This window comes from Citrobacter sp. Cb031 (genome assembly GCF_030336725.1).
Lineage (GTDB): Bacteria > Pseudomonadota > Gammaproteobacteria > Enterobacterales > Enterobacteriaceae > Citrobacter > Citrobacter braakii.
Map to the genome: position 1 here is coordinate 115343 of NZ_JAOWDA010000022.1, position 56896 is coordinate 172238.

General features: G+C 51.7%; 59 protein-coding genes and 1 riboswitch (2 of these 60 cut by a window edge). Of the genes, 44 read left to right on the plus strand and 15 right to left on the minus strand.

Annotated features, from left to right (window positions below; translation table 11 throughout):
• Window positions 1–839 carry the 5' portion of a branched chain amino acid ABC transporter substrate-binding protein LivJ gene (gene livJ / locus OGV93_RS07940; RefSeq protein ID WP_101700395.1) on the minus strand. Its footprint begins 265 nt before the window's first position, so only the first 839 of its 1104 coding nucleotides appear in the window; it begins with the start codon at window positions 837–839; the stop codon falls past the left edge of the window.
• A 529-nt stretch (window positions 840–1368) separates the two neighbouring features.
• On the opposite strand from livJ, the gene OGV93_RS07945 reads away from it, so the two are divergent.
• Genes OGV93_RS07945 through dapA form a run of 6 tightly spaced genes read left to right on the plus strand, consistent with a single transcriptional unit; the run spans window position 1369 to window position 5683 of the window.
• Window positions 1369–1770: a PTS sugar transporter subunit IIA gene (locus OGV93_RS07945; protein ID WP_047501419.1), complete on the plus strand. Its 402-nt coding sequence runs from the start codon at window positions 1369–1371 to the stop codon at window positions 1768–1770.
• Between the two features lie 6 nt (window positions 1771–1776).
• Window positions 1777–2262: a PTS sugar transporter subunit IIB gene (locus OGV93_RS07950; protein ID WP_049283116.1), complete on the plus strand. Its 486-nt coding sequence runs from the start codon at window positions 1777–1779 to the stop codon at window positions 2260–2262.
• Window positions 2263–2277: 15 nt separating this feature from the next.
• Window positions 2278–3024: a PTS mannose/fructose/sorbose/N-acetylgalactosamine transporter subunit IIC gene (locus OGV93_RS07955; protein WP_101700397.1), complete on the plus strand. Its 747-nt coding sequence runs from the start codon at window positions 2278–2280 to the stop codon at window positions 3022–3024.
• Window positions 3017–3871 (plus strand): PTS system mannose/fructose/sorbose family transporter subunit IID, encoded by an 855-nt coding sequence (locus OGV93_RS07960; protein ID WP_101700398.1) that lies wholly within the window; start codon window positions 3017–3019, stop codon window positions 3869–3871. Before OGV93_RS07955 ends, OGV93_RS07960 begins: the two co-directional genes overlap by 8 nt.
• Before the next feature lies 1 nt (window position 3872).
• Window positions 3873–4793, plus strand: a complete 921-nt coding sequence (locus OGV93_RS07965; protein WP_101700399.1) for a phosphoglycerate dehydrogenase — start codon at window positions 3873–3875, stop codon at window positions 4791–4793.
• On the plus strand, window positions 4793–5683 hold the full coding sequence (gene dapA, locus OGV93_RS07970) for a 4-hydroxy-tetrahydrodipicolinate synthase (RefSeq protein ID WP_101700400.1): 891 nt from the start codon (window positions 4793–4795) through the stop codon (window positions 5681–5683). Before OGV93_RS07965 ends, dapA begins: the two co-directional genes overlap by 1 nt.
• A 239-nt stretch (window positions 5684–5922) precedes the next feature.
• Here dapA and rpoH read toward each other — a convergent pair whose 3' ends face one another.
• The 4 genes from rpoH to ftsY all read right to left on the minus strand — a co-directional run bounded on the left by rpoH (window position 5923) and on the right by ftsY (window position 10281).
• Window positions 5923–6777, minus strand: a complete 855-nt coding sequence (gene rpoH / locus OGV93_RS07975) for an RNA polymerase sigma factor RpoH (protein WP_005121585.1) — start codon at window positions 6775–6777, stop codon at window positions 5923–5925.
• Between the two features lie 255 nt (window positions 6778–7032).
• Window positions 7033–8091 carry a permease-like cell division protein FtsX gene (ftsX, locus tag OGV93_RS07980; protein ID WP_016154839.1) on the minus strand — a complete coding sequence of 353 codons (1059 nt, stop codon included), beginning with the start codon at window positions 8089–8091 and terminating at the stop codon, window positions 7033–7035.
• Window positions 8084–8752: a cell division ATP-binding protein FtsE gene (gene ftsE, locus OGV93_RS07985; protein ID WP_003023420.1), complete on the minus strand. Its 669-nt coding sequence runs from the start codon at window positions 8750–8752 to the stop codon at window positions 8084–8086. Before ftsE ends, ftsX begins: the two co-directional genes overlap by 8 nt.
• 2 nt (window positions 8753–8754) lie before the next feature.
• Window positions 8755–10281, minus strand: a complete 1527-nt coding sequence (gene ftsY / locus OGV93_RS07990; protein ID WP_094168852.1) for a signal recognition particle-docking protein FtsY — start codon at window positions 10279–10281, stop codon at window positions 8755–8757.
• Between the two features lie 276 nt (window positions 10282–10557).
• Between ftsY and rsmD the strand changes: the two genes are divergently transcribed.
• Complete coding sequence (gene rsmD / locus OGV93_RS07995; RefSeq protein ID WP_016157666.1) at window positions 10558–11154, plus strand: 16S rRNA (guanine(966)-N(2))-methyltransferase; 597 nt, start codon at window positions 10558–10560, stop codon at window positions 11152–11154.
• Window positions 11144–11419: a DUF1145 family protein gene (locus OGV93_RS08000; protein ID WP_016154842.1), complete on the plus strand. Its 276-nt coding sequence runs from the start codon at window positions 11144–11146 to the stop codon at window positions 11417–11419. The genes rsmD and OGV93_RS08000 overlap by 11 nt, the downstream gene beginning before the upstream one ends.
• An 84-nt stretch (window positions 11420–11503) precedes the next feature.
• On the opposite strand, the gene OGV93_RS08005 is transcribed toward OGV93_RS08000, so the two are convergent.
• The gene (locus OGV93_RS08005; RefSeq protein WP_101700402.1) at window positions 11504–11878 is read right to left on the minus strand and encodes a DUF2500 domain-containing protein; all 375 of its coding nucleotides are present in this window, start codon (window positions 11876–11878) and stop codon (window positions 11504–11506) included.
• Between the two features lie 141 nt (window positions 11879–12019).
• Here OGV93_RS08005 and OGV93_RS08010 point away from each other — a divergent pair, with 141 nt between their 5' ends.
• A complete protein-coding gene (locus tag OGV93_RS08010) occupies window positions 12020–12646 on the plus strand; it encodes a lysoplasmalogenase (protein ID WP_016154844.1) in 627 nt (208 codons plus the stop codon).
• Window positions 12647–12720: 74 nt separating this feature from the next.
• Window positions 12721–14919 carry a Zn(II)/Cd(II)/Pb(II) translocating P-type ATPase ZntA gene (gene zntA, locus OGV93_RS08015; RefSeq protein ID WP_047358183.1) on the plus strand — a complete coding sequence of 733 codons (2199 nt, stop codon included), beginning with the start codon at window positions 12721–12723 and terminating at the stop codon, window positions 14917–14919.
• Between the two features lie 46 nt (window positions 14920–14965).
• Here zntA and tusA read toward each other — a convergent pair whose 3' ends face one another.
• Entirely contained in the window at window positions 14966–15211 is a 246-nt protein-coding gene (gene tusA, locus OGV93_RS08020; protein WP_003827551.1) for a sulfurtransferase TusA, read from the minus strand.
• 168 nt (window positions 15212–15379) lie between these two features.
• Between tusA and OGV93_RS08025 the strand changes: the two genes are divergently transcribed.
• On the plus strand, window positions 15380–16045 hold the full coding sequence (locus OGV93_RS08025; protein ID WP_016154846.1) for a 7-cyano-7-deazaguanine/7-aminomethyl-7-deazaguanine transporter: 666 nt from the start codon (window positions 15380–15382) through the stop codon (window positions 16043–16045).
• A gap of 72 nt (window positions 16046–16117) precedes the next feature.
• Entirely contained in the window at window positions 16118–16675 is a 558-nt protein-coding gene (locus OGV93_RS08030; RefSeq protein WP_016154847.1) for a DcrB family lipoprotein, read from the plus strand.
• A 3-nt stretch (window positions 16676–16678) separates the two neighbouring features.
• Here the strand turns inward: OGV93_RS08030 and OGV93_RS08035 are convergent, their stop codons facing one another.
• Window positions 16679–17896, minus strand: a complete 1218-nt coding sequence (locus tag OGV93_RS08035; protein WP_047358184.1) for an MFS transporter — start codon at window positions 17894–17896, stop codon at window positions 16679–16681.
• A gap of 133 nt (window positions 17897–18029) precedes the next feature.
• On the opposite strand from OGV93_RS08035, the gene OGV93_RS08040 reads away from it, so the two are divergent.
• The 20 genes from OGV93_RS08040 (at window position 18030) to acpT (ending at window position 35275) form a co-directional block, all read left to right on the plus strand.
• A complete protein-coding gene (locus OGV93_RS08040) occupies window positions 18030–19076 on the plus strand; it encodes an AI-2E family transporter (protein ID WP_016154849.1) in 1047 nt (348 codons plus the stop codon).
• Between the two features lie 470 nt (window positions 19077–19546).
• Window positions 19547–19924: a hypothetical protein gene (locus OGV93_RS08045; RefSeq protein WP_029139728.1), complete on the plus strand. Its 378-nt coding sequence runs from the start codon at window positions 19547–19549 to the stop codon at window positions 19922–19924.
• Between the two features lie 68 nt (window positions 19925–19992).
• Window positions 19993–21054, plus strand: coding sequence for a class I SAM-dependent methyltransferase (locus OGV93_RS08050; RefSeq protein ID WP_103928718.1), 1062 nt, complete (start codon window positions 19993–19995; stop codon window positions 21052–21054).
• Window positions 21055–21094: 40 nt separating this feature from the next.
• Window positions 21095–21817, plus strand: coding sequence for a beta-ketoacyl synthase chain length factor (locus OGV93_RS08055; RefSeq protein ID WP_019078117.1), 723 nt, complete (start codon window positions 21095–21097; stop codon window positions 21815–21817).
• Entirely contained in the window at window positions 21814–22629 is an 816-nt protein-coding gene (locus OGV93_RS08060) for a lysophospholipid acyltransferase family protein (RefSeq protein WP_137380151.1), read from the plus strand. The genes OGV93_RS08055 and OGV93_RS08060 overlap by 4 nt, the downstream gene beginning before the upstream one ends.
• Complete coding sequence (locus OGV93_RS08065; protein ID WP_016154854.1) at window positions 22610–22867, plus strand: phosphopantetheine-binding protein; 258 nt, start codon at window positions 22610–22612, stop codon at window positions 22865–22867. Before OGV93_RS08060 ends, OGV93_RS08065 begins: the two co-directional genes overlap by 20 nt.
• A 12-nt stretch (window positions 22868–22879) precedes the next feature.
• Window positions 22880–23131, plus strand: coding sequence for an acyl carrier protein (locus OGV93_RS08070; RefSeq protein WP_016154855.1), 252 nt, complete (start codon window positions 22880–22882; stop codon window positions 23129–23131).
• A gap of 6 nt (window positions 23132–23137) precedes the next feature.
• Entirely contained in the window at window positions 23138–23719 is a 582-nt protein-coding gene (locus OGV93_RS08075) for a COG4648 family protein (protein WP_016154856.1), read from the plus strand.
• Window positions 23716–25077, plus strand: coding sequence for an AMP-binding protein (locus OGV93_RS08080; RefSeq protein ID WP_016154857.1), 1362 nt, complete (start codon window positions 23716–23718; stop codon window positions 25075–25077). The genes OGV93_RS08075 and OGV93_RS08080 overlap by 4 nt, the downstream gene beginning before the upstream one ends.
• A complete protein-coding gene (locus tag OGV93_RS08085) occupies window positions 25064–25417 on the plus strand; it encodes an ApeI family dehydratase (protein WP_046274506.1) in 354 nt (117 codons plus the stop codon). Before OGV93_RS08080 ends, OGV93_RS08085 begins: the two co-directional genes overlap by 14 nt.
• A complete protein-coding gene (locus OGV93_RS08090) occupies window positions 25408–27099 on the plus strand; it encodes a glycosyltransferase family 2 protein (protein ID WP_287109496.1) in 1692 nt (563 codons plus the stop codon). The genes OGV93_RS08085 and OGV93_RS08090 overlap by 10 nt, the downstream gene beginning before the upstream one ends.
• A 3-nt stretch (window positions 27100–27102) precedes the next feature.
• Window positions 27103–27525: an acyl-CoA thioesterase gene (locus OGV93_RS08095; RefSeq protein WP_003827529.1), complete on the plus strand. Its 423-nt coding sequence runs from the start codon at window positions 27103–27105 to the stop codon at window positions 27523–27525.
• Window positions 27522–28127, plus strand: coding sequence for a LolA family protein (locus OGV93_RS08100; protein WP_019078114.1), 606 nt, complete (start codon window positions 27522–27524; stop codon window positions 28125–28127). Before OGV93_RS08095 ends, OGV93_RS08100 begins: the two co-directional genes overlap by 4 nt.
• Window positions 28096–30414, plus strand: coding sequence for an MMPL family transporter (locus OGV93_RS08105; protein ID WP_287109497.1), 2319 nt, complete (start codon window positions 28096–28098; stop codon window positions 30412–30414). Before OGV93_RS08100 ends, OGV93_RS08105 begins: the two co-directional genes overlap by 32 nt.
• The gene (locus OGV93_RS08110) at window positions 30411–31085 is read left to right on the plus strand and encodes a DUF3261 domain-containing protein (protein ID WP_252363163.1); all 675 of its coding nucleotides are present in this window, start codon (window positions 30411–30413) and stop codon (window positions 31083–31085) included. Before OGV93_RS08105 ends, OGV93_RS08110 begins: the two co-directional genes overlap by 4 nt.
• 1 nt (window position 31086) lies before the next feature.
• On the plus strand, window positions 31087–32256 hold the full coding sequence (locus tag OGV93_RS08115) for a beta-ketoacyl-[acyl-carrier-protein] synthase family protein (RefSeq protein WP_287109498.1): 1170 nt from the start codon (window positions 31087–31089) through the stop codon (window positions 32254–32256).
• Window positions 32253–32729, plus strand: a complete 477-nt coding sequence (locus OGV93_RS08120; protein ID WP_287109499.1) for a hotdog family protein — start codon at window positions 32253–32255, stop codon at window positions 32727–32729. Before OGV93_RS08115 ends, OGV93_RS08120 begins: the two co-directional genes overlap by 4 nt.
• Complete coding sequence (locus OGV93_RS08125; RefSeq protein WP_016157679.1) at window positions 32726–33457, plus strand: 3-ketoacyl-ACP reductase FabG2; 732 nt, start codon at window positions 32726–32728, stop codon at window positions 33455–33457. Before OGV93_RS08120 ends, OGV93_RS08125 begins: the two co-directional genes overlap by 4 nt.
• Window positions 33454–34683, plus strand: a complete 1230-nt coding sequence (locus OGV93_RS08130; protein WP_047415909.1) for a beta-ketoacyl-ACP synthase — start codon at window positions 33454–33456, stop codon at window positions 34681–34683. The genes OGV93_RS08125 and OGV93_RS08130 overlap by 4 nt, the downstream gene beginning before the upstream one ends.
• Before the next feature lies 1 nt (window position 34684).
• Window positions 34685–35275, plus strand: coding sequence for a 4'-phosphopantetheinyl transferase AcpT (gene acpT / locus OGV93_RS08135; RefSeq protein WP_046274499.1), 591 nt, complete (start codon window positions 34685–34687; stop codon window positions 35273–35275).
• On the opposite strand, the gene OGV93_RS08140 is transcribed toward acpT, so the two are convergent.
• On the minus strand, window positions 35267–35773 hold the full coding sequence (locus tag OGV93_RS08140) for a phenolic acid decarboxylase (protein ID WP_019078109.1): 507 nt from the start codon (window positions 35771–35773) through the stop codon (window positions 35267–35269). The two genes, acpT and OGV93_RS08140, sit on opposite strands and share 9 nt — an antisense overlap.
• A 99-nt stretch (window positions 35774–35872) precedes the next feature.
• On the opposite strand from OGV93_RS08140, the gene OGV93_RS08145 reads away from it, so the two are divergent.
• Entirely contained in the window at window positions 35873–36733 is an 861-nt protein-coding gene (locus OGV93_RS08145; protein ID WP_047415905.1) for a LysR family transcriptional regulator, read from the plus strand.
• Between the two features lie 91 nt (window positions 36734–36824).
• Window positions 36825–37226: a nickel-responsive transcriptional regulator NikR gene (gene nikR / locus OGV93_RS08155; protein WP_005121550.1), complete on the plus strand. Its 402-nt coding sequence runs from the start codon at window positions 36825–36827 to the stop codon at window positions 37224–37226.
• A 79-nt stretch (window positions 37227–37305) separates the two neighbouring features.
• Here nikR and OGV93_RS08160 read toward each other — a convergent pair whose 3' ends face one another.
• From OGV93_RS08160 to OGV93_RS08170, 3 genes are read right to left on the minus strand one after another with little or no spacing between them, the layout of a single operon-like run.
• Window positions 37306–38430, minus strand: a complete 1125-nt coding sequence (locus tag OGV93_RS08160; protein ID WP_019078107.1) for an ABC transporter permease — start codon at window positions 38428–38430, stop codon at window positions 37306–37308.
• Complete coding sequence (gene rbbA, locus OGV93_RS08165) at window positions 38430–41177, minus strand: ribosome-associated ATPase/putative transporter RbbA (protein ID WP_287109500.1); 2748 nt, start codon at window positions 41175–41177, stop codon at window positions 38430–38432. Before rbbA ends, OGV93_RS08160 begins: the two co-directional genes overlap by 1 nt.
• A complete protein-coding gene (locus tag OGV93_RS08170) occupies window positions 41174–42241 on the minus strand; it encodes an HlyD family secretion protein (protein ID WP_287109501.1) in 1068 nt (355 codons plus the stop codon). Before OGV93_RS08170 ends, rbbA begins: the two co-directional genes overlap by 4 nt.
• A gap of 411 nt (window positions 42242–42652) precedes the next feature.
• Window positions 42653–42836: riboswitch (M-box (ykoK) riboswitch) on the plus strand.
• Between the two features lie 55 nt (window positions 42837–42891).
• Between OGV93_RS08170 and OGV93_RS08175 the strand changes: the two genes are divergently transcribed.
• On the plus strand, window positions 42892–43905 hold the full coding sequence (locus OGV93_RS08175) for a magnesium transporter (RefSeq protein ID WP_016154873.1): 1014 nt from the start codon (window positions 42892–42894) through the stop codon (window positions 43903–43905).
• 38 nt (window positions 43906–43943) lie between these two features.
• On the opposite strand, the gene OGV93_RS08180 is transcribed toward OGV93_RS08175, so the two are convergent.
• Window positions 43944–45137, minus strand: coding sequence for a BaiN/RdsA family NAD(P)/FAD-dependent oxidoreductase (locus tag OGV93_RS08180; protein ID WP_046274493.1), 1194 nt, complete (start codon window positions 45135–45137; stop codon window positions 43944–43946).
• Between the two features lie 229 nt (window positions 45138–45366).
• On the opposite strand from OGV93_RS08180, the gene pitA reads away from it, so the two are divergent.
• Window positions 45367–46866, plus strand: coding sequence for an inorganic phosphate transporter PitA (gene pitA / locus OGV93_RS08185; RefSeq protein WP_016154875.1), 1500 nt, complete (start codon window positions 45367–45369; stop codon window positions 46864–46866).
• Window positions 46867–46930: 64 nt separating this feature from the next.
• Here pitA and uspB read toward each other — a convergent pair whose 3' ends face one another.
• Window positions 46931–47266: a universal stress protein UspB gene (gene uspB, locus OGV93_RS08190; protein WP_003023371.1), complete on the minus strand. Its 336-nt coding sequence runs from the start codon at window positions 47264–47266 to the stop codon at window positions 46931–46933.
• A gap of 393 nt (window positions 47267–47659) precedes the next feature.
• Between uspB and uspA the strand changes: the two genes are divergently transcribed.
• Window positions 47660–48097, plus strand: coding sequence for a universal stress protein UspA (gene uspA / locus OGV93_RS08195; RefSeq protein WP_003023368.1), 438 nt, complete (start codon window positions 47660–47662; stop codon window positions 48095–48097).
• A gap of 281 nt (window positions 48098–48378) precedes the next feature.
• On the plus strand, window positions 48379–49851 hold the full coding sequence (dtpB, locus tag OGV93_RS08200; RefSeq protein ID WP_019078104.1) for a dipeptide/tripeptide permease DtpB: 1473 nt from the start codon (window positions 48379–48381) through the stop codon (window positions 49849–49851).
• 200 nt (window positions 49852–50051) lie between these two features.
• On the opposite strand, the gene OGV93_RS08205 is transcribed toward dtpB, so the two are convergent.
• The gene (locus tag OGV93_RS08205; RefSeq protein ID WP_101700417.1) at window positions 50052–50555 is read right to left on the minus strand and encodes an RrF2 family transcriptional regulator; all 504 of its coding nucleotides are present in this window, start codon (window positions 50553–50555) and stop codon (window positions 50052–50054) included.
• A 232-nt stretch (window positions 50556–50787) separates the two neighbouring features.
• Between OGV93_RS08205 and OGV93_RS08210 the strand changes: the two genes are divergently transcribed.
• The 6 genes from OGV93_RS08210 to OGV93_RS08235 form a co-directional block, all read left to right on the plus strand.
• Window positions 50788–51987 (plus strand): NAD(P)/FAD-dependent oxidoreductase, encoded by a 1200-nt coding sequence (locus OGV93_RS08210; protein ID WP_287109502.1) that lies wholly within the window; start codon window positions 50788–50790, stop codon window positions 51985–51987.
• Window positions 51988–52438: 451 nt separating this feature from the next.
• Entirely contained in the window at window positions 52439–53248 is an 810-nt protein-coding gene (locus OGV93_RS08215) for a sorbitol-6-phosphate dehydrogenase subunit (RefSeq protein WP_016157691.1), read from the plus strand.
• 30 nt (window positions 53249–53278) lie between these two features.
• Complete coding sequence (locus tag OGV93_RS08220) at window positions 53279–54727, plus strand: PTS transporter subunit EIIC (protein ID WP_103928729.1); 1449 nt, start codon at window positions 53279–53281, stop codon at window positions 54725–54727.
• Entirely contained in the window at window positions 54724–55152 is a 429-nt protein-coding gene (locus OGV93_RS08225) for a PTS mannitol transporter subunit IIA (RefSeq protein ID WP_103928730.1), read from the plus strand. Before OGV93_RS08220 ends, OGV93_RS08225 begins: the two co-directional genes overlap by 4 nt.
• 39 nt (window positions 55153–55191) lie before the next feature.
• On the plus strand, window positions 55192–55890 hold the full coding sequence (locus OGV93_RS08230) for a DeoR/GlpR family DNA-binding transcription regulator (protein ID WP_047501382.1): 699 nt from the start codon (window positions 55192–55194) through the stop codon (window positions 55888–55890).
• Window positions 55891–55907: 17 nt separating this feature from the next.
• Window positions 55908–56896: the 5' portion of a mannitol dehydrogenase family protein gene (locus OGV93_RS08235; RefSeq protein ID WP_019078100.1), read on the plus strand. It continues 184 nt past the right edge of the window; the window shows 989 of its 1173 coding nt (coding positions 1–989); its start codon is at window positions 55908–55910; its stop codon lies off the right edge, out of view.

A 56896-nucleotide genomic window follows, 5' to 3' on the forward strand; every position in this document is an offset into this window, starting at 1 on the left:
GCCGGAACCTGGTCGTAGTTCTTCGGTTTCGTTACCAGTAAGCCTTCTGCAGATTCACCGGCGATGTTAGACAGCGACACGTTCGCTACACCTTCTGGCCCCATAAACTGGGTTTTCAGACCCGCGGCGCGTGCCTGACGCAGGATTTGCCCCATTTCCGGGTGGTAACCGCCGTAGTAAACGAAATCGATATTCTCTTTCTTCAAACGCGCTACCAGCGTAGAAAAATCTTTTTCCCCGGCGGTGATCCCGTCAAAGAACACCACGTTGGCGTTACCCTTTTTCAGGCCATCCTGCACCGCGCGGGCCAGACCTTCACCGTACTGCTGCTTATCATGAATAATCGCGATGCGCTGCGGCTTCACTTTTTCAACGATATATTTGGCGGCCGTTGGGCCCTGATCGGAATCCAGACCAGTGGTACGCATTACCAGGCTATAGCCGCGCGCGGTCAGCTCCGGCGCCGTTGCCGCTGGAGTGATCATCAGAATACCTTCGTCTTCATAGATGTCTGACGCAGGCTGAGTGGAAGAAGAGCACAGGTGACCGATTACGTATTTAATCCCGTCGTTGACCACTTTGTTCGCAACCGCTACCGCTTGTTTCGGGTCACAGGCATCGTCATATTTCACCATGACCAGTTTGTCACCTTTCACGCCGCCCTTGGCATTGATATCCGCAATTGCCTGCTCTGCGCCGGTAAATTCCTGATCGCCATATTGTGCTACCGGGCCAGACATCGCCCCCACAACAGCAATTTTTATATCTTCTGCTAATGCCATGTTGCTGAATGCGAGTGCAATACATCCTGCCAGTAACGCTTTACCCTTCATTTTCATCCTGAGGTTCCTCATTGTTATGGTTGTTGCATTTGTTGTGATGTTGTTATTTGGCACATTATTCTGATATTGGCGTCACACCAAGTATAAGACATTGATATTTAGGCATGCTGACCGTGCATTTTCAGCATACTCTGCTAAAACATACCCCATTTTTATGGATTTGAAACGTGAATTTTTGCGATGACATAACATATAGGTGACAAAACTATAAATATCAATTTCATCTCCATAATATGACCTTGTATCATCGATATAAAATATAATCTTAATTAAGATGTATTGTTGAATATATATAAATGACAGTATTATTTATAAAAGCCAAATATTATATTATTTTGTTATGCGTTATATGCATCCGCTAGAAATAGCCATATTAGTCAATACATTCAATATGTGATCTTGGTAACGTTTAAAAATCCATAAAACAATATATATTCAAAGAACAGAAACCACTCTCAAGAATGGAGTCTGTTACATACAAAATATAAATCAAACATATGGATTATATATATAAGGAAGATAACCATTGAATCTCTATGATATTATCATATTAACACATGGTGACGCAGGTAAAGAGTTATTAAACAGTAGTGAAATGATTGTTGGCAAAACGAAAAATACAACGGCTATTTCTCTGATCATCGGGATGTCACCAGAAACGTTAATGGAGCAAACAAGGAAAATACTCAGACCCAATATTAAAACCGTTATTCTTACCGATATTTATGGTGGAACACCATCAAATGTAGCGACGGTTCTCTCCAGAGAATACCCTATTCATTGTATTAGCGGCGTAAACCTTGCCATGCTGCTTGAAGCGAATATGTTACAAGACTCCGATAAAGAAATCACCATCGAAGAATATGTTCAATGTATTCATGATGCCGGTAAAGATATGGTTCAAAGTTATCAATTTAATAAAGGATAATAGAGTATGAGTATAGTACATGCCCGCATTGATTATCGACTAATTCATGGACAGGTTATCACCAAATGGCTGAAAAGGAGCAACGCCGATAAAATAATTGTTATCGATGACGAATTATATAATGATCCTTTTTTAGCCGAAGTTTATAAAATGGCGGCCCCCAGCGGCATCGAAGTAATCATGACATCCATTGAGGAAACGACAACCCGCTGGAATGAGAAAAATTTTTATACTGGCAAACTTTTAATCCTTTTCAAATCTATTGATTCAGCATTAAAGACTATTCAGGGCGGATTAGAACTTGAAGAGTTGCAAGTAGGCGGCATAGAAAACATCCCTGGTAGAAAAATCGTCTTTAATCAGATATCAATAAATAAAGAAGATGCAGAAAAACTACAAGTAATAGAAGACAGGAATATTAAAGTTTATTTCCAGACTATCCCAGAAGAAGAACCAGCCAGTCTGCAAAAAATAAAGAATAAGTTACCTTAAAAAGGAGAGGAACTTATGGGCGTTTCTACAGCAATATTGATTGGTTTAGTTTATTGGATATCACAAGCGAAGGTATGGTATGGCTTTTCAATCATGCGCATGCCGTTATCTATTGCCCCCATTATGGGAATTATCTTTGATGATATGCCGACTGCATTATCAGTCGGTGCGACATTACAGATGATCTATATAGGTAGTATTGCTCCTGGTGGGAACCCGCCAGCAGATGAGGGATTGGCCTCCTGCATCGCTATACCTATTGCTCTTACTGCGGGGATAAAACCTGAAATAGCTATTTCGTTGGCAATCCCAATAGGTTTATTAGGGGTTGTCCTCGAAAACGTTCGTAAAACGGTTAATACCACATTTGTTCATATGGCCGATCGCTATGCCGAAAAAGCAGATATCAAAGGGATTCAGCGGGTAGCAACTATCTATCCTATTCTGTTGGCCTTCCCTATGCGCTTCGTTCCTGTTTTCGTTGCCTGTTTGTATGGCCCAGATGCTATTGCCTCATTTGTCAAACTGTTACCCTCCTGGACCACCAACGGCTTAGCTATCGCTGGTAATATTCTTCCAGCATTAGGTTTTGCTATCACTATCATTGTGATCGGGAAAAAACAATACATCCCGTTATTCATCATTGGTTTCTTCTTGGTCACATATTCAGGGCTAAACACCATAGGGATATCCATTTTTGGTTTATGTGCTGTTCTCTTATACATGCAATCAAAAACTGCGAAAGGAACACAAAATGGCTAATAATATCGACTTAAAGGAAGCCGAAAGCTCACCAATTACGAATAGAGATGTGCAGATTGTCTGGTTAAAATGGCATGCTTTCTCAGAAACATCATTAAATTTTGAACGGTTACAGGCTCTAGCCTTTTGTAATTCAATGACAGGGATTTTAGCTAAGCTATACCCAAATGAGAGGGATCTTTCAAAAGCGTTACAGCGCCATTTGACGATGTTTAACACACAAGCTAACTGGGGCTCAGTGGTAAACGGCATCACTATCGCACTAGAAGAAAAAGCATCCCAGGAACCTGAAGAACAGCGAACAGCCACAACCCAATTAGTGACCAGTTTAAAAACGGGGCTAATGGGTCCAGTCTCAGGTATCGGGGATACGTTAGATTTTGGCACATTGCGACCTATTGTTATTGGGGTATGTATTCCTTTTGTATTGCAAGGGTACGTATTAGCCGCATTACTGCCATTGATCTATCAAGTTGTTTATATGTTCTTCGCTAGCCGATTTGCACTTAATATTGGTTATAAAAAGGGGAAAGAGTCAATTTTAGAGATACTCCACTCTGGCAGTATCCATAAAATTATTGAAGGCGCAGGTATGTTCGGCCTGTTGATGATGGGGGCGCTTTCTGCCACTTATGTAAAGATTAAGACACCGCTACATATTACTACTGGTGGGGGGAATACTATTGTCCTGCAGGACATGTTAGACAAAATTGTGCCTAACTTACTCCCCCTGGTTGCGGTTCTCGGTATTTATATATACATCCAGAAGTGTGGACCGCATTTCCTACGAATACTGGTAGCAATCCTCTCTTTAAGCCTTATTTTTTCATTCTTCGGTTTATTGTAATATGAAAAAAATACTTATAACGCCCAGGCCCTTTCTTAGTAAGGGGCAAAAATATCTGGATGAATTACAGGCAGCAGGTTATATCGTCGAATGTAATACGAGCGGCGGACGTTTTAGTAAAGAAGAGTTGATGGTAAAAATTAAAGATGCCGATGCTATTATTACAGGCAACGACCCTTTAGATCAAGACGTTATAGATTGTGCGAAAAAACTAAAAGTAATCTCAAAATATGGTGTTGGTTTAGATAATATTAACGTTGAGTATGCGAACAGCAGAAATATTGTGGTGCATAAAGCACTCAACGCCAATTCTGTATCGGTAGCAGAAATGGCTATTCTAATGATGCTATCCAGTGCCAGAAAGTATGTTGAAATCGAACAACAGGCTAAATGCAGTAATGATGTAAGATTGGTGGGTACTGAGTTACATAAAAAGACATTAGGGCTGATTGGCCTTGGTGCTATTGGCAAACATGTAGCCCACATCGCTAACGCTATGGGTATGGAGATCATCGCATACGACCCTTATATCAATCAGAGTCAGGTTTTTCCGTATATAAACTTTAAAGAGTTAGATGAGGTGTATCAGCTCAGTGATGTTATCTCGCTTCATTTGCCTTTATTAGATAGCACCAGGCACATGATTGACCAGCACGCATTCGAAAAAATGAAACCTTCCGCAATATTGATAAATACTGCACGAGGCGGTTTGATTGATGAAGATAGTTTATACAATGCTTTAATTACTCACAAAATTTCTTTTGCTAGTGAAGATATTGAACTTAAAGAACGAAAAGAAGCAACAAAACAACTCATAAATTACTCGATCACGCCACATGCGGCTTCGTTTACTCAGGAAGCAGATCTTAACACAATTCAAATCTCGATTAAAAATGTTACCAACGAACTGGAGAAAAGATAATGAAAGAACTTAAGGGAATTATTACTGCGATGGTGACACCATTTGATGAAACGGAAAAAATGGATATCCCGGCAGCAAGAAAGATGGCTCGCTGGTTAGTCAACAATGGTGTTCATGGATTATTTATTTGTGGCACCAACGGTGAATTTCATCTGTTATCAGATGATGAAAAAGTAGAACTCACCAAAGCAGTTGTTGATGAAGTGGGTGATGACGTAACTATTTGCGCCGGTGCCGGTTGCTGTAGCACACAGCAAACTATTGCTCTGACTCAACGACTCGTTGATGCTGGCGCAGATTACATTTCAGTTGTAACCCCCTACTATCTGGTGCCTAATCAGGAAGATTTATATAAACATTACTATGATATTGCGGCCAGCACAGCAGCACCTATTATTCTATACAATCTCCCAGGGCAAACGGGCCTAAGTATTGAATACGAAACAGCGAATCGCCTGGCTGATATCGATAATATCGTGGCAATCAAAGATAGCAGTGGCAAATTTGAAGTACAAAAACAGTACCTTGAGATTTCAAAACACAAAAATTTTAAAGTATTGAACGGTTCAGATTCGCTGATGCTTGATGCATTTAAAGAAGGTTCAGTTGCCAGCGTCGCAGCCACATCAAATGTTTTACCGAAGATTGAAGTGGATTTGTATAACTACTTTATCGCGGGGCAGTTGGATCAAGCACAGGAAGAGCGTAATAAGATCGATGCGCTGCGTATGAACATTAAGAAAATGACCGCACCTGCAGTAATGAAAGAGGCTCTTAACTTAATGGGGATCACCGCAGGCATTACCAGAAGACCAATACATATGCCGAATGAAATCATCACTCAGGATATCAAAGAGATGCTGGCAGCCTATAATCTCCTGCCACAATAAGTTTTACCGACAGTATTCGGCTGCATTAAGGTGACATGTTTGCCCAGAAACCGGGCAAACATGTCACCTTGTCAGGCGCAGGGGCATCAATCACTTCGGCCCCCCACCCCACAACACCAGAGAGGCAAAAGCAAACCTGGCAGAGGAAAGCGTGATAGCAGTTTGAAGTATCAATGAGACATAAAAAACCCCCGAATGGGCATCCAGGGGTTATAGGGGCAATGCGTTAAACGGTATGATTACGCTTCGATCGCCGCACGCAGTTTTTTCATGGCGTTCTTTTCAAGCTGACGAACACGTTCAGCAGAGACGCCGTAGCGATCGGCCAGTTCCTGCAACGTCGACTTGTTGTCTTCGTCCAGCCAACGGGCGCGAATGATGTCCTGGCTACGCTCGTCCAGACCCTCCATTGCGTGGGTCAGTTTGTTCGCGGCCTGATCTTCCCAGTTATCTTCTTCAATGCCGTCGGCAAAGTTAGATGATTTATCCTGCAGATACAGAACCGGTGCCATCGGCTGGCTGTCAGACTCGTCGTCTGAAGACATGTCAAACGTCATGTCCTGCGCCGCCATACGGGATTCCATTTCGCGCACGTCTTTGCTGGAAACACCCAGCTCACGAGCAACCATTTCAACTTCGTCCTGATTGAACCAGCCCAGACGCTGCTTGGTTTTACGCAGGTTAAAGAACAGCTTACGCTGCGCTTTGGTGGTCGCGACTTTTACGATACGCCAGTTACGCAGAACGTATTCGTGGATCTCAGCTTTGATCCAGTGCACGGCGAAAGAAACCAGGCGCACACCCACTTCCGGGTTGAAACGGCGCACGGCTTTCATCAGGCCGATATTACCTTCCTGAATCAGATCCGCCTGCGGCAGGCCATAGCCCGCATAATTACGAGCAACATGAACAACAAAGCGCAGGTGAGACAGGATCAGCGTTTTAGCTGCTTCCAGATCGCCCTGGTAATGCAGCTTTTCAGCAAGTAGCCGCTCCTCGTCAGCCGACAACATCGGCCACGCGTTCGCAGCCCGGATGTAAGATTCCAGGTTACCAACAGGGGCTAAAGCTAAATTTTGCATTTCTTTGGTCATTCAAATCCTCTCAATCTTTTCATCTGACGCGTTGGCTAAAACCAATAGCAACAACCATGCCAGAGCTTATGAGCAACGAGAATATCATTCAATCTTTTATCAGACAGTGATTTTATCCACAAGTTCCATGTCGTAATGTGTATAGATTACGCACAAAATGTGACATCACAATGAATACGCCGGGAAGAGATAACAGGGACTCTTTCCCTGCAGAGCGAACTACTCAGTGCAGGGAAAGATTATACCAGAGATTTTTTAATCGGGGGTAAAGTGGCGTAAATGTTGAACCGTGGCAAGCCAGGCTGCCACCCAGCCAATCATCGAGCACACCAGCAGTAATAACAGGCATTCGTCGAATGATAAGCCGTTGATATCAAACTTAGTTCCAAAAACCTGCGCCACCTCAGTAACCGCTGACGACAGGCGCATCACCAAAATTTCTGACAAAATTAGTGAAAGAAATGCGCCGGAAAAACCGAGCAGCGCACCGCCGTAGAGGAACGGACGCAGGATAAACCCATCCGTCGCGCCAATCAGTTTCTGCACGTTAATGGTATCGCGACGCGCAAAAATACTCAGCCGCACACTGTTACCGATGACGAGGAAGACCGCCGCTACCATCAGCACGCCAATCATCGCGGAGACGCGTCCGACAAGGCCCGTCAGCGCCGCCAGACGGGCAAACCAGCTGTCATCCATGCGCACTTCATCAATACCGTTGATTTGTGCGATACGGTCGCGCAGCGTGTTCAGCGACTCCGTGCCCTGGAAGTCCAGTTTCGGGATAACCACCGCCACGGCCGGTAGCGGGTTCTCTTCCAGCATATCCAGCGCGCCGCCAAAGCCGGACCAGTTACGGAATTCGCCCAGCGCGTCATCGCGGGAAAGATAATTCACTTTCTCCACGCCCTGCTCGGCCTGCAACTGACCAACCACCCGCGCCGCTGCATCATCATCCAGCGTTTTTTGCAGGTAAACGGTGATCTGCGGAGAAGGATAATACTGGCTTGCCGCATGGTCGACGTTCTTATAAACCATGTAGCATACGCTTGGCAGCGTCAGGGAGATGGCAATAACCATCACCGTCAGGAACGTCGCCAGCGGCTTGCTTTTCAGGTCCTGTAACGCGCCCTGGAACGCGTAGCGTACCTGCTCGTTAAAGACATTGGTTTTACGCGAGTTCGGCTTTGGCGCGGCTTTCGCCCGCTTTGGCGCGTTACGACCGCCATCTCCCGGCGCGCCGCCCGATTTACGGAAGCGATCCAGTCGGCCACCGAACTGTTTGATTTGATTAATAGCGTCACGTCTATTCATGGGCCAGGCCTCCATGCAGATGTCCATCGCTCAGAACCATTTGGCGATAGGAGCGACGGGAGATCAGGCCAATATCGTGCGTGGCCATTAATACCGTGACCCCGACGCGGTTAAACTCTTCAAACAGGCGAAGGATCCCTTCCGACAACGCGTCATCCAGGTTCCCTGTTGGTTCATCCGCCAGCAATACCGCCGGTTTATTCACCACCGCACGGGCGATGCCCACGCGCTGTTGTTCACCGCCGGAGAGCTGAATAGGGAAGTTTTTCGCTTTGTCCAACAGTCCGACCTTATCCAGCGCCGCTGACACGCGACGACGAATATCGTCCCCGCTGGCGCCCGCGATGATCAGCGGGATTGCCACGTTGTCAAACACGGTTCTGTCCATCAACAGGTGGTGATCCTGAAAAATCATGCCAATCTGACGACGCAGAAACGGCACTTCACGGTTTTTCAAACGGCTGATGTCATGCCCGCTGAAGTAGATTTTCCCGGCGCTGGGCCGTTCAATTCCACAAATCAGCTTCAGCAGGGTACTTTTCCCCGCGCCAGAGTGGCCGGTCAGAAATGCCATCTCGCCAGGCTGCATATGGAAGGTAACTCCCTGCAGCGCTTGTCTCCCACCGAGATAGGCCTTGCTGACATGTTCAAAGCGAATCATTGTTAATCCTCTCGGGCAAAAAGTGCCTCTATAAAATCGTCCGCTTTAAACGGACGTAAATCCTCGATACGTTCGCCCACACCGATATAACGGATAGGGATGCCAAACTGATCGGCAACCGAGAAGATGACCCCGCCCTTCGCTGTACCGTCCAGCTTAGTCAGGGTGATACCGGTTAAGCCCACGGCTTCATGGAACAGTTTGGCCTGGCTTATCGCATTCTGCCCGGTGCTGGCGTCGATAGTCAGCATAACTTCATGCGGCGCATCTTCGTCGAGCTTCTTCATGACGCGAACGATTTTTTTCAATTCTTCCATCAGGTGCGATTTGTTCTGCAAACGCCCTGCGGTATCAGCGATCAGCACATCTACATTACGCGCCTTCGCTGCCTGGATGGCATCAAAGATGACGGACGCGGAATCCGCGCCGGTATGCTGAGCAATCACCGGGATGTTGTTACGCTGACCCCAGACCTGCAACTGCTCTACCGCCGCCGCACGGAAGGTATCGCCCGCCGCCAGCATCACCGATTTACCCTGCTGCTCAAACTGACGCGCCAGCTTTCCGATAGTGGTGGTTTTACCCACGCCGTTGACGCCAACCATTAAGATAACAAACGGCGTCTTGCCATCAACATTCAGCGGTTCTTCCACCTTCGCCAGAATCTCGCCCATCTCTTCTTTCAGCAGGCCGTACAGCGCTTCCGCGTCTTTGAGCTGCTTACGGCTGGCACCTTCCGTCAGATTCGCAATAATCTTGCGGGTCGTTTCTACGCCCACGTCGGCGATCAGCAGTTGCTCTTCCAGCTCTTCAAACAGATCATCGTCGATCTTTTTACCACGGAACAGACTGATAAATCCGGAACCAAGGTTTTCTTTTGTTTTCAGGAGGCTGCGTTTCAGACGCGCAAAGAAACCTTCTTTCGTTGGTTTTTCCTGCTCCTGGACTCCCTCTTCTTCTGTCGGTGCTTCTACGGCAGGTTCTTCTACCGGCACCACCATCACGGCTTCTTCAGTTGCCTCAGCAGCCAGCGCCTGCGCTTCCAGCTCTTCATCAGTCAGGTGCGGTTCGTTTTCGGCTTCCTCTTCAACCGCCTCAACGATTTCAACGGTTTCCGCTTCGGCCTGCCACTCTTCGGCAGAAACCTCTTCGGTTTTCACCTCTTCCGGCAGCGGCAATTCTTCGCGTTCGATAACCGTCGCCGCTGGCGTTTCCACAACGGGTTCAGCTGCAGGTTCAGCAACCCGCTCAATCTCCGGCTGCGGTTGTTCGGCAACAGGTTCTGCTTCCGACTGCAGTTTTTCGATTTCCGCAACCTGTTCAGTCACTTCAACAACTTCAGCTGCAAAAGCTTCCGTTTCCGCCTCGCTACGGGTTTCCTCGGCGTGCGGCTGTTCGTCAACGACGGTAGTTTCTTCAGCAACCGGTTGTTGTTCTTCGTTTTTTAATTCTGTCTCGTTTTCCGGTGCCTGCTCTTTTTGACCAAAGCCCAGCCAGGAAAAAAAGCCACGTTTTTTCTCTTTCGCCATTTGCGACTACACTCCCCCGCTGTTGCTTCATGGCACAGCGTCAACGCTATGTACATAGCAGCTAAAAAAATGATGAAATAGTCTATCACTTATACCCAATGAATTTCGAGTTACGTCAAGGCGGCAAGCGCACGAATCCCGATGAGCTTACTTTTAGTAAGTGATTCGGGTGAGTAAGTACAGCCAACGAAGAGGTAACTTGAAAGGCGACGGGTTAACTTAACTCACATCACCGCCTGGAATGACACGTCAGCAGCGGATTGAGCAATAATTGAAATGAAAAAACCGAATCACTCTGGTAGCGGCCAGATCCGCATTATTGGTGGTCAATGGCGTGGCCGTAAACTCCCGGTTCCGGATAGTCCCGGTCTGCGCCCAACCACCGACCGCGTACGCGAAACCTTATTTAACTGGCTGGCCCCGGTAATGGTCGATGCTCACTGCCTGGACTGCTTCGCCGGCAGCGGCGCGCTGGGGCTGGAAGCCCTCTCTCGCTATGCGGCAAATGCGACGCTTCTGGAAATGGATCGCGCGGTATCACAGCAGCTACAAAACAATCTCGCCACGCTGAAAGCCCCCCATGCCCGGGTCGTCAACACCAATACCCTGACATTTTTGGCCCAGACGGGTACGCCGCATAACGTGGTGTTTGTTGACCCGCCGTTTCGCAAAGGATTACTGGAAGAAACATTAACTCTTCTGGAAACTCATGGCTGGCTGGCAAATGAAGCGTATATTTACGTTGAAAGCGAAGTAGAAAACGGTTTGCCGCCGGTTCCGGTGAACTGGTCGCTGTACCGCGAAAAAGTCGCCGGACAGGTCGCCTATCGCCTTTACCAACGTGAAGCACGAGGAGAACACGATGCTGATTAACCTGGGACGCCTGCTGATGTTGTGCGTCTGGGCATTTTTACTACTCAATATTTTCCAACCCTTTCCACGCCCGCTTAACATCTTCGTTAACGTCGCACTGATTTTTATGGTGCTGATGCACGGCATGCAACTGGCGCTGTTAAAAAGCACCATGCCTAAAGATGGCCCGCAGATGACCCGCGGAGAGAAAATCCGTATTTTTCTGTTCGGCGTCTTTGAGTTACTGGTTTGGCAGAAGAAGATTAAAGATCAGTTGAAGAAGTAACTGTGATCTTTTCGCCCGGCGGCGCTTAGCAGGCCGGGGCGACAAAATCTCCAGGCCGGACAAAGCGTAAGCTGCCATCCGGCATCAGTCAGATGAAACCTTAGCGTTCACTGTAAAATCAACAAAACGCGAACCTTTGTAACTCAGCGTTCCCTTATCCCCGACCGTTAACGCATGGTACTGCTGGGTATCCAGACGAAACGTCTGCTCGAAGCCGCCACTTTGTGGCTTAAAACTGACTTCATAGCGGATGCTGGTCCCCGCCGGGCTCACTTCCTGCTGGCGGGATCGCCGATCGTTAAGCGGTTTTTCCCGTTTGTTACTCACCACCACCTGCTTTTGCACTAACGGCGCAGTATCATTATCGGCTTTTTCACGCCGCTGCTGAACGAAGCGAAACGACGCAGCAACAACGATTAAGACAATGATAAAAATGAAAAAAAGTGGTGGTTTGCTCATATTATTAACCCATCAGAAAATGCGGAAATAAGCATACATTGCCTGTTATGGTGTTGTCATCTGGCAGTGTCGACCTCTACACTGAACAGTAGAGCCGTGAGCACCCCGCTTACGAAAAAATAACGAATTCAAGGAACTAAGATGCTTTGGTCGTTTATCGCTGTCTGCCTTTCCGCATGGTTGTTCGTGGATGCTTCCTATCGTGGGCCCGCCTGGCAACGCTGGGTCTTTAAACCCCTAACCTTACTCCTGCTGGCGCTGCTGGCCTGGCAGGCGCCAATGTTTAATGCTGTCAGCTATCTGGTGCTGGCTGGCCTGCTTGCCTCGCTGCTGGGCGATGCGCTGACGCTGTTACCGCGCCAACGCCTTTTGTATGCCGTGGGGGCATTCTTCCTGTCGCATCTGCTGTATACCATTTACTTCGCCAGCCAAATGACGCTGTCGTTCTTCTGGCCTTTGCCGTTGGTGCTGGTGGTGCTGGGGGCGTTGCTGATTGCCGTGATCTGGACACGTCTGGAAGAGCTACGCATCGCTATCTGTACCTTTATTGGTATCACGCTGATGATGGTCTGGATGGCTGGTGAGCTGTGGTTCTTCCGCCCGACCGCTCCGGCGCTGTCGGCCTTTATGGGCGCATCACTCCTGTTCATCGGCAACATTGTCTGGCTGGGTAGCCATTACCGTCGCCGCTTCCGCGCCGATAACGCAATTGCTGCCGCCTGCTACTTCGCCGGACATTTCCTGATTGTTCGTTCGTTGTATCTTTAAAACGCTTGACTCTGGAGTCGACTCCAGAGTGTATCCTCCGGTTAATATGAAATGATTATCAACCGGAGGATGCCATGTCGACACCCGATTCCAGTGGCAAAAAAGCCCCACAATTTTCTTCTTTCAAGCTAGCGCCTGCGCCACAAAAGGCTGACGACTGCTGCTGCGAAGGAAGTTGCTCCACCCCACCACCCGTATCCGGTACCGTAATGGGTACCCGCTACTCCTGGAAAGTGGCAGGCATGGACTGTGCAGCCTGCGCCCGAAAAGTGGAGAATGCGGTCCGCCAGGTCAACGGCGTCAACCAGGTCCAGGTTCTGTTCGCCACCGAAAAACTGGTAGTCGACGCGGGTTCCGATATCCGCCTGCAAGTTGAAAGCGCAGTGCAAAAGGCAGGCTATACCCTGCGCGATGAGCAAGCGCCAGACGCCGCCCCCGAGTCGCGGTTTAAAGAGAACCTGCCGCTGATTTCGCTGATTATCATGATGGCGATTAGCTGGGGGCTGGAGCAGTTCAATCACCCCTTTGGCCAGATAGCATTTATCGCCACCACGCTGGTAGGTCTGTATCCCATTGCCCGTCAGGCCCTGCGTCTGATGAAAACCGGCAGCTACTTTGCCATTGAAACGTTGATGAGCGTGGCCGCCATTGGCGCACTGTTTATCGGCGCGACGGCAGAAGCCGCCATGGTGCTGCTGCTGTTTTTAATTGGCGAACGCCTGGAAGGATGGGCCGCCAGCCGCGCCCGTAAAGGGGTCAGCGCACTGATGGCGCTCAAGCCGGAAACCGCCACGCGCCTGCGTAACGGCGAGCGCGAAGAGGTTGCTATCAATACTCTCCAGCCAGGCGATGTTATCGAGGTTGCCGCGGGTGGGCGTTTACCTGCCGATGGCAAGCTGGTCTCCGGATTTGCCAGCTTTGATGAAAGCGCCCTGACCGGCGAATCGATACCGGTTGAGCGCGCCACCGGTGAGAAAGTCCCGGCGGGTGCCACCAGCGTGGACCGTCTGGTAACGCTGGAAGTACTCTCCGAACCGGGTGCCAGCGCCATTGACCGTATTCTGAAATTGATTGAAGAAGCGGAAGAACGCCGCGCCCCCATTGAGCGCTTTATTGACCGTTTCAGCCGGATTTACACCCCAGCCATTATGGCGGTTGCGTTGTTGGTCACCCTTGTACCACCGCTGCTGTTTGCCGCATCCTGGCAGGAGTGGATTTATAAAGGGCTGACGCTGCTGCTGATTGGCTGCCCATGTGCGCTGGTGATTTCCACACCCGCAGCCATTACCTCTGGCCTTGCCGCCGCGGCGCGTCGTGGCGCGTTAATCAAAGGCGGGGCCGCGCTGGAGCAGTTGGGTAGGGTAACGCAGGTCGCGTTTGATAAAACCGGCACCCTGACCATCGGTAAACCGCGCGTCACGGCGATTCACCCGGCAAGCGGTATTGGCGAGGCAGAACTGCTGGCGCTGGCGGCAGCAGTAGAGCAAGGCGCGACGCACCCGCTGGCGCAGGCGATTGTTCGGGAAGCCCAAACGCGCGAACTGACTATCCCTGTCGCAAAAGATCAGCGGGCGCTGGTTGGCTCGGGCATTGAAGCACTGGTCAACGGCGAACGCGTGCTGATTTGCGCCGCCGGTAAGCAGCCTGCCGATGCTTTTGCCGGGCAGATAAGCGAGCTGGAAAGCGCGGGTCAAACGGTGGTGCTGGTGCTGCGTAACGATGCCGTTCTCGGCGTGCTGGCTCTACAGGACACGCTGCGCGACGACGCCCGTAGCGCCATCAGCGAGCTTAATCAGATTGGCGTGAAAGGGGTGATTCTGACGGGCGATAACCCGCGAGCGGCGGCAGCTATTGCCAGTGAATTGGGTCTCGAATTCAAAGCGGGTCTATTACCGGAAGATAAGGTACAGGCCGTTACCCATCTTAACCAACAGTCGCCGCTGGCGATGGTCGGCGACGGCATCAACGACGCTCCGGCAATGAAAGCAGCCACCATTGGCATTGCGATGGGAAGCGGGACCGATGTCGCGCTGGAAACCGCCGATGCCGCCCTGACCCACAACCGCCTGCGTGGTCTGGTGCAAATGATTCAGTTAGCCCGCGCCACCCACGCCAATATTCGCCAGAACATTGCGATTGCGCTAGGCCTGAAGGGGATTTTTCTCGTCACCACGCTGCTCGGAATAACCGGACTGTGGCTGGCGGTGCTGGCAGATACGGGGGCGACGGTACTGGTGACCGCTAACGCGCTGCGGTTACTACGTAAAGGATAATGAGTCTGTGCCGGACGGCTGTTGCATTAGCGCCATCCGGCTAAGATTACTGGCCTTTGCGCACCAGATAGCGGTACGGCAGAGAGTCGGTCTCTTTTGCCACCAGCTCATGCTCCATAAAGGTACAGAAGCCAGGAATGTCACGGGTTGTCGCCGGATCGTCGGCGACAATCAGCAGCGTTTCACCCGCTTGCATGCCGCGCACGGTTTTACGCACCATCATTACGGGTTCCGGGCAGCGCAGCCCCTGGGCATCAAGAGTATGGTCGGGAGAGGTAAACAGATCGCTCATCGTAGTCTCGTTCATTCAAAAACGGCGTTATTTTACGCTCTGTTGTGGCGTAAGCCAATCAGGTTAACGATTGCGTGAAAAACAACCATTGCAATGTGCTCTTAAAGCAGTATCATGCGACGGTTTTTTATTGGGTTCCCTCACCCCATCCAACAAAAAGGTCACAATATGACTCCGTTTACACAATCTCAACGCGTAAAAGCGTTGTTTTGGCTATCGCTATTTCATCTGCTGGTGATCACCTCCAGCAACTATCTGGTGCAGCTACCGATCTCCATTTTTGGTTTCCATACCACATGGGGCGCTTTCAGCTTTCCGTTTATTTTCCTCGCGACCGATCTGACCGTGCGTATTTTTGGCGCTCCGTTGGCACGACGTATCATCTTTGCGGTAATGATCCCCGCGCTGCTGATCTCCTATGTCGTTTCATCACTGTTCTATATGGGATCGTGGCAGGGATTCGGCGCACTGCTGCACTTTAATCTGTTTGTCGCCCGTATCGCCGCCGCCAGCTTTATGGCTTACGCGCTGGGTCAAATTCTGGATGTGCATGTCTTTAACCGCCTGCGTCAGAACCGTCGCTGGTGGCTGGCGCCAACGGCTTCCACGCTGTTTGGCAACATCAGCGATACGTTAGCCTTCTTCTTTATCGCTTTCTGGCGCAGCCCAGATGCCTTTATGGCCGAGCACTGGATGGAAATCGCGCTGGTTGACTACTGCTTCAAAGTGCTGATCAGCATTATTTTCTTCCTGCCGATGTACGGCGTGCTGCTGAATATGTTACTGAAAAGGCTGGCAGATAAATCCGAAATCGCTGCATTGCAGACGAGTTAAAGGTTCATTTTCCGAGTTGTGATAAGATGGACGAATGAGCCGTTATGGCCGTTTATCGAAAGGAAGAAGTCAATGCGCAATCTGGTTAAATATGTCGGTATTGGCCTGCTGGTTATGGGGCTTGCGGCCTGTGATAATAGCGATACAAAAGCGCCAGCAGAGGGTGCTGCCGCAGAAAGTAGCGCCACCGGACAACCGGTCAGCTTGCTGGACGGTAAACTCAGTTTTTCCCTGCCAGCGGATATGACCGATCAGAGCGGCAAACTGGGCACCCAGGCGAACAATATGCACGTTTATTCTGACGCAACCGGCCAGAAAGCGGTGATTGTGATTGTTGGCGACAATACCAACGAAGACCTGGCTGTGCTGGCAAAACGCCTGGAAGATCAGCAGCGTAGCCGCGACCCGCAGTTGCAGGTCGTCACCAATAAATCTATTGAGCTGAAAGGCCACACGCTGCAGCAGTTAGACAGCATCATCTCGGCCAAAGGCCAGACCGCTTACTCTTCCGTGGTGTTGGGTAAAGTCGATAACCAACTGCTGACTCTGCAAATCACGCTGCCTGCTGACGATCAGCAAAAAGCGCAGACTACCGCAGAAAACATCATTAACACGCTGGTTATCCAGTAACGGTTAAGACGATGACTCGGCCTCCGGTGACACCACCTGAGGCCGTTTTTTTAATCGCCAGGTCAGCAATAACGCCACCGCCACCAGCCCTGCCGCCGCCAGATAGATAACCGGCACGCCCGCCCAGGTCATGACCAGCCCAGCCAGCGGCCCCGTAACTCCCAGTGATAAATCCATAAACACCGTATACGTCGCCAGCGCAGCGCCCTGATTTTGCTGCGGGACGGCTTTTACCGCCACCACGCCCAGCGCCGGGAACACCAGCGAAAACCCTGCACCGGCCAGCAGGACGCCGCTTTTCGCCATCCACGGCATGGAAGCCATCCCGACCAGCAGCAACCCAACAATCTCGACGCTAAAGCAGATCATCGCCACATTTAGTCCACCTAAACGGTTGATACCATTTGGGAATAACAGGCGGGTCCCCACAAACGTGCAGCTAAAAAGCGTCAGCGCGAAAGCGGCGCCGTCCCAGCCTTTGGCATCATAAAACAGGGTAATGAAAGTGGCGATCACGCCAAATCCGGCTGAGGCCAGGGCCAGCGCCATGCCGTACAACCAGACACGCCCAAGCACCGCGCGAAACGGCAATGGTTTGCCTTTGCTGGCCTTCACCGCCGGACGAGGGAGCGCCAGCAGTATTGCCAACAGCGCCACGCCCATCACGGTCAGCGCCAGTCCCTGTAAGCCACCCCAGGCATAAAACAGAACGCCCAGCGGAGCGCCTATCGCCATCGCGCCATAGGTCACGATGCCGTTCCACGAAATCACCCGTCCGATATGCATTGAACCAACGACCCCAACCCCCCACAGCGTAGAGCCAGTCCCGGCAAAGCTTTGCCCGATCCCTAGAATCACGCGCCCCAGGCATAACAGCAGCAGGCTGGCCAGCGGCCAGCCATTCGTGAAGCCCGCCAGGAAGTAGCCCAGACCACTTAAAAAACAGCCACACAGTCCGAATACCACAATCTTCTTTGGCCCCAGCAGGTCGGCATAGCGACCGGCATGTGGACGGCTCAGCAGCGTAGCGAAATATTGCAGGCTGATGACCAGCCCTGCCCAAAAAGCGCTAAATCCCATCACATCATGGACATAGCCTGGCAATACAGCGAGCGGCAGACCAATGGTCAGGTAGCTGGCGAAGTTAAACATCACCACAGAGACAATACGCAGATTAAGGCGTAAACCGCTAAGCGTCGGTTCAGCGACGGGTTCGGGCATGGAGGATCACCACGTTTTCACAACAGTGTTTCATTTCTACCATGTTGCCGGGCAGAAATCAGTAGTCAGTTTCGGAATATCAGTCGCAAGCCAGCCGCTACACTTAATGCAAAAACGCAAACAGGAAGACGACATGACAACCGCCCAGCCCGATAAAACGGGTTTGCACATTCTGCTCAAACTGGCCGCTCTGGTGGTGATCCTCGCGGGTATTCATGCCGCGGCGGATATCATCGTACAGCTTCTGCTGGCCCTTTTTTTTGCCATTGTATTGAATCCGCTGGTCACCTGGTTTATTCGCCGGGGTGTACGTCGGCCAGTCGCGATAACGTTAGTCGTGGTGGTGATGCTGATCGTTCTTACGGCGTTAATCGGCGTTCTGGCGTCATCCATTACTGAATTCATGGCCATGCTGCCAAAATACAACAAGGAGCTGACGCGCAAGGTTCTGTATCTGCAAGAGATGGTACCTTTTCTGAATCTGCATATGTCCCCGGAGCGCATGCTGCAACGTATGGACTCCGACAAGCTGATGACCTTCACAACCACGCTGATGACAAGTCTTTCCGGTGCCATGGCCAGCGTCGTTCTGCTGGTGATGACGGTGGTCTTTATGTTGTTTGAGGTGCGTCATGTTCCCTATAAGCTGCGCTTTGCGCTGAACAACCCCCAAATCCATATTGCGGGGCTGCATCGGGCGCTGAAAGGTGTTTCTCACTATCTGGCGCTGAAAACGTTGCTCAGCTTATGGACCGGTGCCATCGTCTGGCTGGGGCTGGCGCTAATGGGGATTCAGTTTGCTCTGATGTGGGGTGTGCTGGCATTCCTGCTAAACTACGTGCCCAACATTGGCTCGGTCATTTCCGCCGTTCCACCCATGATCCAGGCGCTGCTGTTCAACGGCGTTTACGAATGCGTGCTGGTTGGGGCGCTGTTTCTGGTGGTGCATATGGTAATTGGCAACATCCTTGAGCCCCGCATGATGGGGCACCGGCTGGGATTATCGACGCTAATCGTCTTTCTCTCTCTGTTGGTGTGGGGATGGCTGCTTGGTCCGGTAGGTATGCTGCTCTCCGTGCCGTTAACCAGCGTGTGTAAAATCTGGATGGAAACCACCACAGGCGGTAGCAAACTGGCAATTTTGCTGGGACCCGGCAGGCCCAAAAGTCGGCTACCCTGAAAACTACCAACCGAGGTAGTTATTATATTTCCATATTGACGTTAAAATGACGTCAACACAGCTATATACAGTGGCTTATCTTAAATAAAGAGTGAAAAGGAATTCATTCTTTTATAAAGGAAATATATAATCCACATGCATTATTCTTTGCCAAAAAACATAAAAGTAATGAACACATCCAAAGCATTTAACTTAAACTATCCACTTAGATTTAAAGGTTATTTTATTTGATACGTTTTCTCTAAAAATCTATACTTCTCGCCGATGATGATGCTGAAAAGTTTCTGTTGAAGAAAGTGATAGAATATTATCATCCGGTCATCTCATTGCCTCGCTATCAACAGAGTGAAATAAAACGCTAATTTAGTTTAAATAAAATTGCAGGTGATAAAGGGTGCATCATGATTCCGGAGCTTATAAGTTAACATGTATAAACGGTACTTTGAGAGGGAGTTTTAATGAAACAGTATATTAAGTGGTTTGCAGCCATTGCCGTTGTCGGTGCACTGGCGGGTTGTGCACGTACTGCGCCGATTGATCAAGTTCACACCAGTGTGAGCGCGGGACATACTCAGGACCAGGTTAAAACCGCGATCCTGAAAGCCGGTATTCAACGCCAATGGGTCATGTCCGAAGCCGGACCAGGTATTATTAAAGCTCGCCAACAAACCCGCGATCATGTGGCTGAAGTCCGTATCACTTATACCGCCACCAGCTATGACATCAAATATGACAGCAGCCTCAACCTGCAGGCTTCTGGTGGAAAGATTCACAAAAACTACAACCGCTGGGTACGCAATCTGGATAAAGACATCCAGCTTAATCTGTCAGCCGGCGCCAATCTGTAATTACGCCTAAAGTCGGGCCGAAAAGGCCCGATACTCTTACTATCTGCCATTTAACAGGTTGTCCCCACATGTACGAACAGGATTCGCTTAGCGCACTGGATGCCATTACTGAAGCACAACGTATCGCCTTTGCCCCTATGCTATTTCAAACCGCGTTGTGTCTGCGAAATGCTGGAGTACTCACCTGGCTGGACAAGCAAGGTAAACGCGGCGCCACGCTCGACGAGATTACCGCAAACAGCACCATCAACGAATATGCCGCCAGCATCCTGTTGGATATGGGGTTAAGTGGGCGCATCATTACCCACAAAGAGGGATATTATTACCTCGCTAAAGTCGGTCATTTTCTTTTACATGACACGATGACGCGTGTGAATATGGACTTCACCCAGGATGTTTGTTATCAGGGGCTGTTCTATCTGGAAAATGCACTGAAAGAAGGAAAACCCGCAGGGTTAAAAACTTTTGGCGACTGGTCAACAATCTATCCTGCACTATCACAATTACCGCTGGCTGCGCGTGAAAGTTGGTTTGCTTTCGATCATTACTATTCAGATGGAGCATTTGATGCCGCATTGCCATATGTATTCGCCAGCGCCCCTGCAACCCTGTACGATGTCGGCGGAAATACCGGGAAATGGGCATTACGTTGTTGTCAGCATGATGACAATATTACTGTCACCCTATTAGATTTGCCGCAACAAATTGCACTTGCCCGCGAAAATATAGAAAATGCAGGATTATCTCATCGCATAAATTTCCATGCTGTGGATATGCTTAGCGACTCGCCTTTACCTGCCGGCGCTGATATCTGGTGGATGAGTCAATTTCTGGACTGTTTTTCTCCGGAACAAATTATCGCTATGCTGCGCAACGTTGCCCGGGTGATGAAACCGGGCGCGAAGCTGTTCATTATGGAACTGTTTTGGGATGCCCAAAAATTTGAAGCGGCCTCATTTAGCCTGAATGCGTCTTCGCTTTATTTTACCTGTATGGCGAATGGCAACAGCCGTTTCTACAGCGTAGAGAGGTTTTATCACTATCTGAATCTGGCAGGTTTTCAGGTAGATGAACGCCACGACAACTTAGGTGTTGGGCATACTTTATTGATATGTCAGAAGAAAAAATAAGAAACAATCGGAACAACCGATTTACCGCGGATACGCGTTGATGAAATTTGCTTTCAACATTATAGACTGGCAGGCCAGGGCGCCAGGGTTAAGCGAAACAGAACAGTGGCATGAATGGTCACGGCTTTCGCACGCCATCGATCCCACTGCGCCATTGGCTAAGCTCAACGAGTTACCGATGATGACGGCTCGCCGACTCAGTTCCGGCAGCAAACTGGCCGTCGATTGTGGGCTGGCGATGCTACGCCGCCATGATATCAATGCTGTTTTGTATACAAGCCGCCATGGTGAACTGGAGCGTAACTACAGGATCCTGCACGCCCTGGCGACTGGGCAGGCACTCTCACCAACCGATTTTGCCCTCTCTGTACATAACTCTGCTGTGGGTAACCTGACGATCGCTGCGAAAAAACCGATTGCCTCCTCCTCGCTTTCTGCTGGCAGGGATACGTTCCAGCAAGGGCTATGTGAAGTCATCGGGCTGTTGCAGGCGGGATATCAGCGCGTATTGATGGTCGATTTCGACGGTTTTCTGCCCGAGTTTTATCACCCACAGTTACCACCTGACATGCCAACATGGCCGTTTGCCGTCGCGCTGGTCATTGAATCCGGTGATAGCTGGCAATGTGAAACCCGTCCGCACTGCGGGCGGGGTGAGACAACGTTGCCGCAAAGCCTATTGTTTTTACAACATTACTTGCAAGATACCAAGGCGTTTACCCTGTCTGGCGAACGCGTACAATGGCAGTGGAGTCAGGGATGAACACGATGCTCCTGCGGCTTAACCGGGTATGGCGACTGGTGATGACCGGTCTTTGCTTTGCCCTGTTTGGCCTCGGCGGACTCCTTCTTTCTACGTTCTGGTTTAACGTCTTGCTGATCGCGATATGGGATAAAGCCCGACGTCGGCGTATCGCCAGACGCAGCATCGCCGCCAGTTTTCGCCTCTTTTTAACGGTGGCGAAACGGCTTGGTGTGTTGGACTACCAAATTGAAGGACGAGATATTTTACACAATGAACAAGGATGCCTGGTCGTCGCCAACCACCCGACGCTCATCGATTACGTGCTACTGGCATCGGTAATGCCCGAAACCGACTGTCTGGTGAAAAGTGCACTACTAAAAAATCCGTTCCTCAGCGGCGTGGTCCGGGCGGCAGATTATCTGATTAACAGCCAGGCTGACGCGCTATTGCCCGCGTGCCAGCAACGTCTGGAACAAGGCGATACTATTTTAATTTTCCCCGAGGGAACCCGTACACGCCCCGGAGAGGAAATGACGTTACAGCGTGGTGCGGCGAATATCGCCGTGCGCTGCAGCAGTGATTTACGCATAGTGACCATTAAATGCAGCGAACAAATGCTGAACAAAGAAAGCCAATGGTACGACGTCCCATCGGTAAAACCCATGTTTACCATTTCAGTACACGAGCGGGTTAAGATCGACCAATTTTACGACGCAAATTCACAAGAACCGGCGCTGGCCGCAAGGCAGTTGAACCGGCATCTTTTGCTTCAATTACAACCAGGTACTTTACCTCTTTCAGGAATTAATGATGCAAGCGCTTTATCTTGAAATCAAAAATCTCATTATAACGACATTGAATCTCGACGAACTAACAGCTGACGATATTGAAACCGAAGCGGCACTCTTTGGCGATGGCTTAGGCCTGGACTCAATCGATGCCCTGGAGCTGGGTCTGGCGGTGAAAAACGAGTATGGCGTGGTCCTCTCAGCGGAGAGCGAAGAAATGCGTCAGCACTTCTTCTCCGTCGCCACGCTGGCATCTTTCATTCACGCGCAACGTGCCTGAGGATAGTCCGTTATGACCGAACAAAAAGCCATTTACGAAGAAGTCTCCTCACTGCTGGTCAAGCTGTTTGAAGTTGACCCGCAAGATATTAAGCCTGAGGCGCGCCTGTACGAAGATCTGGAACTCGACAGCATCGACGCAGTCGACATGATCGTGCATCTTCAAAAGAAAACCGGTAAGAAAATCAAGCCGGAAGAGTTCAAAGCAGTACGCACCGTACAAGATGTCGTCGATGCGGTTGAACGCCTTCTCATAGAAGCGTAATTCACCGTGTCAGGCACTCGCTCCCTGCCAGTCGTACAACTGCTGACAGGTCTACTGTTGTTGGCCTGGCCGTTTTTGATCTGGTTTGGCCTGGCGCATAACAGTCTGCACTGGTTGCTGCCGTTAATGGCGCTACTCCTTTTTTTACGCTTTCGCCAGGTCCGGCGACAGGCGGGACCGTTGCGCGTCGTGACACAGGTAGTGGTGATCGCGGGTATCACCTTATGCATTGCCAGTTATCTGCTCAAAACGCACCAGCTGCTGCTGTTTTATCCCGTAGTGGTAAACGCCGTCATGCTGTCGGTTTTTGGTGGTTCTCTGTGGTCAGCGATGCCCATCGTTGAACGTCTGGCGCGGCTGCGCGAACCAAATCTGCCCGAAGCAGGCGTGCGCTACACGTACCTTGTGACACTAATCTGGTGCGCCTTTTTCATCATCAATGGCAGCGTTGCGCTCTTTACTGCATTGAATGGCGATATGACCCTGTGGACGACCTGGAACGGTATGGTTTCCTATCTGCTGATGGGAACATTGATGGTAGGCGAGTGGTTAGTTCGCCAACTGGTGATAAAGCGAGATACCCAATGAAGCAGCCCCTCACACTTGCTCAATGGCTCTGTGCCCCACGACCGGACGACATTCCTGTTGCGTGGCAAGAAGATCATACGTGGACGCTTGGCCATCTGCGCCATGATGTGGCCCAGTTGATAACGCAACTGCAGCAGCAGGAAGGTGAACGCTGGGCATTATGCTTCGAGAACAGCTATTTATTCATCGTCGCGTTGCTGGCAACGCTCCATGCTGGCAAAACACCGGTGATCCCGGGACATTGTCGCGTTTCGTTGTTAAACGAGCAGCACTTGCTGTTTGATGGCGTACTGAGCGATAAAGCGCTGGACTGGCAGGGAACGCTGCGAGTGGTCAGCTCTGCCATGACATCTGTGGCCCACGACATCACATTCCCGATAATACGCAGTGACGCCTTTGTGGAGCTATTCACTTCCGGTTCGACCGGCCAGCCGAAACGCGTAATCAAACCGATTGCTCGTCTGGATAGCGAAGCAGCATTGCTCGCTACGCGTTTTGCTGATCGTCTGGCTGGTTGCCGGGTCGTCGCGTCAGTGGTACCGCAACACCTGTATGGTCTGACGTTTCGTATCTTCTTGCCGATGGCTTTAGGCCTCCCGCTGCATGCGGCGATGCTTTGGTATGCCGAACAACTGGCGGCACTGAGCCCTGATCATCGGTATGCGTTTATCAGCAGTCCGGCGTTTCTGAAACGCCTCGACCACCACCTGACACCGCCGCCAATCGAGTTGATTCTTTCCGCGGGCGGCATGCTGTCATGGCAGGACGTCAAGCAGGCTGCTGACTGGCTGAATGTCTGGCCCGATGAGATCTACGGCAGCACTGAAACCGGAATCCTCGCGTGGCGCTATCGCCATCAGGATGATGTGACATGGCTGCCTTTTCCCGGAGTCAGATTCCAGTCAGAAGACGACGCGTTTCGTGTGTTTTCACCACTAATTGCAGCTGATGATGGCCTGTTACTCGATGATATTCTTCAGTTTATCGAAAACGGACAGTTCCGCCTGATGGGCAGACGCGGGCGGGTGGTCAAGATTGAAGAGAAACGCATTTCACTCAGCGAAGTGGAGCAACGTTTACTGGCACTGGACGGTATCCGTGAAGTCGCAGCATTGCCCGTCTCACGCGGAGGACGTCAGGGCGTTGGTGTCCTGCTGGTACTGGATGACGAAGCCCGGCAACGCTGGCTTGAGTGCGGTGGTAAACCGCAAGAACTGACCTGGCGACGTTCGCTGCTGCCCTGGCTGGAGCCGGTCGCTGTTCCCCGCTACTGGCGGGTGATTGATGAGATTCCGGTCAACAGTATGAACAAGCGTGTCTATGCGCAATTACAGGAGTTATTTCATGAAACCCCATGAAATCGAGCGCCAGCAGGCACTGCCTCATCAGGCTGAGATTGTTTTACAACTCGACCCTTCTCTGTTTTGGTTCAGCGGGCATTTTAGCGTGCAGCCACTGCTGCCGGGCGTTGCACAGCTAAACTGGGCGATGGATTACGCCACCACGCTGCTGGTCCCTGGCTGGCGTTTTCACAGTATTCAAAACGTGAAGTTCCAGTCACCACTATTGCCAGAGGCCACCGTCACCCTGAGTCTGAGCTGGCAGGAAGCGCGTCAGATGCTCACTTTTAGCTACCAGCGCCACGACGGTGACGTGCGCCATACCGCCAGCAGCGGGAAGATTCGGTTATGCCGTTGACCTTTTCCCCATGCGTGTTGATCCCCTGCTACAACCACGGCGCGATGATGTCGGACGTGTTGGATCGTCTTCGGCCGTTCAATCTCCCCTGCATTGTGGTGGACGATGGCAGCGACGAGACTACACGAGATGAACTGGCACGCCTGGCGGCAGAATACAGCAATTTGACGTTAATTCGCCTGCCCATCAACGCAGGCAAAGGCGCGGCGGTTATTCGCGGAATGCAGACGGCAGCAGATGCCGGGTTCAGTCATGCAGTGCAGGTCGATGCCGACGGGCAACATGCCATTGAAGATATTCCCAGGCTGCTTGCATTGGCAAAAGAACATCCGACAGCACTGATTTCCGGACAACCGATTTACGATGATTCGGTTCCTCGCTCGCGCCTGTACGGTCGTTGGGTAACCCATATCTGGGTGTGGATAGAAACGCTCTCGTTGCAGCTCAAAGACAGTATGTGCGGCTTCCGGGTGTATCCGGTGGCCCCCGCGCTGCAACTGGCACAGCGCGTAACGCTTGGCAAACGGATGGATTTTGATACTGAAGTGATGGTGCGCCTCTACTGGCAAGGCAACACCAGCTATTTTATCCCCACGCGAGTCACCTATCCGCAGGACGGGCTATCCCATTTCGACGCGCTTAAAGACAATCTGCACATTTCATTGATGCACACTCGCCTGTTCTTTGGCATGTTGCCGCGCATCCCCTCCCTGCTGTGTCGTCGTTCATCGACACACTGGGCGCAGCAGCAGGAAGTCAAAGGGTTGTGGGGAATGCGTCTGATGCTGCTGGTCTGGCGTGTACTGGGCCGCAAAGCCTTCTCCCTGCTGCTGTATCCGGTCGTCGGCGTATACTGGCTCAGCGCTTCAACTGCCCGAAAATCCTCTCAACGCTGGATTAGCCGCGTAAGAGCGCAACTGATCACACGCCGGATGCCAGTACCGCCAAACCTGACCAGTTATCAGCATTTCCTGCGTTTTGGAGGCGCGATGCTGGATAAGATTGCCAGTTGGCGCGGTGAACTGCACTTCGGTCGCGATGTGATTTTTGCACCAGGCGCAGAAAAAACGCTAAATGTCAGCGATCCTCGGGGAAAACTGCTGCTGGCTTCACATCTTGGCGATGTCGAAGCCTGTCGGGCACTGGCCCAGCTACAGGGCAGTAAAACAATCAATGCGCTGGTATTTAGCGATAACGCCCAACGCTTTAAACAGATCATGCAAGAGATGGCGCCGCAGGCTGGATTAAATCTGCTCCCGGTGAACAGTATTGGTCCAGATACTGCCATTCTGCTCAAAGAGAAACTGGAGCGCGGTGAATGGGTAGCCATCGTAGGCGATCGCATCGCAGTCAATCCCCAACGCGGCGGCGAGTGGCGTGTGTGCTGGAGCCGCTTTATGGGGCAAAACGCGCCATTCCCTCAGGGCCCGTTTATTCTTGCGTCTATTTTACGCTGCCCTGTAGATCTGATTTTTGCCCTGCGCCAGCAGGAGAAACTCCACATCTACTGCGAACCGTTTGCCGACCCGCTGCTCTTACCGCGCGCCACACGACAACAGGCATTACAGAATACTGTCGATCGCTACGCCGAACGCCTTGAGCACTATGCGCTTCAGTCGCCCCTCGACTGGTTTAACTTTTTCGATTTCTGGCAACTGCCGGACACCAATGACAAGGAGTAAAGGGTGCTTAACGATCCCCGTTTTACGGCTGAAGTCGAGCTAACTATTCCGTTTCACGACGTCGATATGATGGGCGTAGCGTGGCATGGTAACTACTTCCGTTACTTCGAGATTGCCCGTGAGGCACTGCTGAACCAATTCGATTATGGCTATCGGCAGATGAAAGAATCTGGCTATCTGTGGCCCGTGGTCGACACTCGGGTGAAGTATCGCAATGCGCTGACTTTCGAGCAGCGTATCCGTGTACGCGCCCAAATTAAAGAGTACGAAAATCGCCTGCGAATCGGCTACGAAATTTTTGATGCCGAAACAGGTAAACGTGCTACAACAGGCTACACCATCCAGGTCGCCGTCGACGAAAAAAGCCGTGAACTGTGCTTTGTCAGCCCGGATATTCTGTTTGAACGGATGGGAGTGACACCATGAAATTATGGCCATTGCTCGTGCTGCTCGTCAGCCCTTTCGTCAGTGCCCTGACGCTCGACTCCCTACAACAACGTTTTACCGAGCAACCGGTGGTTCGCGCCCACTTCGATCAAACCCGGACGATAAAGGATCTACCACAACCGCTGCGATCTCAGGGCAAGATGTTGATCGCCCGCGACAAGGGGTTGCTGTGGGATCAAACGTCCCCGTTCCCGATGCAGCTGCTGCTGGATGACAAACGGATGGTTCAGGCAATTAACGGTCAACCACCGCAGACCGTTACCGCTGAGAATAACCCGCAAATGTTCCAGTTTAATCATCTGCTGCGGGCGTTATTCCAGGCGGATCGTAAAGTGCTGGAACAAAACTTCCGCGTGGAGTTCGCAGACTTAGGAGAAGGTCGCTGGACGCTACGCCTGACGCCAATCACCACACCGCTGGATAAGATTTTTGCGACGATTGATTTAGCAGGAAAGACCTACCTGGAGAGCATTCAGCTCAATGATAAACAGGGCGATCGCACCGATATCGCGCTTTCCCAACACCAACTAACGCCAGCGCAACTGACCGATGACGAACGCCAACGCTTTGCCGCCCAGTAAACGTCCCGCGTTGTTATGGGGAGTCATCAGCCTGCTTCTGCTGGGCATCTTTCTGACGCTGCTACCTCAGGCCCGCCTTAACAGCAGCGTGCTGGCCATGTTGCCAAAGCAGACGCTGGGCGCTATACCTCCGGGTCTGAACGAGGGATTTATGCAGCGCCTTGACCGTCAGGTGGTCTGGCTGGTGAGTCCCGGTAAGCAACCGGACCCAGCGATAGCCCGGGACTGGCTGGCTTTACTGCAAAAATCGCACGCGCTAGCCCAGGTAAAAGGTCCAATGGATGCCGACAGCCAGCAGGCCTGGGGGGCATTCTTCTGGCAACATCGTAACGGCCTGATAGATAACGAGACCCGCGCCCGGCTGCAAAACGGCGGCGAAGCGCAGGGCCAGTGGATCCTGTCCCAACTTTACTCCGCATTCTCCGGCGTCAGTGGCAAAGAGCTACAAAACGATCCCTTCATGCTGATGCGTGGCTCGCAGCTGGCCATGGCCAAAACTGGGCAGCGTCTGCGCCTGATGGACGGCTGGCTGGTCACCCAGGATGAGCAAGGCAACTATTGGTATCTGTTACATGGCGAACTGACCGGTTCATCGTTTGATATGCAACAGACGCACCAATTGGTCACCACGTTGAATACGCTGGAAGGTGAGCTCAAAGCCCACTATCCACAGGCTCAACTGCTGTCTCGCGGGACGCTGTTCTATAGCGATTACGCCAGCCAGCAGGCGAAAAAAGATATCTCTACTCTCGGCATAGCCACTGTGCTCGGGGTGATCCTGCTCATCGTGGCTGTATTTCGTTCGCTGCGTCCGCTGCTGCTGTGCCTGATTTCGATTGGCATTGGTGCGCTGGCGGGGACCGTCGTCACGCTGCTGATTTTTGGCGAGCTCCATCTGATGACGCTGGTGATGAGCATGAGCATCATCGGTATTTCCGCCGACTATACGCTCTACTATTTGACCGAACGAATGGTGCACGGTGCGGAAACATCGCCATGGCAAAGCCTTGCCAAAGTGCGCAATGCCCTGCTCCTGGCGCTATTCACCACCGTAGCGGCTTATCTGATTATGATGCTGGCCCCCTTCCCCGGTATTCGCCAGATGGCGGTATTCGCGGCGGTAGGTCTGAGCGCCTCCTGCCTGACGGTCATTTTCTGGCACCCGTGGTTGTGTCGTCGGTTGCCGGTACGCCCGGTGCCGGCAATGGTACTCATGCTACGCTGGCTTGCTGCATGGCGACGCAATAAAAAACTCTCCGTTGGCCTGCCGCTGGCACTGGCGTTGTTCTCGCTGGCAGGAATAGCGACGCTGCGCGTAGATGATGATATCTCCCAGTTACAGGCGTTGCCGCAGGAAATTCTCGCTCAGGAAAAAGCGATTACCGCCCTGACCGGGCAAAGCGTCGACCAGAAGTGGTTTGTGGTGTACGGCAAATCCGCTCAGCAAACGCTGGAGCGGCTGGAAACCTTTACCCCCGCGCTGGAACAGGCAAAAAAAGACGGATTACTCAGCGGATATCGCACTATTCCGCTCAATTCACTCGCCCGGCAACACCAGGATCTCTCTCTGCTAAAAGATGCTTCTCCCGCCATCACGAAAGCCCTAAACAACGCCGGGCTGGCAACGGTGAACCCCGATCTTAGCGCCATGCCTGTAACCGTCGATGCCTGGCTTGCCAGCCCAGCCAGTGAAGGCTGGCGCTTGCTATGGCTGTCTCTGGCTGATGGCGAAAGCAGCGTATTGGTTCCCGTTGAAGGGGTGAAACAAAGTGATGCTTTAAATACGCTCAGCGTGAAATATTCCGGCGTGGCGTGGGTGGATCGCAAGAGCAGCTTTGACAACCTGTTTGCCCTTTATCGCCATATTCTGACCGGCCTGCTGTGCATTGCGCTGGCGGTGATTGCCTGTGGCGCCATCATTCGGCTTGGCTGGCGTAAGGGCTTAATTAGCCTGGTGCCCTCAGTGCTGTCTTTAGGTTGTGGTCTGGCAGTACTGGCCCTGAGCGGTCATGCGCTCAACTTGTTCTCGCTGCTGGCACTGGTGCTGGTACTGGGAATTGGAATTAACTACACGCTGTTTTTCAGTAATCCACGCGGTACGCCACTGACGTCGCTGCTGGCTATCACGCTGGCGATGATGACCACGCTCCTGACGCTCGGCATGCTGGTCTTTAGTGCCACTCAGGCAATCAGCAGTTTTGGCATTGTGCTAGTAAGCGGTATTTTCACCGCATTTTTGCTGTCACCGCTGGCGATGCCAACGAAAAGAGAGAAGAAAAAACGATGAGTAAACCGATATTTCGTTGGTTGAGTGGGCTTTTGCAGAATGGCGGCATTGCCTTATCCGATCTACGTCAGCACACCATTTGTAGACCGGATAAGCGCAGCGCCATCCGACGGGGCCTGCTCGTCGCCACGTTGCTGCTGGCAGGTTGCAGCCACTCACAGCCGGAACAGAAAGGCCGCCCGCAAGCCTGGTTAGAGCCGGGTATTCGTGTAACGCTACCTGCTCCGGGGATTTCTCCCGCGGTGAATTCGCAACAACTACTAACCGGTAGTTTTAACGGCAAAACTCAGTCACTGTTGGTCATGCTCAATGCTGATGACAAGAAAATCACACTTGCCGGGCTGTCATCAGTCGGCATTCGCCTGTTCCTCGTGACTTACGATGAAAAAGGACTGCACACCGAGCAATCGATCATCGTTCCACAATTGCCGCCAGCCAGCCAGGTGCTGGCTGACGTGATGCTTAGCCATTGGCCGATTAGCACCTGGCAACCGCAATTACCCACAGGCTGGACGCTCGTCGATACGGGTGATAAGCGTGAGCTGCGCAATGCACGCGGCAAAGTGGTCACGGAAATCACGTATCTGAATCGAAGAGGAAAACGCGAACCGATCAGCATTGAGCACTACGTTTTTAAATACCACATCACCATTCAATATCTGGGTGACTGAGATGATCTACATTTCTGCCGTTGGCATGATTAACGCGTTGGGCAATAACACTGATGAAATCGCAGCCAACCTCACTCGTGGCATAGCGCCGGGAATGCGCCCGCGCACGGGCTGGCTGCAAGGACACCCATCCGCCGTGTTAGCAGGCGTTGACGGTGAGCTACCCGCTATTCCTCAGCACTTTAGCGCTCATCGTTCGCGCAACAACCAGCTATTGCTGGCAGCACTGATGCAAATCCAGCCGCAGGTGGACGATGCTATCGCCCGATTTGGTCGCGATCGTATTGCTGTTGTTCTCGGCACCAGCACCTCCGGCCTGGATGAGGGTGACGTTCACGTTGATTTGATGCTCAACGGCAAAGAGAGCACTGACTGGCGCTATCCGCAACAGGAACTGGGCGATCCGTCGCGTTTTCTTAGCCACTGGCTGGCGCTGGATGGCCCGGCCTTTACGCTCTCAACCGCCTGCTCGTCCAGTGCAAGGGCTATCATGAGCGGACGTCGTTTGATCGAATCTGGTCTGGTCGATATCGCCATTGTCGGCGGTGCGGATACGCTAAGCCGAATGCCAATCAACGGATTCCACAGTCTGGAATCACTCTCCCCAACGCTGTGTCAACCGTTTGGCCGCGACCGTTGTGGGATCACCATTGGCGAAGGCGCCGCCTTGATGGTATTAACCCGCGAGCCACAGCCTATCGCGCTCCTTGGCGTCGGCGAATCCAGCGACGCGTACCATATTTCGGCTCCCCATCCACAGGGGGAAGGTGCCATTCGCGCCATCGGCCAGGCGCTTAACGACGCAGGAATGACGCCGGAACATGTGGGCTATATCAATCTGCACGGTACCGCCACACAGCTAAACGATCAGATTGAGTCCAACGTCGTGAGCGCGCTATTTGGCGAAACGGTCCCGTGCAGTTCAACCAAACACCTGACCGGGCACACACTGGGCGCCGCGGGGATCACCGAAGCAGCTATCGGTGTGTTGATTCTGCAACGCGACCTGCCGCTACCACCGCAGGATTTTAGCCAGTCACCACGCGATGAAACATTGCCAGCCTGCGGCATCATTGAACAGCCGCAGTCGCTGACTCGCCCGGTTATCTTGTCAAATTCGTTTGCCTTCGGCGGTAATAATGCCAGCATCCTGCTCGGGAGAATCTCATGAGCCACTATTTATCACCGGGCGACTATTTGCCGCATGATGCGCCAATGCTGCTCCTTGAAGAGGTCGTCAGTGTGGCGGACGAAACCGCCATCTGCCACGTGACGGTATCAGCAAACAGCGTACTGGCCCCTTTCCTCGACCCCGATGGCAATCTACCTGGCTGGTTCGCACTGGAACTGATGGCGCAGACCATTGGCGTCTGGTCTGGCTGGCACCGCCAGCAACAAGGTCAGGCGAGTATTACGTTAGGCATGGTGCTGGGCGCACGTGAGTTAGTCTGTGCCACAGATGTTCTGCCTGCCGGGAAGAAGCTGAGCATCCATGTCAAATTGCTGATGCAGGATGCACGATTCGGTAGCTTTGAATGTGCCATCCAGGCAGACAACGAGACGTTGGCGACCGGTCGCGTCAACACCTTCCAGCCGACATCAGAAGAAATTAACACGCTATTTCAACAAGGAGCGTCCACATGAGCCGTTCAGTTTTAGTTACGGGTGCCAGCAAAGGTATCGGTCGCGCCATCGCCAGACAACTGGCCGCGGACGGTTTTGTGGTCGGCGTACACTATCATCGCGATGTGCAAGGAGCACAAGAAACGCTGGATGCTATCCTCGCCGCTGGCGGCGCAGGGCGCCTGTTGACATTTGATGTTGCCAATCGCGAGCAGTGCCGCGAAATACTGTCGCAAGATATTGAGGCAAACGGCGCATGGTACGGCATTGTTAGCAACGCTGGGGTCACTCGTGATGCCGCTTTCCCTGCGCTCAGTGATAACGACTGGGATGCGGTGATCCATACCAACCTCGACAGCTTTTACAACGTCATTCATCCGTGCATTATGCCGATGATCAGCGCACGCAAGGGGGGCCGTATCATCACACTGTCTTCGGTTTCGGGCGTGATGGGCAACCGCGGTCAGGTCAATTACAGTGCGGCAAAAGCCGGAATTATTGGTGCCACTAAAGCGCTGGCCATCGAACTGGCAAAACGCAAAATTACCGTAAACTGCATTGCACCGGGACTCATTGATACCGGGATGATCGAGATGGAAGAAGCCGCATTGAAAGAGGCGATGTCGATGATCCCCATGAAACGGATAGGTCAGGCTGAAGAAGTGGCCGGGCTTGCCAGTTATTTAATGTCGGATGTGGCGGGCTATGTAACTCGCCAGGTGATTTCCATCAATGGAGGGATGTTATGACACGTCGTGTCGTGATTACAGGCATGGGCGGCGTCACCGCCTTTGGGGAAAACTGGCAGGCTGTCTCCGCCAGGTTATTGGCATATGAAAATGCGGTACGCAAAATGCCGGAGTGGCAGGTTTATGACGGACTGCACACACTGCTGGGTGCGCCGATCGACGACTTCACTCTACCGGAACACTATACCCGCAAGCGAATTCGCGCCATGGGTCGCGTATCGCTGATGTCCACCCGCGCAACAGAGCTGGCGCTTGAGCAGGCCGGGCTGATTGGCGATCGGGTACTGACTAACGGTGAAACCGGGATCGCTTATGGTTCATCAACCGGTAGTACCGGTCCAGTGAGCGAGTTCGCGACCATGCTGACCGAGAAGCATACTAATAACATCACCGGCACGACCTACGTGCAAATGATGCCGCACACCACTGCCGTTAACACTGGATTATTTTTTGGTCTGCGGGGGCGAGTCATTCCGACATCCAGCGCCTGCACATCCGGTAGCCAGGCAATTGGTTACGCATGGGAAGCCATTCGGCACGGTTATCAAACCGTGATGGTCGCCGGCGGTGCAGAAGAACTGTGTCCTTCCGAAGCCGCCGTGTTTGATACACTGTTCGCTACCAGCCAGCGCAACGACGAGCCGAAAACCACCCCCTCCCCGTTCGATGAAAATCGCGATGGTCTGGTCATCGGAGAAGGCGCAGGCACGCTGGTGCTGGAAGAGCTGGAACACGCTAAAGCGCGCGGAGCAACGATTTATGGTGAAATCGTTAGCTTTGCCACTAACTGCGATGCTGCCCATATCACCCAGCCACAGCGCGAAACAATGCAGATTTGCATGGAAAAATCGCTGAATATGGCCGGTATTAGCGCCCGTGATATCGGATATATTTCAGCGCACGGTACCGCAACCGATCGCGGTGATATTGCAGAAAGTCAGGCAACCGCTGCAATTTATGGTGATAATGTGCCGCTATCCTCGCTTAAAAGCTATTTTGGACATACCCTTGGCGCTTGTGGCGCACTAGAGGCCTGGATGAGTCTGCAAATGATGCGAGAAGGCTGGTTTGCGCCTACGCTAAATTTGAGTCAGCCAGATGCTAATTGTGGAGCGCTGGATTACATTATGGGTAAAGCCCGCAAGATTGATTGCGAATTTTTGCAGAGCAATAACTTTGCGTTTGGCGGCATAAATACTTCTATCATCATTAAACGTTGGCCCTGATATGTACCGGATCGTTCTTGGGAAAGTTTCTGTTTTAAGCGCTGGCACACTGCCTGCCGCACTGCGTGAGCAGGCCCCGCAAGGCGCTCGTCGTGCGCGCTGGCTGGCAGGTCGCGTGCTGCTTTCCCATACTCTTTCGCCATTACCGGACATCGTCTACAGCGAGCAAGGAAAACCGGCCTTTTCCGCCGACACACCGCTGTGGTTCAATCTCAGCCACAGCGGTGATGATATTGCCCTGCTGCTCAGCGACGAAGGGGAAGTCGGCTGTGATATTGAAGTCGTTCGCCCGCGCGATAACTGGCAGACGCTGGCAAATACGGTGTTCAGTCTCAGGGAACATGCCGAAGTTGAGGCCGAACGCCCGGAGCAACAGCTGGCGGCGTTCTGGCGCATCTGGACGCGTAAAGAAGCTATCGTGAAACAGCGTGGCGGCAGCGCCTGGCAAATTGTCAGTGTCGACAGCACCGCGCTAACCTCCTCACTCTCAGTCAGCCAGTGCCAGCTCGATACCCTGAGCCTGGCGGTGTGTACCCCCACGCCGTTTACCCTGACCGCCGACGCCGTGCAGCGTCTGGAAGCCTTAGCGTAAATTTTCCGGGAAGTTTTCCGGCAATTCATTGGCCGCACAGGCAATAACGCTGTCATTATTCGCCCCACAGTCACGCACGAAGGTGATGGTCGCAAACTCGTCAATCACCTCAGTTGGATATGCCGGCCCCGCATCGCGATATGACATCATCAGCGGAATATGGTCATTCTGGAAACAGACCGTTTTTTGCGGATTGTTAATCACCCAGCGTGGGAAAAAGATGGTGCCGTGAAAGAGTTTGTCGCCCAGATTTACGATCAGGCTGACGTCGGTCCCGGTCGGTTCGGTCCATGAAATTTTATAAACACTCTCGCCAACCCGCACAATGTACGCCCGCTGATCTTTCACCCAACGATTCCCCACAATGCCGCTGTGAATACGGTAATCCAGAGTAGTGTCGTTTTTCACGTAGATCTCGTAATTCCAGCCATTATCGTAGGTATAGACCAGATGTTTGCCGACAAAGCCGCTCAAATCATGTTTATCAAAAGTGCTCATATTCGTTCTCCTCTTACTTGATGCGAGGATCTTACCGCTTCAAAAATTGGATGAATAACGCTATGTTTACATCATATTCATTCAATTTTTAGATGAGTTATGCACAAGACAACGCTGGAGCAATGGGCCCTACTGGAGAAAGTGGTGGAGCTGGGCAGCTTTGCTAAAGCTGCGGAAGAGACCAACCGTAGCCAGTCTTCGGTGAGCTACAATCTGGCGCTACTGCAGGAGCGGCTTGGCGTGACGCTGCTGACGCCGGAAGGTCGCAGGGCGGTATTAACCCCTGCGGGGGAGCTACTGCTGGGCCAGGTCAAACCGTTACTGAAGGCCTTTTTATGGGTGGAAACCCGGGCAGCAACGTTGCAAAACGGCACGCGAACGCGGCTGGATTTCATGGTAGATAGCATCTTCCCACGCAAACGCCTGTTCGCGATCCTCAAGCAGTTTCAGCAGGCGTGGCCGCAGACGCAGGTACGTTTGACCGAAGTACTGGAGAATGCTGACGATCGACTGGCAGCGCATGCCGATGCGGACGTGATGGTCCTGACCCGACGCCAGGATATCACCGGACGCGGCGAATGGCTGATGAATATTGACTTCGTGGCCGTTGCCCACCGCGATCACCCGCTCTGCATGCTGGATGCGCCGCTGGATGAAGACGCGTTACGCGCGTGGCCGCTGATTCGCATTGCCGATCGCGACAACCCTCAGCAAGCGGTGCGCGATGCCTGGACCTTCTCGACCATTGATGCCGCGATTGAGGCGGTGATGTATCAGGTCGGTTATGGCTGGTTGCCTGAGGAGCGAATTCAGCAGCAGCTTGAGCAGGGGCTATTACGACCGCTGCCGTTAAGCCATGGCGCTCGCCGTGCCACCCCGCTGCATCTGATCGTCAAAGACACGCTCGCGCCGCTGGATGAACAGGTAACAACCCTGCTGCGTTTATTGCGAGAGCATTAACCTTTTCCCCGGATGCCGGACGTGTGTTACAAAATACGCTATTCCCCTTACTCCCTGTGCGCCCACGCGCCACATGAAAGGTTAATTGCAGATGCAACGAGTCACCATTACCCTCGATGACGATTTACTGGAAACGCTCGACAGCTTGAGCCAGCGCCGTGGCTATAACAACCGTTCCGAAGCGATCCGCGATATTCTGCGCGGCGCACTGGCGCAGGAAACTACCCAGGAGCACGGCACTCAGGGATTCGCAGTGCTCTCGTATGTTTATGAGCATGAGAAGCGTGACCTGGCGAGCCGTATTGTTTCCACCCAACATCACCACCATGATTTATCAGTCGCCACGCTGCACGTGCACATCAACCATGACGACTGTCTGGAAATCGCTGTGCTAAAAGGTGACATGGGCGATGTGCAGCATTTTGCTGATGACGTGATTTCCCAGCGCGGCGTGCGCCACGGTCATCTGCAGTGCCTGCCGAAAGAAGAGTAATTACCTGTTATGTTGCCCGGCCTACATTCATTCCCGTTTGTAGGCCGGATAAGGCGCAGCCGCCACCCGGCAATAATATTTACGCCATCGTGCCAATCGTCTTTCTGAAACGCAGCAGCGCTATCAGGAAGAACGTACTGCCAATCGCCAGCAGCGTCAGGAACTGCGGCCAGACAATGTTAAACCCTGCGCCGCGGTAAAGTATCGCCTGCGCAAGGCTAACAAAATGGGTAGTCGGCATCGTCAGCATGATATCCTGCACCGCCTGCGGCATGCTTTCACGCGGTGTAGAGCCGCCGGAGAGCATCTGTAACGGCAGCAGTACCAGAATCATCAGCAGCCCCAGTTGTGGCATGGAGCGCGCCAGCGTGCCCATAAAAATGCCGATTGATGTGGTGGCGAACAGGCTCAGCGCCACTCCCAGCATAAACAGCGGTATCGAGCCTTCAATCGGTACGCCAAGCACACCTTTTACCATCAGCATCAACGACAGACCGGAAACCACCAGCACCACCAGCCCCATCGACCAGATTTTTGCCATCATGATTTCAAATGGCGTCACCGGCATCACCAGCAGGTGCTCAATGGTCCCGTGCTCACGCTCGCGAATCAGCGCCGACCCGGTAAGCACAATCGCCAGCATGGTGATGTTGTTGATAATCGCCATCACCGCGCCAAAGCGGGCGGGTTCCAGATTAGGGTTAAAGCGCATACGCATTTCCAGCGCCACCGGCAGCTCGCTGTTATCGCGGTAACGCGACACAAAGCTGTTCACCTCGCCACTGATGATATTCTGGATATAGCTGTTGCCGGTAAAGGCCTGGCTCATCCGCGTGGCATCGACGTTAACCTGAATATCCGGCTGCCGCCCGGCCAGTACATCGCGCTGAAAATCAGGCGGAATGTTCACGGCGAAGGTATAGCGCCCGGCATCCAGCCCGGCATCCATCTCATCGGCGGTAATCATCTCCGGCGGTAAAAACCACGGACGATAAAAACTGTTCACAATGCGATTCGACAACTGCGACTGGTCCATATCGGCAATGGCAATCGGCGCCAGGTGCAGCGACCCTGGCAGAACGGTCGCAGAAGAGTAAACCGAGACCGTGAAGGCGAAGACGATCAGCGTCAGCATCGCTTTATCACCCAGCAGGCTGCGTAACTCTTTGATGCCGAGGTTATAAATATTCCGTAATCGGCGCATCACCCCTCCTGTTTTTTCAGCAGTAATACGCTCAGACCAATGACCACTGGAATGGCTACCGCCAGCGGAATAAACAGCGGCCAGAGATCGGTCAGATCCAGCGCTTTCGAGAACGTCCCGCGCGCGATGGTCAGAAAATGGCTGGTTGGGTAAATTTCGCCAATCCACCGTCCCGGCCCTTCCAGTGAGGCGACCGGGTCGATCATCCCGGAAAACTGCGTCGCCGGGATCAGCGTAATAATCGCCGTACCAAAAATGGCGGCGATCTGACTTTTCATAAACGTGGAGATTAACAATCCCAGCCCGGTGGCAATGGTGACGTACAGCAGCGCGGCCAGCGTCAGGGTCACAAAACTCCCCTTATGCGGGACGCCGAATACAAACACCGACAGCGCGCACAGCAGCAGGAAGTTCAGCATGCCCAGCACGATGTAAGGCAACTGTTTGCCGAGTAAAAACTCGCTGCGGGTAGTGGGCGTCACGTACAGGTTGATAATCGACCCCAGCTCTTTCTCACGCACCACGCTCAGAGCGCTGAGCATGGAGGGGATCATCATCAACAGCAGCGGGATCACCGCCGGAACAATCGCTGGCAGGCTTTTCACATCCGGGTTGTAACGATAGCGAGTTTCAATGGTCATCAGTCCGTTTTGCCCGCTGGTATTTGGCTGACGCGCCATCACATCCTGCAGCCAGGTCTGGTGCATCGCCTGCACGTAACCTCTGACCGTTTCCGCACGGCTCGGCATTGCGCCATCGACCCAGACGCCAATCTTCACCGGCGTTCCACGCGCGATATCGCGGCCAAAATTTGGCGGGATCTCTATGGCTACCGCGACTTCGCCCGAGCGCATCCGTTTGTCCAGCTCGTCATAACTGGTGAGCGGCGGCTGCTCGATAAAATAGCGCGATCCCGCCAGATTCAGCGTCCACGCCTGGCTGCTGACTGTCTGGTCACGATCGAGCACCGAAAAACGCAGGTTTTCCACATCCATGCTGATGCCGTAGCCCATGATCAGCATCAGGATCACCGTGCCCATCAGCGCCAGCGTTGAACGTACCGGGTCACGTCGCAGCTCCAGCGCTTCGCGGCGGCTGTAGCTGAACAAGCGCCGCAGGCTAAATCCCTGGTGCGGCGGCTGACTGTTTTCATGCACTGCCGGGACATTGGCTGGCGGTAACTGAGCCTCCGGCGCCGGACCTGCCGCTTCCTGTAACCAGGAGATAAACGCTTCTTCCAGACTGGCGGCACCACGCTGTTTCACCAGCTCCTGCGGCGTACCGCTGGCCAGGACTTTTCCGGCGTGCATCAGCGACATGCGGTCGCAGCGCTCCGCTTCGTTCATAAAATGGGTGGAGATAAAAATGGTCACTTTATCCTGACGCGACAGATCGACCATCAGTTGCCAGAACATGTCTCTCGCCACCGGATCGACCCCGGAGGTTGGTTCATCGAGAATGAGCATCTCCGGGCGATGGATCACCGCCACCGCCAGCGACAGGCGTTGACGGATCCCCAACGGCAGCGCGCCGGGCAACGCGTCTTCGACATCGGTCAGCGAAAAGCGCTCACTCATCTCTTGTACCCGCCCCGGGATTTCTGCTTCGGGGATATGGAACAACCGCGCGTGTAGCTCGAGGTTTTGCCGTACGGTCAGCTCGCTGTAGAGCGAAAACGCCTGCGACATATAGCCTACCCGGCGACGGGTATCGATATTCTTCGGGTCAACCGCTTGCCCAAACAGCCACGCCTCACCTTCACTTGCGGGTAGCAGCCCGGTGAGCATTTTCATGGTGGTGGATTTACCGCAGCCGTTGGAGCCGAGAAAACCGAAGATTTCCCCGCGCGGAATACGAAAGTTAACGTGGTCAACGGCCACGAACTTGCCGAAGCGCATGGTCAGATCTTTCGCCTCGATGGCAATCTCTTCCTGCTCAGCGTGATACGGCGGGATCACCACTGGCTTATGCGCCTGACGCTGGGCTTCGGGTAACAGCGTGATAAACGCCTGCTCCAGCGTGTCGGAGTTGGTTTTTTCGCGTAGCTGCTGCGCGCTCCCGGTGGCCAGCACCTCCCCGGCGTTCATCGCCACCAGCCAGTCAAAGCGCTCAGCTTCTTCCATGTAGGCGGTCGCAACCAGCACGCTCATGTTGGTCTGCCGTTGGCGAATGCTGTTAATCAGATCCCAGAACTGGGCGCGGGACAGCGGGTCTACCCCGGTGGTAGGTTCATCGAGAATTAACAGTTCCGGGTCATGGATCAACGCGCAGCACAGCCCCAGCTTTTGCTTCATCCCACCCGAGAGTTTCCCGGCCGGACGATCGCGAAACGGCGCCAGTCCGGTGCTGTTCAGCAGCTCGGTAATCCGCGCTTCGCGCTCCGCTTTGTCATGGCCAAACAGCCGGGCAAAGAAATCGACGTTCTCATACACCGACAGCGTGTGGTACAGGTTTTTCCCCAGCCCCTGCGGCATCCAGGCAATGCGCGGGCAGACATCCCGGCGATGTTTAGGGTCGCGCATATCGCCGCCCAGCACCATCACGTTACCGTGTTCAATGACTCGCGCGCCGGAGATGAGCGACAGCAGGCTTGATTTTCCGACGCCATCCGGGCCAATCAGCCCCACCATACAGCGGGCGGGGATATCCAGCGTGATATTGTTCAGCGCTACCGTTTTCCCGTAATGCTGACTCACGCCGTCAAGGTGCGCCACGGGAGGAACGGGAACCAGCGCCAGATGCGTCATTGCGGCAACCTCACCATCAGGTCGTCAGGCCAGGCTCGATTTTCATCGACACGCACCCACGCCATGCCCGGCAGACCGGTTTTCACGTACTCGAGATGCTGCTGCAATAGCTCTGGCGGGATACGCGCTTTAACGCGGAACATCAGCTTCAGCCGCTCATCGCTGGTTTCGACCGTTTTCGGTGTGAACTGCGCGACGCTTGCCACAAAGCTGATGGTCGCCGGAACACGCAGATCCGGTGCGGCATCCAGCACCAGGCGCGCTTCGCCGCCAATCTTCAGTAAGCCAGCCTGTTCGGTAGGCAAGAAGAACGTCATGTAGACATCGCTGAGATCGACCATATTCAGGACGCGCCCACCCGCAGAAAGCACCTCACCCGGCTCAGCAACGCGGTACTGCACGCGACCATCGCGCGGGGCTTTCAGCTCACTGTCATCAATATCAGCCGCAATACGACGTTCGGTGGCCTGCGCGGCTTCTACGCGGGTTTGCGCCTGAATGATGCTGGTGCGAGCGGCTTCAATTGCGGCTTTTGCCGCTGAGACCTGCGCCTTTGCGGATTCCAGCGCCGCACGTGCGCTTTCTGCCGCGGCCCGATCGTCATCCAGTTGTTGCTCAGACACGGCCCCACGCTGGGATAGCGAACGGGAACGCACGTGGCGTTTAGAAACCGACTGCAGCTCCGCCTCGCGCTGTTTTACTACCGACTGCGCGGCGCGCATTTCACTTTGCCGCTGTTCCAGCAGCGCTCGCGCCGCCGCCACCGCGCTTTCGGCCTCTTTGATTTGCGCGATCGCTTCCAGCCGCTGCTCCTGCAGCACGCGAGTATCCATTTTCGCCAACACCTCGCCCTGCCGAACGAACTGCCCTTCCGACACAAGGATCGTGTCAATTCGCCCGGCAATCTTGGTAGCAATATCCACTTCGGTGGCTTCAATTCTGCCGTTGCTGGCTGCGAACCCCTCCGGTATTCCGGCAGGACGGAGCATCCACCATGCTATCGCAGCCACCACGACCAGGGTGCCCGTCCCCCACCACATCACATGACGCTTAAACTTATCCATATTCGACCCGCCGTAATCCCTGTTATCAAACGATGCGTGTCACAAAGCCCACTGAATAGCTATTCAGCGGGAGATTCCATCCGGGATGAGAAGGAATAAGAAACCATGGCCAGAGAGCGGACAGGCGTTAAGGCAACCTGCGCCGCGCAGGAAGTGAATGACGAAAATGCTGTGAAATCGGGTAGTAATGTTGTCATCATCAGCGTTCCTGGCCGGAAATGAAACACGCATACTCATAACTGCTGTCTATTGAATACTAACACCTGGATTCAATATGTCTATTCGGTTGTAGTTTCCACTTCAGCCCTATCGCGCTCTGGCACAGGGAATATTTCGTATATCAACGATTGATAAACATTCACAACTATAAACATAATCAATAATTAGACATCGCTATAATAGTGGCTCATTTACCGATCTCGTTATGGCGAGGCTCCTGTACAAATACAAGTTACCGCCCTGCTGGTATCGAGAGAGGCCACTCAGGGAAATACAGGCATCCATCGAATCAAGGTGTTGCCAAGGTAACTTCTGACGATTTCACCATCGGACAGATACGTTGTTCAGTGCTAAAACCAGGACGTAGGGATCCGCCTGCGCTAACCCTGTCTTGTTCGCCCCTATGAGAGATTTTTATAGGGAATTACACCATGTCATCTATGCCACTCTGCGCCGCCCATCATCCTATGCCGGATTTCAATGGCGATGCTATCGCGCAATATATGCGCACCGATTTTATTACCCTGCCGGATCATCTCAGCGTGAACGGCGCTCGTGAATACTTTGTCTCCCAGCTCACAACGGATGATATTCCAGGCCAGGTCTTTGTTGTAGCTGGAAAAGCGCTGCGCGGGGTGTTATCCATCAAGCGCTTATTGCAGGAAAAAGATACATCGCTGAACATCAACCATCTTACGGACAGTTGTTTGTTTCATGTAAAGCCTGATGATGAACGGGCACAGGTCGTTGCCGAGTTAGCCGAACGCGAACTCGATCTGGTGGCTGTCGTTGAGAAAGGTGAGCTGGTCGGTTGTCTGATGGAAAAAGAGATCGCTCATCTACAGGAAGATGATGTTACCGAAGATGTTCAGCTTCAGGGGGCAACGTTGCCGCTGGAAAAACCCTACCTGGAGATTAGCCCGTGGACATTGTGGAAAAAACGTTCTGTCTGGCTCCTGCTACTTTTTGTCGCAGAGGCCTATACCAGCAGCGTTCTTCAACATTTTGAAGAGGCGCTGGAATCTGCTATTGCACTGGCCTTTTTTATTCCACTATTAATTGGTACTGGCGGCAACAGCGGTACGCAGATCACCTCAACGCTGGTACGTTCAATGGCGCTGGGAGAAGTGCGGCTGCGCGATATGGGTCGGGTGATCCGCAAAGAAGTTTCAACTTCGCTGCTGATTGCCCTGACGCTGGGTCTGGCTGGCTGCTTGCGCGCGTGGATGATGGGTATCGGAGTGGAAATCACGCTAATCGTCAGCCTGACGCTGGTTTGCATTACGTTGTGGAGCGCCGTGGTGTCATCAGTGATCCCCATGGTGCTCAAGCGTATCGGCATTGATCCCGCCGTGGTTTCGGCCCCGTTTATCGCCACGCTTATCGACGGTACCGGGTTGATTATCTACTTTAAAATCGCCCAGTATTTTCTTGGTCTGAACTAATGATAACGCCCGACAGCCCAGGTTGTCGGGCACCACGGTCAGGCAGGTGTCAAATCCTGCGCGCATGCCCAGGCGCTCGACCACGCCCACTGGAAGTTATAGCCGCCCAGCCAGCCGGTGACGTCCATGACTTCGCCGATAAAGTAGAGTCCCGGCACTTTGCGCGCTTCCATCGTGCGCGATGACAGCTCGTTGGTATCGACGCCGCCCAACGTGACTTCAGCGGTACGATACCCTTCCGTACCGTTCGGCTGCACCCGCCACTCAGTCAGCGTCTCAACCAGCGTTTGCTGATCGCGCACATTAAGCTGCTTCAGCGAGACATCCGGGATTTGCCCTAACTGCTGTAAACATTCCACCAGACGCTTTGGCAACTGCATTGCCAGGGTGTTCTTTAAGCTTTGATTAGGGTGTGCGCTACGTTGGTCATCGAGGAAGCTCGCGAGGTCAACATCCGGCAACAAATTAATGCTGACAAATTCACCTGGCTGCCAAAAACTGGAAATTTGCAGCACGGCCGGACCAGAAAGCCCGCGGTGCGTAAAGAGCAGGTTTTCACGAAATACGGTGCCGTCCTCGGCGGTGATAACGGAAGAAACGGATACGCCAGAGAGCACCTGAAGCTGCTCCAGTAGCGGCTTATGTAAGGTGAAAGGCACCAGACCTGCGCGCGTAGGCAAAACGTTCAGGCCGAACTGTTCCGCAATTTTATAACCAAACGGCGTCGCGCCCAGACCCGGCATAGAGAGACCACCGGAGGCAATAACCAGCTTTTTCGTGCCGACACTCATCCCATTCAATTCCAGGATAAAATCGTCACCATCTCGCTCAACGCTCAGGATTTCGCTACGTAACCGCATAGTTACGTTACCTTTTTCACACTCATCCACCAGCATATCGACAATTTGCTGGGCGGAATCATCGCAGAAAAGCTGGCCTAGCGTTTTTTCATGCCAGGCAATACCGTGCTTACCCACCAGATCGATAAAATCCCACTGTGTATAACGCGCCAGCGCCGATTTGCAAAAATGCGGGTTTTGACTCAAATACGCAGCCGGCTCGACATAAAGGTTGGTAAAGTTGCAGCGGCCCCCGCCAGACATGAGAATCTTGCGCCCGGGCTTTTTACCATTATCAATTAGCAGTACGCGACTACCTGCTTGTCCTGCCTGCGCGGCACAAAACATACCCGCTGCGCCAGCGCCTATAATAACGGTATCAAACCTTTCCACGTTGCGATCCTCTCTAAAAAGCGGGAGTGAATTGTAAAGATTCCTCAGTGGTCGCACCAGCACCAAACTACCGATAAAGGGTATTTATCTGAAATATATAGGATAATTCTTTAGTGGTGTAAAACAAAGCAGGAGACAAATCAAAAAAACTCTATATTTCACTTTGCCCGCGCCGCCAAAGTCACTGATAATGCGCCGCGTTCATGTCCTCAAAATGGCGTAACGTCCTATGCTACATTTGTTTGCTGGCCTGGATTTACATACCGGGCTTTTACTATTGCTTGCTCTGGCTTTCGTGCTGTTCTACGAAGCAATTAATGGCTTCCATGATACAGCCAATGCTGTCGCAACTGTGATCTATACCCGTGCAATGCGTTCGCAATTGGCGGTGGTCATGGCTGCGGTGTTCAACTTCTTTGGTGTTTTGCTGGGCGGTCTCAGCGTGGCGTATGCCATCGTGCATATGTTACCAACGGATCTGCTGCTTAATATGGGATCGTCACATGGCCTCGCCATGGTGTTCTCCATGTTGCTGGCGGCAATTATCTGGAACCTGGGTACCTGGTACTTTGGTCTGCCTGCATCCAGCTCCCACACGCTGATTGGCGCCATTATCGGTATTGGTTTAACCAATGCGCTGATGAACGGCACCTCGGTGGTGGATGCACTTAACATCCCGAAAGTTATCGGTATTTTTGCCTCGCTTATCATCTCACCTATTGTCGGTCTGGTAGTTGCAGGTGGTCTTATTTTCATTCTGCGTCGCTACTGGAGCGGTACGAAAAAACGTGCCCGTATCCACCTGACGCCGGCAGAACGTGAAAAGAAAGACGGAAAGAAAAAGCCGCCGTTCTGGACGCGTATTGCACTGATCCTCTCCGCTATCGGCGTGGCGTTCTCCCACGGCGCGAACGATGGTCAGAAAGGCATTGGTCTGGTGATGCTAGTGCTGATTGGCGTAGCGCCAGCAGGTTTCGTGGTGAATATGAATGCTTCCGGTTACGAAATTACCCGTACCCGCGATGCAATCAATAACGTCGAAGTCTTCTTCCAGCAGCGCCCTGACCTGCTTAAACAGGCCACAGGCGTAGACCAGCTGATTCCGTCCCCGACGGATGCGGCACCAGCGACGCCGACCGAGTTCCATTGCCACCCGGCGAATACCATCAACGCGCTGGAACGTGCGAAAGGTATGCTGGCGAATCTGGAAACCTACGACAAGTTAAGCGTCGAACAGCGTGGTCAGTTGCGCCGTATTATGCTGTGCATCTCTGATACCACCGATAAAGTGGTTAAGCTGCCTGGCGTAAGCGCTGACGATCAGCGTCTGCTGAAGAAACTGAAATCTGACATGCTGAGCACCATTGAGTACGCGCCTATCTGGATCATTATGGCCGTCGCACTGGCGCTGGGTATTGGTACGATGATTGGCTGGCGTCGCGTGGCAACCACTATCGGTGAGAAAATCGGTAAGAAAGGCATGACCTATGCCCAGGGGATGTCGGCGCAGATGACCGCCGCAGTCTCTATCGGTCTTGCCAGCTACACCGGTATGCCCGTTTCCACCACACACGTTCTCTCCTCTTCCGTTGCGGGAACGATGGTTGTTGATGGCGGCGGTTTGCAGCGTAAAACGGTGACCAGCATTCTGATGGCCTGGGTCTTCACCCTGCCAGCAGCAATTCTTCTTTCCGGCGGGCTATACTGGCTCTCCCTGAAGCTTATCTAAGAGAATGCGCGGTAAAAAAGCGGATCAGGAAACTGGCCCGCTTTTTTTGTATCTGTCATTGGAATCAGTGCCAGATAATCAGCGCAACCATGCTGATTAGCACCAGACCGCATAGCGCGCTGGTGAGAATGAACTGACCGCGAACCCGCTCACAGCGGCGAATAAATTCATCATCATGATGATCGCGGTAACGCTGAGCGTAGATATACCACACCAGACGCATCTGCTTGTTCGGTTGCCCATGCGAGGTAAAAAAGCCCCCTCCATCTACATACTGGTAAAGCAATGGATCGCAACCACGAAGTACTACTAGCAGTGCGCGTAGCGAAGAAAAATAGCGCGCCATATTAACAATGCAAACGACACATAAAGCCCAGAACAATGCAATGGTGCTTATCATACCCCCTCCCCGGCGACCCGCCCACGGAACTCCTTTCCGGGACTACCGCTCCCCGATACCCTGCCAAACCATTCAGTGAAGAGTACTGAAGAAACCGTTCGTATTAGTATCACGCATTCGAACGCCCCTCTAGATAGTGTAGGAGATTAGTTAATTTTTTTGCCAGAAGGTTAATCGCTATCAATGCAATTAACTAAAAAATTTGTTTAACTGCTTGGCAAGCAAGGCGGATTGACGGATTATTCTGGTCGCTATAATGTAAGGATAGTCCTTATATGGTACGTTTTTACGACTGGGCTAGCCCCGCGCACAAGGTTCGCAGGACGCGGATGACGCGGCGGCAGAGAAACGCCAGCAGGCTAGTCATCGACAACTTATGGAAGGAGTAACACTATGGCTTATAAACACATTCTTATCGCGGTTGATCTTTCTCCGGAAAGCAAAGTTCTGGTTGAAAAAGCGGTCTCTATGGCGCGGCCTTACAATGCTAAAGTTTCCCTTATCCACGTTGACGTAAACTATTCCGACCTGTACACCGGCCTTATCGACGTGAATCTGGGCGACATGCAGAAACGCATTTCTGAAGAAACCCACCACGCGTTAACCGAGCTGTCCACCAACGCAGGCTACCCAATCACCGAAACCCTGAGCGGTAGCGGCGACCTGGGTCAGGTTCTGGTTGATGCCATCAAAAAATACGACATGGATCTGGTCGTTTGTGGTCACCACCAGGATTTCTGGAGCAAACTGATGTCCTCCGCGCGCCAACTGATCAACACCGTCCACGTCGACATGTTGATTGTTCCGCTGCGTGACGACGAAGAAGCATAAAATGCTTGCCGCCGGGAAATAGCCCGGCCTGCTGCAAGTAGTTAAGCCTGTAAACGCCCGCCTGTGCGGGCGTTTTTGTTTTTATCACTCGGACAAAATTAGTACATCAATCCAACAAACAAATCATAATTAGTGTGATCAACTAATTGGATCGAAAACAATCTCTATAATACTCTACTCTCGCGGCTAATAGCCGCAGTCTATAACAAAATAAGACTTTTTCGGCGCGTTTAAGCATACGCGTTCATACTTTTCGGGATGGCTTTGAAAGGCGATGGAATATGAATAAAACTGCACCTACGGGCTTGCTGCAGCAACCTCGTCCGTTCTTCATGATCTTCTTTGTAGAATTATGGGAACGATTTGGCTATTACGGCGTTCAGGGCATCCTGGCGGTATTCTTTGTTAAGCAGCTAGGATTTTCACAGGAACAGGCATTTGTCACCTTTGGTGCCTTTGCTGCGCTGGTCTACGGCCTGATCTCGATCGGCGGCTACGTCGGCGACCACCTGTTAGGCACTAAGCGCACGCTGGTTCTCGGTGCCATTGTGCTGGCAATCGGCTACTTCATGACCGGGATGTCGCTGCTCAAGCCCGATCTGATCTTTATTGCTTTGGGTACCATTGCCGTCGGTAACGGGCTGTTTAAAGCCAACCCGGCAAGCCTGTTGTCAAAATGCTATCCACCAAAAGACGCCCGTCTGGACGGTGCTTTCACCCTGTTTTATATGTCGATTAACATCGGTTCGTTGCTGTCGCTGTCGCTGGCGCCGGTGATTGCCGATAAGTTTGGCTACGCGGTGACCTACAACCTGTGCGGGGCCGGGCTTATTGTCGCGCTGCTGGTCTACTTTGCCTGCCGTGGGATGGTAAAAAATATCGGTTCTGAGCCAGACCATAAGCCACTGAATTTCCGTAATCTGCTGTACGTGCTGGCCGGTACGGTAGTGATGGTATTTATCTGCGCCTGGCTGATGCACAACGTGCAGATTGCCAACCTGGTGCTGATCGTCCTGTCGATTGCCGTGACTATCATCTTCTTCCGTCAGGCATTCAAACTGGATAAAACCGGGCGCAACAAGATGTTCGTGGCCTTCATCCTGATGCTGGAAGCGGTTGTGTTCTACGTGCTGTACGCGCAGATGCCGACATCGCTGAACTTCTTTGCTATCAATAACGTGCACCATGAAATTCTCGGTTTCGCCATTAACCCAGTGAGCTTCCAGGCGCTGAACCCGTTCTGGGTGGTGCTGGCAAGTCCGGTACTGGCCGCGATCTATACCCGTCTGGGAAACAAAGGCAAAGACCTGACTATGCCGATGAAATTTACGCTCGGTATGTTCCTGTGCTCGTTGGGCTTCCTGACGGCAGCCGCTGCCGGGATGTGGTTTGCGGATGCGCAGGGGCTGACGTCGCCGTGGTTTATCGTGCTGGTATATCTGTTCCAGAGCCTGGGTGAACTGCTGATTAGTGCCCTGGGATTGGCGATGGTCGCCGCTCTCGTGCCGCAGCACCTGATGGGCTTTATTCTCGGGATGTGGTTCCTGACGCAAGCCGCCGCCTTCCTGATGGGCGGGTATGTCGCCACGTTTACTGCCGTACCGGAGAACATCACCGACCCGCTGCAAACGCTGCCGATCTACACCAACGTCTTCAGTAAGATAGGCCTGGTCACCCTGGCTGTCACGGTGGTGATGGCGATTATGGTGCCTTGGCTGAACCGAATGATTAATACGCCAGATAGCAGTAAATAAGCTTTTTTATCATTAACCGCGAGTCACATCGCGGTTTTTTTTTGCCTTTTAAGTCCTGCATTGTAAGAGCGTAGTTTATACAAACAGGTCATCATGCATGGACATGACCATGAACGATATTGCGTTGATTAAGACTTCAGTTTTATCACGCCAGTGGAAAACGCTTCTAACCGAGGATGAGCACCGGGAATTTTCAATCGCTACCCTTTGCGAGCGTTAATCCACTCCTGAACTTCGACCACAAAAGTGTCCGGCGCTTTGCGGTACATTTTGCGCGCCAAATCCAGAATCGTATGCTGACCGAGCGCTTCTTCCATTCGCTGCTGAGCCATATCCATTACCGAGCGCACACCACAAATGCCTTCACAGGCCCACTCCGGCGGATGCTCCTCAAATAGCGCCAGCCGCTGGCGAATCTCACGACACTCAAAGATGCGCTTATCGCCATCAATGGCATTCACCACGTCCAGCACCGTAATGTGTTCAGCAAGTTTAGCCAACTGGAAACCGCCCCCCTTTCCCTCAATGCTGCGCACCAGGCCCGCTTTCGACAAACGGGTGAAAATTTTCGCCAGGTAGTCATACGGCACGCTTTGCAGCTCGGCAATTTCCCGCACGCTCATATCCCGCGCGTCGCCCTTGCTGTCGACCATACACATCAGGCTATGAATGCCGTACTCAACCCCGGAACTGTAAAATGCCATTCTCTTATCTCAGCCAAAATGAATCTGAGTTAATTGTAGCTTTTTCGTCTCATTCATTCCAGACAGCAGCACAACCCATATTTATATAAAAACTTTAATCATATATTTATCAAATAGATAATCAAACACTCTACGACATCAGGACAAAAAGGTTCCTGATCGCATTGCAATCCTTAACTACGACAAATAAAATCCGAGTAAATTGTTCGTAGTCACCAGAGAGAACCCCCCAATGCGTAAACGAATTCTGATCGTGGGCGCCGGTTTTGCCGGTATGTGGGCAGCATTAAGCGCCGCACGACTGGCGGATAAACATCAGCAGGCCATTGATATTACAGTAATTGCACCACAGCCAGAGCTGCGTGTCCGCCCACGCTTTTATGAACGCGCCGTACAAACCCTGGTCGCCCCACTGCAACCCTTGTTTGACGTTACCGGCGTCAACTTCCTGCAAGGTCGCGTCGAGCAGATCATCCCGGACTCTAAAGAGGTGAGCTGGAAAGATGCCAACGGTGAAATTCATCTGCGCCGCTACGACCGCCTGGTACTCGCCAGCGGGAGTCACGTTAACCGCGACGCCGTTGTCGGTGCAGCCGAGCATGCGTTTGACCTCGACCAGCTCGAGAGCGCCACCGCACTGGAGCAGCACATTACAGACCTGGCATTACAGCCGGAAAGTGAGGCTCGCAATACGGTGGTGGTCTGTGGTGGCGGCTTTACCGGGATTGAGATGGCGCTGGAATTGCCTGGTCGTCTGCGTGAGATTCTGGGTGCCGATGCTAAGACCAGAGTGGTCGTAGTTGAACGCGGTGCTCAGCCTGCCGGGCGCTGGAGCCAGGAATTACGCGACGTGATAATCGAAGCCTCCGCTGAACTGGGCATCGAATGGTTGGTAAATGCAGAAGTAGAAAGCGTGGATGCCGGCGGCGTAACGCTGAAAGATGGGCAGGTTATTGCCTCTCAGACAGTTATCTGGACCGTCGGCGTGCAGGCCAATAGCCTGACAGCACAGATTAACGCCCCGCGCGATCGACAGAGTCGCCTGCATGTGAATGCCAATCTGCAGGTCGTGGGTCATGATGATATCTACGCCACTGGCGATGTGGCCTACGCCGCCACCGATGACAAAGGCAACTATGCGTTAATGACCTGCCAGCACGCTATTTTGTTGGGTAAATTTGCCGGTAATAACGCCGCTGCAAGCCTGCTGGGAGTAGAACCTTCACCGTACCGTCAGGAGATGTACGTCACCTGTCTGGATCTCGGCGCGTGGGGCGCGGTGTATACCGAAGGATGGGATCAGCAGGTCAAACTCACTCGCGCAGAAGCGAAGAAACTGAAAGTCTCGATTGTCAGTGAACTGATTTATCCGCCGAAAGCGGAAAGAGCCGTCGCATTTGAGATGGCTGACCCATACGCACCGTTTGTCTAACCTCCAGTAAACATAGTCTTCCTGACGGACAATCACTCTGTCAGGAAGTCGCCAGTGCCATACAACCTCCCCAGCAATGCCCCATCAGTTATATACATGCTTCTTTATCAATTATTCCCCTCAATTTTAATCACGCATAAAGACGCATTAAAAAAGCAAACGCGCAAATAAACGCATTAATGAATCGATTAACAATCGTACACACCACAAATGCGATCCTTTACGCAAAACACAAGAAATATAAGCAACCAACTGAATTAAAAGAATTTAAAATGTATCCTGTGATTAGCATCGCAAAAATCAACGATCTTCGTAGGCAATGCGTTTTTCTGCGCATAGATTATAAACACGCAAAAAACCGCATCAACATGTAAACAATATGCTGCGGGCATCGAATGTCAAATACCCAGGCAGCTGCTGTCAGTCAATCGTGAAAAGTGGGAGAACGTAAATGGATCAAGCAACAAAGTGGTTGGATCTTTCCGGTAAAGTCGTGGTCGTGACGGGTGGCAGTATGGGCCTGGGTGAAAAAATGGTTGAGAATCTCTACGCCAACGGTGCAACCGTGGTTTATGCCGATTTATCACCCAATAAAAACTTCAGCCAGTTCGACGACATCATCTTCATCAAATGCGATGTGACCAAAAAAACAGAAGTTGAGCAGCTCACGGCCTCAGTGGTAAAGAGGTTTGGTCATATAGACGGTTTAGTCAACAATGCTGGTGTCAGCCGTCCACGCCTGTTAGTCGATGTATTTAAGGAAAAACCAGAATATGAACTGAGCGAAGATGATTTCGACTTTATGGTCAACGTTAACCAGAAAGCTGTTTTTCTGGTATCGCAGTCCATTGGGCGCCAGATGGTCGAACAAGAATCCGGCGTCATTATCAATATGACTTCCGAAGCTGGTGTTCAGGGTTCACGCGGGCAGAGCTGCTATTCCGCAACGAAAGCCGCCGTTAACGCCTTCACATTTTCATGGGCGAAAGAGCTGGGCCCCCACAATGTGCGCGTTGTTAGCGTTGAGCCAGCCATCAATGTACCAACGCCAATGAACAGCGAAGCCAATTTCCGGGCGCTGGCTTACACACGAGGAACCGATCCAAATCATGTTCATAAAGACTATAAAGGCATTATTCCTCTTGGTCGTCCGGGGAAACTTGAAGAGATTGCCGACCTGATCTCTTTCCTGGTTTCCGATCATTCTTCTTATATCACCGGGTCCGTAATCAATATTACCGGCGGTAAATCGCATCATTAATCACTCATCAATATAAGAATGGAGCCGACCATGGGGAACAGTCGAATTGCCAATAGCCCTGCGTTAGCAAAAATTAGAAAGTTTGGTGGAGTTATGAGCGGCATGGTTATGCCGAATCTGGGAGCGTTTGTGGGATGGGGTTTAATGGCCGCCATCTTTATCCCTAATGGCTGGTTCCCTAATGAAAAATTAGGTGAAATGGTTGGCCCAATCCTGAATTACCTTTTTCCATTACTGATTGGCTATACCGCAGGATATAACATCCACGGTCAACGTGGAGGGGTCATTGCTGCATTCGCGACAATGGGCGTTATCGTCGGGTCAGAAATCACGATGATCAGTGGGGCGATGGTCATGGGGCCACTCTCTTCCTGGCTGTTGAAGAAATTTGACCAAAAAGTGCAGGACAAAATTAAGCCGGGATTTGAAATGTTCGTCAATAATTTCAGTCTCGGAATTATTGGCCTGATATGCGCTATTTTCGCCTATATGACCGTTGGGCCGGTTATCCGCCTGCTGATTGTCATTATCACGTCAGGGGTAAACTGGTGTACCAGCAATAATTTACTCCCTTTACTGTCAGTGTTTATGGCGCCCGCTCAGGTTCTGTTCCTGAATAATGTGGTTAACCACGGCATTCTCGCACCAATTGGTTTCGCCCAGGTTCCCGAACTGGGTAAATCAATCATGTTCCTGGTTGATACCAATAATGGCCCACTGCTCGGAACATTAATGGCGATAGCCCTGTTTGGACGTGGACGCGCGAAGAAAACAGCACCGATGGCGATGTTTATTGCAGGTATAGCGGGGATCGGTGAAGTCTATTTTCCGTTTGTGCTGGCAAATCCATTACTGGTATTCGCCACAATGGGAGGACTTGCCGTCTCCTTATTCTTACAAGTCATCATGGAAGGCGGGTTGATCGGCGTTGCATCTCCAGGCAGTTTAATCGCTATCGCCATGATGACGCCGAAAAGCGCCATCGTTGCCAATCTGGTGTCCATCAGCGCAGGATTTATCGTGTCATGCGCGCTGGGCTGGTTAATACTTAAAATCAGCCCCGGTTCAGAAGATGATGATGAAAGCCCAGTGACTGTTGGCGGGCGTCAGGTTAAATCTGTGGCTGATTTTGTCCCGGGCTTATCCAATACCAGCGTAAAAAAGGTGCAACGTATATTGGTCGCATGTGATTCCGGGATGGGTTCTAGCGCAATGGGCGCTTCTGTTCTACGTAAACGACTACAAGAAGAAAGGCTCGGCTATATTAAGGTTATTAACGATTCAGCAAACCGAGTGGGTAGAGACTACGATATGGTAATTACTTTATCTGGGCTCCTTGAGCGCGCAAAATTAAGCTGTGAAAACACCGATACTGTGTTTATGACCGTTAATAACTTTATTAAGTTGAGTGATTATGACGAAACAGTTGCGTTTATAAAATCGCATAATCATGAAAACCATGAAGAGGTGCCAGCATGAGTGACATCTTTATCCCCGAGAACATTATTCTTAATGCACATGCCAACGATAAATTTGAAGCTATAACCCTTACTGGAAATATTCTGAAAATGAATGGCTATGTGACAGATAAATACGTTCAGAGAATGAAACTCAGAGAGGAGATTGTTTCAACTTATTTAGGCAATGGTTTAGCAATACCACATGGTACGGATGGTTCAGATTGCGAAATCATTAAGTCAGGCATTTCTTTAGTACAGTTTCCTGACGGTATAGACTTTGGTGATGGAAATACTGCCTATTTAACCATAGGTATCGCGGGTAAAGAAGGCGAACATATGGACTTGTTAAATAAAATCGCCTTAATTTGCATTGAAGAAAAGAATGTTCAGGCATTACGAACCGCTAACTCTATAGAATATATTTTACAAGTGCTAAACATCTAAGATATACTCATTATTCTCTGAATAAAATGAGTCATTACGATGAAAGCGGCAAGACAAGATATTATTCTTCAAATACTTGAGAAAGAGAAAAAGATTGTTGTCAGTAAATTAAGTGAGCGTCTTAAGGTTTCTGAGGACACCATAAGACGCGACTTAAATGAGCTTGCTAATCAAGGAGTAATTCATCGTGTTCATAGTGGCGCAATACGCGTCGGGCCTGCCATCACTGAGTTTAATATCCGGCAGGATCTGAACACCAATGAGAAAGTAAAGCTGGCAAAGAAAGCCGTACATTTAATTAAAGAAAATAGCGTCATTTTAATTGACGGAGGAACAACTAACTACGAACTCATAAAGCTAATACCCAAAGATTTAAAATGCACTGTTGTTTCTAATAACATCCCTATTCTGCATTTATTAAGTGATTACAAGAATGTAGAGGTTATAGGATTAGGGGGCAGGCTTTATAAAAACTCTTTGGTTTTAATTGGTGCTGAAACTATTCGTGAATTAAATGCTATTCGCCCGGATATATACTTTATGGGTGTTGCGCATGTTGACAGTGAAGTCGGTGTAACTATTCCCGATCTGGATGAGTGTTATACCAAACAAAAAATGGCTGAAGTCTCAAATGAAGTTGCCATTCTTGTAACCGAAGAAAAACTTGAGACCAGATCTAATTTTGTGGTGTCCTCACTCAAGGATATAAATCATATATTCACGAGCAAGGATATCTAATAATATGAGGAGTTATAATGAAACGCGTATTAATTATAGGCGCTGGCCGCCTTGGTAAAGGCTTTGTGGGCGAAACATTTGACAATGCTGGCTGGGATATAACATTTCTGGATAAAGACCAAAGAGTTATTGATGAACTGAACCGTGAAAACAAATATACCGTTCAGGTTTTTCGTACTGATGACATCATTTTACACGAGATCACCAACTTTAATGCTTTTTTGACCGATGACAACTATTCTGTCATGAATGACTTTCTTGAGTCGTCTGTCATTATGTGTCCACTTTATCCAGAGGATTTTGCAGAATCCGCTCAGTATCTTGGCAAATGTTTTGAGCATCAATATCATATTGACCCAAACAAAAAAATGTCATTAATTTGCCTGACAAATAAAAATCATATTATTAAAGATATTGAAGGCTGGTACCGTGACGCAATCCCATCTGCTGAAGCGCGTCAATGGTTCGACACCCACGTAGCGATCCGCGACTCAATTGTCAGACGCTCCACCGATGCCAAAACGCACTACGCAACCCAGATAGACAGCACCGCCGTTGCCTCATTGATCATTCAAACTCCTCTTTATAACGACATCAGTGGTGTGGAATGGCTAGAGCCACGCGAACATCTGGAAATGCTTAAAGACATCAAAGTATTTACCATCAATGGCCCTCACGCTACTACCGCCTGGTATGGACATCTGAAAGGTTACAAAACCATTCCTGATGCCTCAGCCGATCCTCAGGTTTCAGATTTGGCCAATGCGGTACACGATGTCACAATTACTGCGGTAATGACCGAATACCCACAAATCACGCGTGAAGCATTAAAAGATCTGGAGTACTTACCTAAAGCTAAAAACGAACTCCCGGATTCGATTCATCGTGTCGCCTATGATCCTATTCGGAAATTGGCTTATCAGGATCGCTTAATGGGTGTAGTGCAACTTTGTCTTAAACACGACCTCGATTACACCCCCCTCACAAAAGCGATCGCTTGCGGCCT

Coding starts and splice junctions, on each gene's coding strand:
- uspA (WP_003023368.1), top strand. CDS start 47,660: ATGGCTTATAAACACATTCTTATCGCGGTTGATCTTTCTCCGGAAAGC.
- nikR (WP_005121550.1), top strand. CDS start 36,825: ATGCAACGAGTCACCATTACCCTCGATGACGATTTACTGGAAACGCTC.
- OGV93_RS08025 (WP_016154846.1), top strand. CDS start 15,380: ATGACTCCGTTTACACAATCTCAACGCGTAAAAGCGTTGTTTTGGCTA.
- dtpB (WP_019078104.1), top strand. CDS start 48,379: ATGAATAAAACTGCACCTACGGGCTTGCTGCAGCAACCTCGTCCGTTC.
- OGV93_RS08010 (WP_016154844.1), top strand. CDS start 12,020: ATGCTTTGGTCGTTTATCGCTGTCTGCCTTTCCGCATGGTTGTTCGTG.
- OGV93_RS07955 (WP_101700397.1), top strand. CDS start 2,278: ATGGGCGTTTCTACAGCAATATTGATTGGTTTAGTTTATTGGATATCA.
- dapA (WP_101700400.1), top strand. CDS start 4,793: ATGAAAGAACTTAAGGGAATTATTACTGCGATGGTGACACCATTTGAT.
- OGV93_RS08060 (WP_137380151.1), top strand. CDS start 21,814: ATGAACACGATGCTCCTGCGGCTTAACCGGGTATGGCGACTGGTGATG.
- OGV93_RS08065 (WP_016154854.1), top strand. CDS start 22,610: ATGCAAGCGCTTTATCTTGAAATCAAAAATCTCATTATAACGACATTG.
- OGV93_RS08220 (WP_103928729.1), top strand. CDS start 53,279: ATGGGGAACAGTCGAATTGCCAATAGCCCTGCGTTAGCAAAAATTAGA.
- rbbA (WP_287109500.1), bottom strand. CDS start 41,177: ATGACGCATCTGGCGCTGGTTCCCGTTCCTCCCGTGGCGCACCTTGAC.
- OGV93_RS08125 (WP_016157679.1), top strand. CDS start 32,726: ATGAGCCGTTCAGTTTTAGTTACGGGTGCCAGCAAAGGTATCGGTCGC.
- OGV93_RS08035 (WP_047358184.1), bottom strand. CDS start 17,896: ATGCCCGAACCCGTCGCTGAACCGACGCTTAGCGGTTTACGCCTTAAT.
- tusA (WP_003827551.1), bottom strand. CDS start 15,211: ATGAGCGATCTGTTTACCTCTCCCGACCATACTCTTGATGCCCAGGGG.
- OGV93_RS07965 (WP_101700399.1), top strand. CDS start 3,873: ATGAAAAAAATACTTATAACGCCCAGGCCCTTTCTTAGTAAGGGGCAA.
- OGV93_RS08225 (WP_103928730.1), top strand. CDS start 54,724: ATGAGTGACATCTTTATCCCCGAGAACATTATTCTTAATGCACATGCC.
- OGV93_RS08145 (WP_047415905.1), top strand. CDS start 35,873: ATGCACAAGACAACGCTGGAGCAATGGGCCCTACTGGAGAAAGTGGTG.
- OGV93_RS08085 (WP_046274506.1), top strand. CDS start 25,064: ATGAAACCCCATGAAATCGAGCGCCAGCAGGCACTGCCTCATCAGGCT.
- OGV93_RS08050 (WP_103928718.1), top strand. CDS start 19,993: ATGTACGAACAGGATTCGCTTAGCGCACTGGATGCCATTACTGAAGCA.
- uspB (WP_003023371.1), bottom strand. CDS start 47,266: ATGATAAGCACCATTGCATTGTTCTGGGCTTTATGTGTCGTTTGCATT.
- OGV93_RS08110 (WP_252363163.1), top strand. CDS start 30,411: ATGAGTAAACCGATATTTCGTTGGTTGAGTGGGCTTTTGCAGAATGGC.
- OGV93_RS08130 (WP_047415909.1), top strand. CDS start 33,454: ATGACACGTCGTGTCGTGATTACAGGCATGGGCGGCGTCACCGCCTTT.
- acpT (WP_046274499.1), top strand. CDS start 34,685: ATGTACCGGATCGTTCTTGGGAAAGTTTCTGTTTTAAGCGCTGGCACA.
- pitA (WP_016154875.1), top strand. CDS start 45,367: ATGCTACATTTGTTTGCTGGCCTGGATTTACATACCGGGCTTTTACTA.
- ftsE (WP_003023420.1), bottom strand. CDS start 8,752: ATGATTCGCTTTGAACATGTCAGCAAGGCCTATCTCGGTGGGAGACAA.
- OGV93_RS08100 (WP_019078114.1), top strand. CDS start 27,522: ATGAAATTATGGCCATTGCTCGTGCTGCTCGTCAGCCCTTTCGTCAGT.
- OGV93_RS08175 (WP_016154873.1), top strand. CDS start 42,892: ATGTCATCTATGCCACTCTGCGCCGCCCATCATCCTATGCCGGATTTC.
- OGV93_RS08090 (WP_287109496.1), top strand. CDS start 25,408: ATGCCGTTGACCTTTTCCCCATGCGTGTTGATCCCCTGCTACAACCAC.
- OGV93_RS08170 (WP_287109501.1), bottom strand. CDS start 42,241: ATGGATAAGTTTAAGCGTCATGTGATGTGGTGGGGGACGGGCACCCTG.
- rsmD (WP_016157666.1), top strand. CDS start 10,558: ATGAAAAAACCGAATCACTCTGGTAGCGGCCAGATCCGCATTATTGGT.
- OGV93_RS07960 (WP_101700398.1), top strand. CDS start 3,017: ATGGCTAATAATATCGACTTAAAGGAAGCCGAAAGCTCACCAATTACG.
- OGV93_RS08160 (WP_019078107.1), bottom strand. CDS start 38,430: ATGCGCCGATTACGGAATATTTATAACCTCGGCATCAAAGAGTTACGC.
- OGV93_RS08205 (WP_101700417.1), bottom strand. CDS start 50,555: ATGGCATTTTACAGTTCCGGGGTTGAGTACGGCATTCATAGCCTGATG.
- OGV93_RS08230 (WP_047501382.1), top strand. CDS start 55,192: ATGAAAGCGGCAAGACAAGATATTATTCTTCAAATACTTGAGAAAGAG.
- OGV93_RS07950 (WP_049283116.1), top strand. CDS start 1,777: ATGAGTATAGTACATGCCCGCATTGATTATCGACTAATTCATGGACAG.
- OGV93_RS08070 (WP_016154855.1), top strand. CDS start 22,880: ATGACCGAACAAAAAGCCATTTACGAAGAAGTCTCCTCACTGCTGGTC.
- OGV93_RS08080 (WP_016154857.1), top strand. CDS start 23,716: ATGAAGCAGCCCCTCACACTTGCTCAATGGCTCTGTGCCCCACGACCG.
- ftsX (WP_016154839.1), bottom strand. CDS start 8,091: ATGAATAGACGTGACGCTATTAATCAAATCAAACAGTTCGGTGGCCGA.
- OGV93_RS08215 (WP_016157691.1), top strand. CDS start 52,439: ATGGATCAAGCAACAAAGTGGTTGGATCTTTCCGGTAAAGTCGTGGTC.
- OGV93_RS08055 (WP_019078117.1), top strand. CDS start 21,095: ATGAAATTTGCTTTCAACATTATAGACTGGCAGGCCAGGGCGCCAGGG.
- OGV93_RS08120 (WP_287109499.1), top strand. CDS start 32,253: ATGAGCCACTATTTATCACCGGGCGACTATTTGCCGCATGATGCGCCA.
- zntA (WP_047358183.1), top strand. CDS start 12,721: ATGTCGACACCCGATTCCAGTGGCAAAAAAGCCCCACAATTTTCTTCT.
- OGV93_RS08030 (WP_016154847.1), top strand. CDS start 16,118: ATGCGCAATCTGGTTAAATATGTCGGTATTGGCCTGCTGGTTATGGGG.
- OGV93_RS08105 (WP_287109497.1), top strand. CDS start 28,096: ATGACGAACGCCAACGCTTTGCCGCCCAGTAAACGTCCCGCGTTGTTA.
- OGV93_RS08000 (WP_016154842.1), top strand. CDS start 11,144: ATGCTGATTAACCTGGGACGCCTGCTGATGTTGTGCGTCTGGGCATTT.
- rpoH (WP_005121585.1), bottom strand. CDS start 6,777: ATGACCAAAGAAATGCAAAATTTAGCTTTAGCCCCTGTTGGTAACCTG.
- OGV93_RS08210 (WP_287109502.1), top strand. CDS start 50,788: ATGCGTAAACGAATTCTGATCGTGGGCGCCGGTTTTGCCGGTATGTGG.
- OGV93_RS08040 (WP_016154849.1), top strand. CDS start 18,030: ATGACAACCGCCCAGCCCGATAAAACGGGTTTGCACATTCTGCTCAAA.
- OGV93_RS08005 (WP_101700402.1), bottom strand. CDS start 11,878: ATGAGCAAACCACCACTTTTTTTCATTTTTATCATTGTCTTAATCGTT.
- OGV93_RS08140 (WP_019078109.1), bottom strand. CDS start 35,773: ATGAGCACTTTTGATAAACATGATTTGAGCGGCTTTGTCGGCAAACAT.
- OGV93_RS08115 (WP_287109498.1), top strand. CDS start 31,087: ATGATCTACATTTCTGCCGTTGGCATGATTAACGCGTTGGGCAATAAC.
- ftsY (WP_094168852.1), bottom strand. CDS start 10,281: ATGGCGAAAGAGAAAAAACGTGGCTTTTTTTCCTGGCTGGGCTTTGGT.